General features: G+C 69.6%; 55 protein-coding genes (2 of these 55 running past the window's edge). 31 read left to right on the forward strand and 24 right to left on the reverse strand.

Features of this window, described 5'->3' with window-relative positions; all coding sequences use genetic code 11:
* The 3 genes in view from HLB44_RS24845 to HLB44_RS24855 are tightly spaced (at most 33 nt apart) and all read left to right on the forward strand, a layout consistent with a single transcriptional unit that may run on beyond the window.
* Nucleotides 1–263, forward strand: the final stretch of a protein-coding gene (locus HLB44_RS24845) for an ABC transporter ATP-binding protein (protein WP_173128853.1). It extends 772 nt beyond the left edge of the window; 263 of the gene's 1035 nt are visible here — the last part of the coding sequence; its start codon lies off the left edge, out of view; it ends in the stop codon at nt 261–263.
* A complete protein-coding gene (gene dalD / locus HLB44_RS24850; RefSeq protein ID WP_173128856.1) occupies nt 263–1678 on the forward strand; it encodes a D-arabinitol 4-dehydrogenase in 1416 nt (471 codons plus the stop codon). Before HLB44_RS24845 ends, dalD begins: the two co-directional genes overlap by 1 nt.
* A gap of 33 nt (nt 1679–1711) precedes the next feature.
* Complete coding sequence (locus HLB44_RS24855) at nt 1712–2671, forward strand: AraC family transcriptional regulator (protein ID WP_173128859.1); 960 nt, start codon at nt 1712–1714, stop codon at nt 2669–2671.
* A 20-nt stretch (nt 2672–2691) separates the two neighbouring features.
* Here HLB44_RS24855 and HLB44_RS24860 read toward each other — a convergent pair whose 3' ends face one another.
* The 5 genes from HLB44_RS24860 to HLB44_RS24880 form a co-directional block, all read right to left on the reverse strand.
* Nucleotides 2692–3621 carry a helix-turn-helix domain-containing protein gene (locus tag HLB44_RS24860; RefSeq protein WP_173128862.1) on the reverse strand — a complete coding sequence of 310 codons (930 nt, stop codon included), beginning with the start codon at nt 3619–3621 and terminating at the stop codon, nt 2692–2694.
* Between the two features lie 136 nt (nt 3622–3757).
* Entirely contained in the window at nt 3758–5068 is a 1311-nt protein-coding gene (locus HLB44_RS24865) for an ABC transporter substrate-binding protein (RefSeq protein ID WP_173128865.1), read from the reverse strand.
* Between the two features lie 7 nt (nt 5069–5075).
* The gene (locus HLB44_RS24870; protein ID WP_173128868.1) at nt 5076–5981 is read right to left on the reverse strand and encodes a porin; all 906 of its coding nucleotides are present in this window, start codon (nt 5979–5981) and stop codon (nt 5076–5078) included.
* A 569-nt stretch (nt 5982–6550) separates the two neighbouring features.
* Nucleotides 6551–7906 carry a sigma-54-dependent transcriptional regulator gene (locus HLB44_RS24875; RefSeq protein ID WP_173128870.1) on the reverse strand — a complete coding sequence of 452 codons (1356 nt, stop codon included), beginning with the start codon at nt 7904–7906 and terminating at the stop codon, nt 6551–6553.
* Complete coding sequence (locus HLB44_RS24880; protein ID WP_173128873.1) at nt 7899–9734, reverse strand: sensor histidine kinase; 1836 nt, start codon at nt 9732–9734, stop codon at nt 7899–7901. The genes HLB44_RS24875 and HLB44_RS24880 overlap by 8 nt, the downstream gene beginning before the upstream one ends.
* A gap of 283 nt (nt 9735–10017) precedes the next feature.
* Here HLB44_RS24880 and HLB44_RS24885 point away from each other — a divergent pair, with 283 nt between their 5' ends.
* The 5 genes from HLB44_RS24885 (at nt 10018) to pseB (ending at nt 15982) form a co-directional block, all read left to right on the forward strand.
* A complete protein-coding gene (locus tag HLB44_RS24885) occupies nt 10018–10563 on the forward strand; it encodes an Lrp/AsnC ligand binding domain-containing protein (RefSeq protein ID WP_246312465.1) in 546 nt (181 codons plus the stop codon).
* 531 nt (nt 10564–11094) lie between these two features.
* Nucleotides 11095–11763: a class I SAM-dependent methyltransferase gene (locus HLB44_RS24890; protein ID WP_173128876.1), complete on the forward strand. Its 669-nt coding sequence runs from the start codon at nt 11095–11097 to the stop codon at nt 11761–11763.
* Nucleotides 11764–11890: 127 nt separating this feature from the next.
* Nucleotides 11891–13237, forward strand: coding sequence for a TolC family protein (locus HLB44_RS24895; RefSeq protein ID WP_173128878.1), 1347 nt, complete (start codon nt 11891–11893; stop codon nt 13235–13237).
* Nucleotides 13234–14967, forward strand: coding sequence for a glycosyltransferase family protein (locus HLB44_RS24900; RefSeq protein WP_173128881.1), 1734 nt, complete (start codon nt 13234–13236; stop codon nt 14965–14967). Before HLB44_RS24895 ends, HLB44_RS24900 begins: the two co-directional genes overlap by 4 nt.
* A gap of 4 nt (nt 14968–14971) precedes the next feature.
* Complete coding sequence (gene pseB / locus HLB44_RS24905) at nt 14972–15982, forward strand: UDP-N-acetylglucosamine 4,6-dehydratase (inverting) (RefSeq protein ID WP_173128894.1); 1011 nt, start codon at nt 14972–14974, stop codon at nt 15980–15982.
* 7 nt (nt 15983–15989) lie between these two features.
* Here the strand turns inward: pseB and HLB44_RS24910 are convergent, their stop codons facing one another.
* Entirely contained in the window at nt 15990–16898 is a 909-nt protein-coding gene (locus tag HLB44_RS24910; RefSeq protein WP_173128897.1) for a LysR substrate-binding domain-containing protein, read from the reverse strand.
* A gap of 127 nt (nt 16899–17025) precedes the next feature.
* On the opposite strand from HLB44_RS24910, the gene HLB44_RS24915 reads away from it, so the two are divergent.
* From HLB44_RS24915 to pseH, 5 genes are all read left to right on the forward strand, one after another.
* Complete coding sequence (locus HLB44_RS24915; protein WP_173128900.1) at nt 17026–18300, forward strand: M20/M25/M40 family metallo-hydrolase; 1275 nt, start codon at nt 17026–17028, stop codon at nt 18298–18300.
* Nucleotides 18301–18414: 114 nt separating this feature from the next.
* Nucleotides 18415–19566 carry a UDP-4-amino-4,6-dideoxy-N-acetyl-beta-L-altrosamine transaminase gene (gene pseC / locus HLB44_RS24920; RefSeq protein WP_173128915.1) on the forward strand — a complete coding sequence of 384 codons (1152 nt, stop codon included), beginning with the start codon at nt 18415–18417 and terminating at the stop codon, nt 19564–19566.
* A 17-nt stretch (nt 19567–19583) separates the two neighbouring features.
* Nucleotides 19584–20270: a pseudaminic acid cytidylyltransferase gene (gene pseF, locus HLB44_RS24925; protein ID WP_173128918.1), complete on the forward strand. Its 687-nt coding sequence runs from the start codon at nt 19584–19586 to the stop codon at nt 20268–20270.
* Nucleotides 20270–21388 (forward strand): UDP-2,4-diacetamido-2,4,6-trideoxy-beta-L-altropyranose hydrolase, encoded by a 1119-nt coding sequence (gene pseG / locus HLB44_RS24930; protein WP_173128921.1) that lies wholly within the window; start codon nt 20270–20272, stop codon nt 21386–21388. The genes pseF and pseG overlap by 1 nt, the downstream gene beginning before the upstream one ends.
* A complete protein-coding gene (gene pseH, locus HLB44_RS24935) occupies nt 21385–21957 on the forward strand; it encodes a UDP-4-amino-4,6-dideoxy-N-acetyl-beta-L-altrosamine N-acetyltransferase (protein ID WP_173128924.1) in 573 nt (190 codons plus the stop codon). The genes pseG and pseH overlap by 4 nt, the downstream gene beginning before the upstream one ends.
* 5 nt (nt 21958–21962) lie before the next feature.
* Here the strand turns inward: pseH and HLB44_RS24940 are convergent, their stop codons facing one another.
* The 4 genes from HLB44_RS24940 to HLB44_RS24955 are packed head-to-tail and all read right to left on the reverse strand — an operon-like array spanning nt 21963 to nt 23842.
* Complete coding sequence (locus HLB44_RS24940) at nt 21963–22451, reverse strand: GNAT family N-acetyltransferase (RefSeq protein WP_173128926.1); 489 nt, start codon at nt 22449–22451, stop codon at nt 21963–21965.
* Nucleotides 22448–22915 (reverse strand): DUF1772 domain-containing protein, encoded by a 468-nt coding sequence (locus HLB44_RS24945; RefSeq protein ID WP_173128929.1) that lies wholly within the window; start codon nt 22913–22915, stop codon nt 22448–22450. Before HLB44_RS24945 ends, HLB44_RS24940 begins: the two co-directional genes overlap by 4 nt.
* 16 nt (nt 22916–22931) lie before the next feature.
* Nucleotides 22932–23066, reverse strand: coding sequence for a hotdog family protein (locus HLB44_RS24950; RefSeq protein WP_173128932.1), 135 nt, complete (start codon nt 23064–23066; stop codon nt 22932–22934).
* 23 nt (nt 23067–23089) lie between these two features.
* Nucleotides 23090–23842, reverse strand: a complete 753-nt coding sequence (locus tag HLB44_RS24955) for an IclR family transcriptional regulator (RefSeq protein WP_173128935.1) — start codon at nt 23840–23842, stop codon at nt 23090–23092.
* Nucleotides 23843–23965: 123 nt separating this feature from the next.
* Between HLB44_RS24955 and HLB44_RS24960 the strand changes: the two genes are divergently transcribed.
* From HLB44_RS24960 to HLB44_RS25005, 10 genes are all read left to right on the forward strand, one after another.
* Nucleotides 23966–24880 carry an N-formylglutamate amidohydrolase gene (locus HLB44_RS24960; RefSeq protein ID WP_173128938.1) on the forward strand — a complete coding sequence of 305 codons (915 nt, stop codon included), beginning with the start codon at nt 23966–23968 and terminating at the stop codon, nt 24878–24880.
* Entirely contained in the window at nt 24877–25890 is a 1014-nt protein-coding gene (locus HLB44_RS24965) for a porin (protein WP_343051540.1), read from the forward strand. Before HLB44_RS24960 ends, HLB44_RS24965 begins: the two co-directional genes overlap by 4 nt.
* A 34-nt stretch (nt 25891–25924) precedes the next feature.
* Nucleotides 25925–26887, forward strand: a complete 963-nt coding sequence (locus HLB44_RS24970; protein WP_173128941.1) for a Bug family tripartite tricarboxylate transporter substrate binding protein — start codon at nt 25925–25927, stop codon at nt 26885–26887.
* 2 nt (nt 26888–26889) lie between these two features.
* Nucleotides 26890–28542, forward strand: coding sequence for a M14 family zinc carboxypeptidase (locus HLB44_RS24975; RefSeq protein WP_173128944.1), 1653 nt, complete (start codon nt 26890–26892; stop codon nt 28540–28542).
* Nucleotides 28543–28577: 35 nt separating this feature from the next.
* Complete coding sequence (locus HLB44_RS24980) at nt 28578–30254, forward strand: cation:proton antiporter domain-containing protein (RefSeq protein WP_246312473.1); 1677 nt, start codon at nt 28578–28580, stop codon at nt 30252–30254.
* A 143-nt stretch (nt 30255–30397) separates the two neighbouring features.
* Entirely contained in the window at nt 30398–31444 is a 1047-nt protein-coding gene (gene pseI / locus HLB44_RS24985) for a pseudaminic acid synthase (protein ID WP_173128950.1), read from the forward strand.
* A 10-nt stretch (nt 31445–31454) separates the two neighbouring features.
* Nucleotides 31455–32582: an N-acetyl sugar amidotransferase gene (locus HLB44_RS24990; protein ID WP_173128963.1), complete on the forward strand. Its 1128-nt coding sequence runs from the start codon at nt 31455–31457 to the stop codon at nt 32580–32582.
* Entirely contained in the window at nt 32579–33193 is a 615-nt protein-coding gene (gene hisH, locus HLB44_RS24995; protein ID WP_173128966.1) for an imidazole glycerol phosphate synthase subunit HisH, read from the forward strand. The genes HLB44_RS24990 and hisH overlap by 4 nt, the downstream gene beginning before the upstream one ends.
* On the forward strand, nt 33190–33963 hold the full coding sequence (locus HLB44_RS25000) for a HisA/HisF-related TIM barrel protein (protein WP_173128969.1): 774 nt from the start codon (nt 33190–33192) through the stop codon (nt 33961–33963). The genes hisH and HLB44_RS25000 overlap by 4 nt, the downstream gene beginning before the upstream one ends.
* 1 nt (nt 33964) lies before the next feature.
* On the forward strand, nt 33965–35218 hold the full coding sequence (locus tag HLB44_RS25005) for an N-acetyl sugar amidotransferase (protein WP_173128984.1): 1254 nt from the start codon (nt 33965–33967) through the stop codon (nt 35216–35218).
* Between the two features lie 72 nt (nt 35219–35290).
* Here HLB44_RS25005 and HLB44_RS25010 read toward each other — a convergent pair whose 3' ends face one another.
* Entirely contained in the window at nt 35291–35803 is a 513-nt protein-coding gene (locus tag HLB44_RS25010) for a DUF2867 domain-containing protein (RefSeq protein WP_173128988.1), read from the reverse strand.
* Complete coding sequence (locus HLB44_RS25015; protein ID WP_217283805.1) at nt 35800–36207, reverse strand: MGMT family protein; 408 nt, start codon at nt 36205–36207, stop codon at nt 35800–35802. The genes HLB44_RS25010 and HLB44_RS25015 overlap by 4 nt, the downstream gene beginning before the upstream one ends.
* Nucleotides 36208–36216: 9 nt before the next feature.
* Between HLB44_RS25015 and HLB44_RS25020 the strand changes: the two genes are divergently transcribed.
* Nucleotides 36217–36666, forward strand: a complete 450-nt coding sequence (locus HLB44_RS25020; protein ID WP_173128991.1) for a gamma-glutamylcyclotransferase family protein — start codon at nt 36217–36219, stop codon at nt 36664–36666.
* A 39-nt stretch (nt 36667–36705) separates the two neighbouring features.
* Entirely contained in the window at nt 36706–37509 is an 804-nt protein-coding gene (locus HLB44_RS25025; protein ID WP_173128993.1) for an AraC family transcriptional regulator, read from the forward strand.
* A 47-nt stretch (nt 37510–37556) separates the two neighbouring features.
* Here HLB44_RS25025 and HLB44_RS25030 read toward each other — a convergent pair whose 3' ends face one another.
* Together HLB44_RS25030 and HLB44_RS25035 are read right to left on the reverse strand one after the other, a co-directional pair.
* Entirely contained in the window at nt 37557–39080 is a 1524-nt protein-coding gene (locus HLB44_RS25030; protein WP_246312466.1) for a hybrid sensor histidine kinase/response regulator, read from the reverse strand.
* A 7-nt stretch (nt 39081–39087) separates the two neighbouring features.
* A complete protein-coding gene (locus HLB44_RS25035) occupies nt 39088–40590 on the reverse strand; it encodes an ATPase domain-containing protein (protein ID WP_173128996.1) in 1503 nt (500 codons plus the stop codon).
* A gap of 113 nt (nt 40591–40703) precedes the next feature.
* Between HLB44_RS25035 and HLB44_RS25040 the strand changes: the two genes are divergently transcribed.
* Nucleotides 40704–43247 carry a putative bifunctional diguanylate cyclase/phosphodiesterase gene (locus tag HLB44_RS25040; RefSeq protein ID WP_173128999.1) on the forward strand — a complete coding sequence of 848 codons (2544 nt, stop codon included), beginning with the start codon at nt 40704–40706 and terminating at the stop codon, nt 43245–43247.
* Nucleotides 43248–43256: 9 nt separating this feature from the next.
* On the opposite strand, the gene HLB44_RS25045 is transcribed toward HLB44_RS25040, so the two are convergent.
* A complete protein-coding gene (locus HLB44_RS25045; protein ID WP_173129002.1) occupies nt 43257–44132 on the reverse strand; it encodes a transglutaminase-like domain-containing protein in 876 nt (291 codons plus the stop codon).
* Nucleotides 44133–44231: 99 nt separating this feature from the next.
* Here HLB44_RS25045 and HLB44_RS25050 point away from each other — a divergent pair, with 99 nt between their 5' ends.
* Nucleotides 44232–44819: a molybdopterin-dependent oxidoreductase gene (locus HLB44_RS25050; RefSeq protein ID WP_173129005.1), complete on the forward strand. Its 588-nt coding sequence runs from the start codon at nt 44232–44234 to the stop codon at nt 44817–44819.
* On the opposite strand, the gene HLB44_RS25055 is transcribed toward HLB44_RS25050, so the two are convergent.
* The gene (locus tag HLB44_RS25055; RefSeq protein ID WP_173129008.1) at nt 44806–45798 is read right to left on the reverse strand and encodes an alpha/beta fold hydrolase; all 993 of its coding nucleotides are present in this window, start codon (nt 45796–45798) and stop codon (nt 44806–44808) included. The two genes, HLB44_RS25050 and HLB44_RS25055, sit on opposite strands and share 14 nt — an antisense overlap.
* Before the next feature lie 95 nt (nt 45799–45893).
* Between HLB44_RS25055 and HLB44_RS25060 the strand changes: the two genes are divergently transcribed.
* On the forward strand, nt 45894–46571 hold the full coding sequence (locus tag HLB44_RS25060; RefSeq protein WP_173129011.1) for a Crp/Fnr family transcriptional regulator: 678 nt from the start codon (nt 45894–45896) through the stop codon (nt 46569–46571).
* A 33-nt stretch (nt 46572–46604) separates the two neighbouring features.
* Here the strand turns inward: HLB44_RS25060 and HLB44_RS25065 are convergent, their stop codons facing one another.
* The 4 genes from HLB44_RS25065 to HLB44_RS25080 form a co-directional block, all read right to left on the reverse strand.
* Nucleotides 46605–47219, reverse strand: a complete 615-nt coding sequence (locus HLB44_RS25065) for a lysozyme inhibitor LprI family protein (RefSeq protein ID WP_173129014.1) — start codon at nt 47217–47219, stop codon at nt 46605–46607.
* A gap of 52 nt (nt 47220–47271) precedes the next feature.
* Nucleotides 47272–48804 (reverse strand): ankyrin repeat domain-containing protein, encoded by a 1533-nt coding sequence (locus HLB44_RS25070; RefSeq protein ID WP_173129017.1) that lies wholly within the window; start codon nt 48802–48804, stop codon nt 47272–47274.
* 329 nt (nt 48805–49133) lie between these two features.
* Nucleotides 49134–49841: an exonuclease/endonuclease/phosphatase family protein gene (locus HLB44_RS25075; RefSeq protein WP_173129020.1), complete on the reverse strand. Its 708-nt coding sequence runs from the start codon at nt 49839–49841 to the stop codon at nt 49134–49136.
* Nucleotides 49842–49862: 21 nt separating this feature from the next.
* Nucleotides 49863–50330: an Lrp/AsnC family transcriptional regulator gene (locus HLB44_RS25080; protein WP_173129023.1), complete on the reverse strand. Its 468-nt coding sequence runs from the start codon at nt 50328–50330 to the stop codon at nt 49863–49865.
* A 114-nt stretch (nt 50331–50444) separates the two neighbouring features.
* Between HLB44_RS25080 and HLB44_RS25085 the strand changes: the two genes are divergently transcribed.
* Both HLB44_RS25085 and HLB44_RS25090 read left to right on the forward strand, forming a co-directional pair.
* A complete protein-coding gene (locus HLB44_RS25085) occupies nt 50445–51443 on the forward strand; it encodes a threonine ammonia-lyase (RefSeq protein WP_173129027.1) in 999 nt (332 codons plus the stop codon).
* Complete coding sequence (locus HLB44_RS25090) at nt 51440–51814, forward strand: VOC family protein (RefSeq protein ID WP_173129030.1); 375 nt, start codon at nt 51440–51442, stop codon at nt 51812–51814. Before HLB44_RS25085 ends, HLB44_RS25090 begins: the two co-directional genes overlap by 4 nt.
* 31 nt (nt 51815–51845) lie before the next feature.
* Here the strand turns inward: HLB44_RS25090 and HLB44_RS25095 are convergent, their stop codons facing one another.
* From HLB44_RS25095 to HLB44_RS25110, 4 genes are all read right to left on the reverse strand, one after another.
* A complete protein-coding gene (locus HLB44_RS25095; RefSeq protein ID WP_173129033.1) occupies nt 51846–52193 on the reverse strand; it encodes a hypothetical protein in 348 nt (115 codons plus the stop codon).
* Between the two features lie 92 nt (nt 52194–52285).
* Nucleotides 52286–52696 (reverse strand): PaaI family thioesterase, encoded by a 411-nt coding sequence (locus tag HLB44_RS25100; RefSeq protein ID WP_173129036.1) that lies wholly within the window; start codon nt 52694–52696, stop codon nt 52286–52288.
* A gap of 13 nt (nt 52697–52709) precedes the next feature.
* Nucleotides 52710–53081: a hypothetical protein gene (locus tag HLB44_RS25105; RefSeq protein WP_173129962.1), complete on the reverse strand. Its 372-nt coding sequence runs from the start codon at nt 53079–53081 to the stop codon at nt 52710–52712.
* A gap of 74 nt (nt 53082–53155) precedes the next feature.
* Entirely contained in the window at nt 53156–53728 is a 573-nt protein-coding gene (locus tag HLB44_RS25110; protein ID WP_173129039.1) for a hypothetical protein, read from the reverse strand.
* Nucleotides 53729–53914: 186 nt separating this feature from the next.
* Here HLB44_RS25110 and HLB44_RS25115 point away from each other — a divergent pair, with 186 nt between their 5' ends.
* Nucleotides 53915–54289, forward strand: the 5' portion of a protein-coding gene (locus tag HLB44_RS25115; protein ID WP_173129042.1) for a DsbA family oxidoreductase. The gene runs 273 nt beyond the window's last position; 375 of the gene's 648 nt are visible here — the first part of the coding sequence; the start codon lies at nt 53915–53917; its stop codon lies off the right edge, out of view.

Consider the following 54289-nt stretch of genomic DNA (forward strand, 5'->3'; position numbering starts at 1 on the left):
ACGGCTCGATCGGCCTGCGGCCCGAGAGCCTGAGCCTGCAGGCGCCGGGGCAGGGCACGCTGCAGGGGCAGGTCGAGCTGATCGAGGCGCTGGGCGCGGAGACGCTGGTGCACGTGGCCACCGAGCGCGGCGCGCAGCTGGTCGCGCGGCTTGGGTGCCGCACGGCGGTGCAGGTCGGCGACAAGGTCGGGCTGGGGATCGATCTCAGCGCCGCGCATCACTTCGATGCCCAGGGCCGGGCCGTGACCGCTGTGGTGCACTGATGGAAGAACCGCGCCTGCGCCAGCTGCACCTCGGCCTCGGGTCGTTCCACCGCGCGCACCAGGCCGTCTACCTGCACCTGCTGCAGCAGCTGGGCGACCGGCGCTGGACGCTGGCCGCCGGCAACCTGCGGCCGGATATGGCCGAGACCGTCGCCGCGCTCGAAGCGCAGCAGGGCGCCTACACGCTGGAGACGGTGTCGCCGCGTGGCGATCGCCGCTACGAGCGCATCACCGCAATCGAGCAGGTCGTGCCGTGGCAGCCGGGCCATGCCGGCTTGATCGCGCTGGCGGCTGATCCGGCGACGCGCATCATCTCGTTCACCGTCACCGAAGCCGGTTACTACCTCGATGCGCACGACCGCCTTGACACCCGCTTCGCCGACCTGGCGGCCGACCTGGATGCCGACCCGTCGCAGCCGGGCGGCGCGACGACGATCTACGGCGCGCTCGAACGCCTGCTTGAGGCGCGTTTGCACGCCAACGCCGGCCCGCTGACGCTGCTGAACTGCGACAACCTGCGCCACAACGGCCGGCGCTTCCGCCGCGGCTTGCTCGAATTCATCCTGCGCCGCGGCAACCAGCCGCTGCATGCCTGGGTGCTGCAGCACACGCGCTGCCCGAACGGCATGGTCGACCGGATCACGCCGCGGCCGACGCCCGAGGTGCGCGAGCGCGTGCGCCAGGCGACCGGCCGCGACGACCCGGCGGCGCTGATGGGCGAGAGCTTCATCCAGTGGGTCATCGAGGAGGACTTCATCGCCGGCCGGCCCGCCTGGGAGAAGATCGGCGTGCAGATGGTGGAGTCGGTGCAGCCCTACGAGGAGGCCAAGTTGCGACTGCTGAACGCGACGCACAGCTGCATCGCCTGGGCCGGCACGCTGCGGGGCTTGCAGTTCATCCACGAAGGTCTCGCCGATGCGCAGATCCGCGCCTTCGCGCACGCCTACGCCACCGACGACGCGATTCCCGCGCTGCAACCGAGCCCGATCGACCTGGCCGCCTACCGCGACACCGTGCTCGAGCGCTTCTCCAACCCGGCGATCGTCGACACCAACCAGCGCGTCGCGATGGACGGATTCTCGAAGCTGCCCGGCTTCATCGCGCCGACGATCCACGAGCGCCTGGCCCACGGCCGGCCCATCGCCGGCGTCGCGGTGCTGCCCGCGCTGTTCCTGGCCTACCTCGAGCGCTGGCACCGCGGCACGCTGCCGCATGCCTACCAGGACCAGGCGATGGACGAGGCCGAGGCGCATGCCGTCTGCGCCAGCGCCGACCCGGTGGCCGCGTTCGCCGCGCAGCGCCTGCTCTGGGGGCCGCTGGCCGGCGATGCGCGCCTGGTCGCCGCCTTGCGCGCAGCGCGCGAGCGTGTCGAGGCGTTCGCGGCCACGCTCGCCGAAATCGCGCTAAGGTCCTGAGCCGAAAGAACAGTTCTGGTGGAGCTTGCCGCCATGCCGTCCCGCCACACCGACACCCCGTTGCCGCGCAGCCGTCGCCCCGAGCTGGAGCGCCCGTATTCACGCTCGCCCGCGCTCGGCTATGAGCCGCCGGAGCTGCCCGGCTGCCTGCATTGCCTGTCGCACGGCTTCCCGACGCCGCTGGCGCGCTGGCACTGCCATGATGAGTACGAGCTGCATCTGATCGTCGCGACTTCGGGCAAGGCCTTCGTCGGCGACTGGATCGGGCCCTTCTACCCCGGCCACCTGGTGTTGTGCGGGCCGCGCCTGCCGCACAACTGGATCTCGTACGACCTGCCCGAAGGCGGCGTGCCCGAGCGTGATCTCGTGATCCAGTTCCCGCACGAGCCGATCGAGCGCGCCGCCGCCGAGCTGCCCGAGCTGGCCGAGGTGCTGCCGCTGCTCGAACGCGCGCGCCACGGCATCGAGTTCTTCGGCCTGGGCGAGCGGGCCGAGGCGCACTGGCGCGCGATCAAGTCCGCGCACGGCCTGCGCCGCTTCTCGGTCTTCTGCGACTACCTGGCCGACCTGGCGCGCTGCACCGACTATCGCCTGCTGTCCGCGGTGCAGATGCAATCGGTCAACGACGACAACCAGCTCGACCAGATCAACACCATCGTCAACCGGCTGGCCGAGAACGTCGCGCAGCCGATCGCCGCGGCGCAGGTGGCCGCCGAGCTGGGCATGAGCGAAAGCCGCTTCAGCCGCTTCTTCCGCCGCGCCACCGGCAACACCTTCACCGACTTCGTCAACCGCGTGCGCATCAACCGCGCCTGCCAGCTGCTGATGGAGTCGGACCGCTACGTCACGCACGTCTGTTACGACGTCGGTTTCAACAACGTGGCCAATTTCAACCGCCGCTTCCTCGAGATCAAGGGCATGACGCCGACCGAATTCCGCAAGCAGGCCGACCATCGCTACGCCGGCCGCGCGGCCGCGCAGAATCAGCGTTAGCTCGTTCGCTGGCAACCGCCTCAGGAGGCCGGCCCGGCAGCACGCGTGCCGAAACGGGCCTCGGCGCGGCGGCGGAACTCGGTCGGCGTCATGCCCTTGATCTCGAGGAAGCGGCGATTGAAGTTCGCGACGTTGTTGAAGCCGACCTCATAGCAGATGCCGGTGACGAAGAGCTGCGTATCCATCAGCAGCTGGCACGCGCGGTTGATGCGCAGCCGGTTGACGAAATCGGTCAGCGTGTGGCCGGTGGCGCGGCGGAACAGGCGGGTGAAGCGGCTCTCGCTCATCGCGAAGCGCCGGCACAGCGCGGGCAGCGCAAGCGGCTCGGCGCAGTGCTCGTTGACGTAGGCGATCAGCTCGTGGATGCGGCGCTGTGCCGCCTCGTCGTCGCCGATCTGCAGCTGCACCGACGACAGCACGCGCACCTGCGTGCAGGCCGCCAGCTCGGCCAGCAGCAGACAGAACTCGCCGAAGCGCTTCAGCCCGCTGCAGGCCTTGATGCGCTGGAAGGCCAGCGAGGCGCGTTCGGCGAAGCCGGGGAACTCGAGGCCGTGGCGCGCGCGCTCGAGCAGCGGCAGCGCCTCGGCCAGCTCCGGCAGCTGGCGAGCGGCGTGGGCGATCGGCGCATGCGCGAACTGGATCACGCGGTCGCGCACCGCTACGCCGTCGGGCGGGCAGTCGGTGGAGATCCAGTTGTGCGGCAGCCGCGGGCCGGTCAGCACCAGCTGGCCGGGCTCGAAGTGGCCGATGTGGTTGCCGACGAACATGCGGCCCGAGGTGGCCTCGATCAGGTGCAGCTCGTACTCGTCGTGGCAGTGCCAGCGCACCAGCGGCGACGGGTAGCCGTGCTCCAGGTAGTGCAGGCAGGCACCGCGCATCGGCGGCGGCTCGTAGCCCAGCAGCGGGCTGCGATGCACGCTGACTTCGAGCTCGGGTTGGCGCTGACGCATGGCAAATACTTCTACGACGACTGTGCTGTAACGATAGGTTGCCCGGCGCGCCGATCCGATATCCGGCGTTCGGGCTTGCATACGCGTTTGCACCAGTCGTCCCGGGTTTTCCCGTCGCGGCGCGAATGCGTATCGATCACCGCGTCTTTGAGGTGTTAGCGTTACGGCCCGTCATCGCGCGCTGCGTGGCCTGCTGCGCCACGGCCAGTGCCGCGTCGAGGCGGCGGCGGCCGGCCAGCGCCTCGGCGACCAGGGTGCCCACCGCGTCGCCGATCGCCGGGAACTCGGGGATCGCGACGAACTGGATGCCGGTGTACGGCGAGGGCGGCAAGGTCGGCAGTTTCAGGTCGGCCGAGTGCAGCGCCTGCAGCTCGGCCGCGGCGGCGCGCGCGGTGGCCAGGAAATCGAGGTTGGCATAGGTCGATTGGCGCGTGCCGGTGGGCACGCGGGCCCAGCCCGCTTCGCGCGCCACCAGCGCGATGTAGTCCTTCGAGGTGGCCCACAGCACGAAGCGCCGCGCCGCCTCGGGATGGCGCGTGCCGGCGGGAATCGCCAGCGACCAGGCCCAGAGCCAGTTTGCGCCGCGCGCGGTGACCCCGCTGGGCGCCTGCGCGAAGCCGACATGGCGCGCGACGCTGCTGCGCGACGGGTCAGTGATCACCGCGGCGCCGATCGTCGCGTCCAGCCACAGCGCGCAGCGGCCGGCGCCGAACAGCGCCTGCAATTCGTTGAAGCTCAAGCTCTCGGGCTGCGGCGGACCGAAGCGCCGCAGCAGCTCGACGTACAGCGCGATGGCGCGGCGCCACGGCTCGGTGTCCAGCCGGGGTTGCCAGGCCATGTCGAACCACTGGCCGCCGAAGCTGTTGACCATCGTCGTCACCAGCGCCATGTTGTCACCCCAGCCCGGGCGGCCGCGCAGGCAGATGCCGTAGACGCCGCGCGCCGGGTCGTGCAGCCGCTCGGCGACGCGACGCACGTGCTCCCAGCTCGGCCGGTTCGGCATGTCCAGCCCGGCGGCGGCCAGCAGGTCGCGCCGGAACATCAGCATCGAGCTTTCGCCGTAGAAGGGCGCCGCGTAGAGGCGGCCGTCGATCGACAGGCCTTCGCGGATGAAGGGCACCAGGTCGGCGGCGTCGTAGGCGGCCTGCGGATCGAGTGGCCGCAGCCAGCCGCGCCGGCCCCAGATCGGCGTCTCGTAGAGGCCGATCGTCATGATGTCGAAGGCGCCGCCGCGCTGCGCGATGTCCTCGCTGACGCGCTTGCGCAGCGTGCCTTCGTCGAGCGTGACCCACTTCAGCCGGATGTCCGGATTCGCCTGTTCGAAATGCCGCGCCAGGCGCTGCATCTCGATCATCGGGCCGTTGTCGACCGTGGCGATCACCAGCTCGGTGGCGGCGTGGGCGAGGGTCGCGGCGGCGAGCAGCGCCGCGGCGAGGAGGGCACGCATGCTGACCTCAGAAGTTATGCCGAATGCCGAAGTCGAAACGCCGCACGCGCTCGAGCCCGTCGGTCTTCTGCAGGCCGATGTCGCTGTAGAGCAGCGTGCGCGCGCTCAGGTCGTGCCAATAGCCAAGCCCGAAGTTGCGCGTCTTCACGCCGTCGTTGTCGTCGTGGTTGAGCTTCGCGCGCAGCGAGCCGCGGCCCAGCGGCACGATGGTGCCGAGGTCGAACGTGGTGCGCTCCTTGCCGCTGGCGTCGCCATCGTTGTGCGCGGCGGCGAGGATCAGCTTCGCGGCGCCGAAGTCATGGATGCCGCCGGCGGCCCAGGCATGGTCGCGGTTGCTGCGGTCGGCGTACGAGACCATCGCCAGCAGCGGGCCCTGCGCATAGCGCAGCACTGCGCTCGCGCCGCGGCGCTGCAGGCCTTCGCCGGCCGAGACGCCGACCGCGGCGCTGAAGCCGCCCGCCGCCGGCGTCCAGTAGACGACGCTGTTGTTGTACTTGTCATCGGCGCCGGCCTTGCGCTCGCCGGCGCCGGCCACGGTGTCGCCGCCGAACGCATCCTGGTCCGGCGCGACGCCGAAGGGCCCGCCCTGGCGGCCCAGGCGCAGCTCGCCGTACGCACCCCGCAGGCCGACGATCGAGATTTCGTCCCAGAACGGCGTGCGCGGCAGGCCGGTGTCGGCATCGAAGCGGTGCTCGATCTGGAAGAAGGCCTGCAGGCCGTCGCCCAATTCTTCGACGCCGCGGAAACCGACCGCGTTCATCGAGTTGTTGGCGATCTGCTGCCGCACGCCGCCGGAATCGTGGCGGTAGCCCAGGTCGACGCGGCCGTACAGCGTGGCGTTGGATTGCGCCTGGGCAGCGGTGGCACCGGCGGCAGCGAGCACGCAGGCCAGGACGAAGCGGGTGGGATGCATCGGAGTCTCCTTCGGGTTCGGAACGGGTCATGCGCCCGCGCCGCAGCCATGCGGCGGCGTGACCGCCTTGCGAATGCGCGGGCGGTGGGGCGGGTCAGTCGGGGGTGGGGGAAGTGCCGCCCGCGGCCGGGCGGCGGTGGCTCAGCGGCTCATAGCTCGCAAAGGACGCGGCCAAGGCGGCGGCCTGACGCCGGTGGCGTCCATGTCTCTCATCGTTGTCTCCTAAGCTCGTTGTGCGACGACGGCATCACGCCGTCGTCGGGCTGAACGATAGGAGCAAGCGGCGCGCTGGCTCGGTACTCAGGCGCCGAGATTCGACGCTGAGTTGCAGGTCAGCCGAGGATGCCGCTCAGGTCGATCGTCAGGCCGGGCAGGGCTTCGATCGGGGTGATGCCGGGAGTGGCGGTGGTCGAGGCGTCAAGCCAGTTGCCGTCCTTCGGGCGCCGGTAGAAGCGGACGAGGCCGGCTTCGAGGTCGACAACTGGTGACGCTTGACCGGCAGTGGCAGTTCGTCGAGTGCACCCATTGCGGCGCTCCTGTGCTGGAACGAGCGGTCAGTATGCCAGCCGTCATTCCCCTGCCGGCCCACCCCGGAACTCATCTGCAACGATGCCATGCCGCGCCAATTTGTCGTACAGCGTCTTGCGCGCAATGCCCAGCGCTTCGCAGGTGGCGCTGATGACGCCGCGGTGGGCCTTGAGCGACTGTTCGATCAGTGCCTTTTCCACCTGGTCCATCTGCTCGGCCAGCGCCAGCTTGTCCGGCGCGCCGGCGGCGGGCAGGCTGTCGCGGCCGAGGCCGAGCACGAAGCGTTCGGCGGCATTGCGCAATTCGCGCACGTTGCCCGGCCAGTCGTGCGCCATCAGCCGGCGGTTCAGCGCGCCGCTGCCGGCCGGCGGCTCGCGCCCGTGGCGTGCGGCCGCCTGCATCACGAAGTGGTCGAACAGCAGCGGGATGTCCTCGCGCCGCTCGCGCAGCGGCGGCAGCTCGAGCACCGCGACGTTGAGGCGGTAGTACAGATCGCCGCGGAACTTGTGCTGGTCGCTCATGGCCTTCAGGTCGGCTTTGGTCGCGGCAATCACGCGGATGTCGACCGACAGCTCGTCGTTCGAGCCCAGGCGCTCGAGTCGGCGCTCCTGCAGCACACGCAGCAACTTAACCTGGAAAGTGAGCGGCATGCTCTCGATCTCGTCGAGCAGCAGCGTGCCGCCGTCGGCATGCTCGATCTTGCCGACGCGCCGCTTCTGTGCGCTGGTGAACGCGCCGGCCTCGTGGCCGAAGAGCTCGCTCTCCAGCAGCGTCTCGGGCAGGCCGCCGCAGTTGATGGCCACGAAGTTCCGCGCGCGCCGCGTGCTGTGCTCGTGCAGGCAGCGCGCCACCAGCTCCTTGCCGGTGCCGGTCTCGCCGATGATCATCACGTCGGCCGAGGTCGCGGCCAGTGCCTGGACTTCGCGCTGCAGGGTCTGCATGGCCGTTGATCGGCCGAGCAGCATCGCCTCCACGCCGCGCCGGCCCGCCAGCTCCTGGCGCAGCGATTGCACCTCGACACTCAACGACCGCTTGTCCAATGCGCGGGTGACGACATCCACCAGCCGCTCCGGCGCGAACGGCTTCTCGATGAAGTCGTAGGCCCCGGCGCGCATCGCCTGCACCGCCATGCCGACATCCCCGTGCGCTGTGATCAGGATCACCGGCAGCGCGGGCTCGATGCGCAGCGCCTGCGTCAGCAGCGTGATGCCGTCCATGCGCGGCAGCCGCACGTCGGTGATCAGCACGCCGAGGAAGCCGGGTGACAGCGTCGCCAGCGCTTCCTCCGCCGAGCCGTGGGCGGCCACCGCGAAGCCGGCCAGCTCCAGCGTCTGCGCCAGGCTGTGGCGCACGGGAGGATCGTCCTCCACCAGCACGACGCTGAAGCCGTCAAACATGCTTTTCCTCCGTTGGGGCGGCCGCTGTTGCGGACGCATCGGCCGCCAACGCGACATCGAACTCGAACACCGCGCCCGAGGCCGCCGGCACCGAGCGCAGCACGCCGCCGAATTCGCGCACGATATGCGATGAGATCACCAGGCCGAGGCCGAGGCCTTCGCCCGGCGGCTTGGTCGTGAAGAAGGGCTCGAAGAGGCGATCGCTGAAGGCTGCCGGGATGCCCGCGCCGCTGTCGATCACGCGCACGCGGGCGCGGCCGTCGATGACCTCGGCCTGCACCGTCAGCAACTTGTCGCTGCAGCCGCGCAGCGCGTCGGCCGCGTTGCCCATCAGGTTGACCAGCACCTGCTCCAGCCGGTAGCCGTCGCACTGCACGTCCAGCGGCTCGGGCAGCTCGATGCGCAGCTCGATGCCTTCGTCCTGCAGCCGCGTGGCCAGCAGCTGGCAGGCATTGGCCACCGCCTCGTTCATCGGCAGCGGCCGCACCGACGACGGCGACTTGCGGGTGAAGGCCTTCAGCTGCGAGGTGATGCGCCCCATGCGCTCGACCAGCGCGGCGATCGACGCCAGGTTCTCGCGCACCTGGTCGCCGCGGCCACGATCGAGCAGCAGCCGGCCGTTGGCCGCCAGCGCGCGCAGTGCCGTCAATGGCTGGCCGAGCTCATGCGAGATGCCGGCTGACAGCTGCCCCAGCAGCGCCAGCTTGCCGGACTGCACCAGGTCCTCCTGCGCCTGGCGCAGCACCTGCTCGGCATGCTGGCGCTCGAGCACCTCGTGGCGCAGGTCGCGGTTCGAGGTCTCGAGCTCGGCGGTGCGCTGGCGCACCTTCAGCTCGAGCTCGTCGTTGGCGCGCTGCAGCGCGGCGCGCGTGGCGAGCTTCTGCGCGACGACGCGGCGCCGCTGCACCACCAGCAGCAGCAGCAGCGCGATGCAGGTGACCAGCGTGCCGGCGCCCCAGGCGGCGGTGCGCGCGTCGCGCTGCACGCTGGCGGCGCTGGACAGGATCAGCAGTCGCCAGCCGAAGCGCGCCAGCGGCCGCTCGTGCAGCACGTGCAGGCCGGTGCCCTGCGCCGCCGGGCTCTGCAGGCGCACCAGCTGCACGCCGCCCGGCAGCATGCGCGAGGGCACCGTCAGCGAACCGAGCGGCCGGTACTTCCAGGCCGGCACCGACGACATGATCACCATGCCGTGCGCATCGACGACCAGCGGCTTCTCGCTCTCGGCGCGGAACGCGGCGTCGACCCAGGTGACCTCGATCGGCTCCAGGCTGATGCGCACCAGCAGCGCGCCGATCGGCTTGCCGTCGCGCACCAGCGGCCGCGCCAGGCAGACCTCGGGCGCGCCGCTGGTGGGGTCGGTCGCGAAGCGGCGCGCATCCTGGCCGGCCAGCGCCTCGGCGACGCAGGGTTCGCTGGCGGCGATGTGGTCGAGCTGGGAATCGGGGCGGTACCAGTCGCTGCTGGCGACGACGCGGCCGCGGCCGTCGATGACGCTGGCCCACAGCGCGCCCGAGCGCGTCGCGAAGCGCGTCAGCCGGCGGTTGACGGCGCCGCGGATCGTGCTCGGCTCGGGCGTGCGCAGCAGCGTCTCGATCTCGCCGTCGGCATCGATCAGCCAGGGCAGGTCGGCTTGCTTGCCGAGCTCGATGTCGAGCACCGCGGCGTAGAGGTCGAGCTGGTGCGCGGCCGCGTCGTCGAGCCGCGCGAACTCGCGCCGCTCGCCCCAGGCATAGGCGAGGGTGGCGGCCAGCGCCACCAGGCCCAGCATCAGCAGCCCGCCGAGCAGCGGGACGGCACGGCGTGCAAGCCGCGAGCGCTTCGGATTCAAACCATTGTTCAAGAAAAAGGGCGGCCCCTGCGGCCGCCTTCGCGACGCATCTTGGGGCATGCACCGCCCCCGGTCAATGCGCCGGGAAACCCCGCGTATCGAGGCCGTGACGCACCTGGCGGGGCGGGTGTGTGGAAGTCCGCACAGCCCGAGGCCGGCCGCCTGTGGCCGACGCGGGCGGTTTACCTCTGGTGACAGCCCGGTGCCGGCTTCGCGCCATCTGTGCTGGCACGGCGGGTGCATTGCAGGCTGCCACGACACACGCCCCGTGATGGAGCCCACGATGATGAACACATCCGCCCGGTCCACGACGTCCCACACCAGCCGCCCGCTGCCGCCGCCGCTGGCCGACCCGCAGCCGCGGCCGCTGCCGCCGGTCGACGCGATCGACGCGCAGTTGCTGCGCCTGCTGCAGGACGACGGCCGCATCGCGATCACGCGGCTCGGCGAGGTGGTGGGGCTGTCACCGGCGGCGACGCACGACCGTGTCGCGCGGCTCAAGCGCGAGGGCTACATCCTCGGCTACGAGGCGGTGCTGAACGCCGAGAAGCTGACCAGCGGGCTGCTGGTGTTCGCCGAGATCAGCGTCAACGATCCGGCGCCGGGCATCGGCCGCGCGCTGAAGGCGGCGATGCAGGTGCGCCACGAGGTCATCGAATGCCACGAGGTCGACGGCCGCTTCGACTATCTGCTGAAGACCCGCGTCGCCGACATGTACGCCTACCGCGACTTCGTCGCCTCGGTGGTGTGGAAGCTGCCGGGGGTGCGCGAGGTGCGCACCTACGCGGTGATCGACGAGATCAAGAACACCTCGCGCATTCCTGTTTGAACCGAGGGAAGCCGGCCGTCGTTGGCTGGCGCGCGGCAAAGCCGGGCGCGGGCTGCACTGCCCGGGCGAGATGGCGGTCGGCCCTGGGGGCCGATCGCGGCCTCCGCCCGGCCAGCGTGCCCGCCGCCGGGTTTGTCGCACTGACCGCCGCAAGCCAAACCTGCTGGTGATTCACCACCAGCCGTAGAGCGCCACCAGCAGCAGCGCGGGAGCGCCGATGCCCAGAACGATCGCGGCCACCGGCAACGCGAGCGCGCCGAGGAGTTGCCTGATCGCCATGGTGGGTCCTTGAGCTTCTGAGGGCAGAGCAAGCACTGTAGGCCGCGGTTCCGCAACGGTTCGGTGCGCTGTTGCCCCGTTGCGGTGTGAATTCCGTCACAGGCGGCGGCGCACGTCGTCGCGGCGAACTGGGGGGCAAACCCGCCGGCTTTCCGCCGATCGGCACCGTGCCGGGCGCGGTCTACTCGGCAGGCTGCCTGGCGTCTCGCACGTCCGGCACCGTGTCGTTTGCCCGGAGCCCACCGCATGTTGATGAAACAGACCCCCGCCCACAGCGTCGTCAACCAGGACCTGCTGGGGCTGATCCCGCCGAATGCGCGCCGCGTCGTCGAGGTCGGCTGCATGCACGGCGCGATGGCGCGCGCCTACCGGGCGAAGAATCCGGCGGTCGAGTACGTCGGCATCGACATCGATCCCGACTACGCCGCCGTCGCCGCCGAGGCCTGCCACCAGGCACTGGCCGGCGACATCGAGACCTTCACGCCGGCCGCCTTCGACAAGCTGTTCCCGAGCGACTGCTGGATCTTCGGCGATTGCCTGGAGCACCTGCGCGACCCGTGGCGCATCGTCAAGACGATCCGCGCCGGCATCGATGCCGACGGCTGCCTCTTGGCCTGCATCCCGAACGCCCAGCACTGGAGCGTGCAGATGCGCCTGGCGACCGGGCTCTTCCGCTACGAGGATTCGGGGCTGATGGACCGCACGCACGTGCGCTGGTTCACCCGCATCACGATGATGGAAATGTTCTTCCAGGCCGGCTGGAAGATCGAGACCGCCTTCAGCCGCCAGCTGCCGACGCAGGCGCCGGCGACGCTGATGGCCGGCATCCGCGCGATCGCCGAGACCGGCGGCACCGACCCCGACCAGGCCGAGCGCGACGCCAACGCGTTCCAGCTCCTGTTCAAGGTCACGCCGGCTTGAGAACCTGACCGCTCGGCCGCGCCGGGCGGAAATTGAGGCCGAAAAGCGGCAGCTTTTCAGCCGATTGCGACGAGGCCCCCCCGGGTCTACTTCAGGGAGTCGAACACCTGATCCGTCGCCCCCACCCATGCCCCGATTCACCCACCTTCTTGCTCCGCTGCGCGGCGCCGTGGTGGCCTGGATCATGGTGCTGGCCGCCGGCACGGCCGGCGCGAACTGCCCCGACGACGCCCCGCTGCCCACCCGCAGCGCACCGCCCGAGCAGGCCCGCACCGAGCTGCGCACGCTGGTGCGCCATGCGATCGACCACAGCCCGCAGGCGGGCGTGACGCGCCTGCTGGCCGAAGCCGCGCTGGACGACACGGCCGAGGCCCGCGCGGCGCGCGCGCCGCAGGCCTCGTTGAACGCGAGCGTCGGCCCGAGCCTCAGCCGCAGCGCCGGCCACACCGATTCGAGTGCCGCGCACGGCGGCGTGTCGCTGAACGTCAGCCAGCTGCTGTGGGACGGCGGCCGCACCGATCGCCTGGTCGACTGGCGTGACCGCCTGGCCGATGCCGCGCGCTTCGGCGACCTGAGCAACCGCGAGGCGCTGGCGCTGTCCACCGTCTCGCTGGCGCTCGAGCGCAGCCGCTTCCGCCAGCAGGTGCTGGTGTACGGCCAGTACGTGCGCAAGATGCAGTGCCTGGCGGGGGCGCTGGAGCAGATCGTCGCCGCCGACCGCGGCCGCCTGTCCGAGCTGGTGCAGGTGCGCAAGTCGCTGCAGCAGGCCGAGCTGTCGCGCACGCAGACCGAATCGCAGCTGCGCCAGGTCGAGGTGCGCCTGCGCCGCCTGGTCGGCGACACCTTGCCCGGCGCCGACGACTGGTCGACCCTGCTGAGCGCGGTGCCCGATGTCACCGGCCTGCAGGTCGAAGCGCTGCGCTCGGCCGAGATTGCCCAGCTCGACGCCAGCGCCGCCGCCGCGCAGCAGTTCGCGCGCTCGGTCGAGGCCAGCCACCAGCCGCGCGTGTCGTGGACCGGCGGCGCGAACGCGGCCTCCGGCTTCGGCGGCACGATCGGCACCAACCACAGCAAGGGCCTGTCCTTCGGCCTGGCGATCAGCATTCCGCTGATCGACCAGGGCATCGCGGCCGCCTCCGCCGCGGCGAAGAAGCGCGCACAGGCAGCAGTGCTACAGCGTGAGGAAGCGCTGCAGGCCCGCCGCACGCGCATCGCCGAGGTTCACGAACAGACGACTTCTTCCTTCGATCGTGCCCAGCGCGTCGGCGCCGTGCTGCGCGACAGCGAACGCCTGCGCGACTTCACGCTGCAGCAGTGGCAGCAGCTCGGCCGGCGCTCCCTCTTCGACGTGATGGCCGCCGAGAGCGACCACTACGGGCTGCGCATCTCGCTGGTCAATGCCTTGCACGACGGGCAGCAGATGAACGCGATCCTGTTGTCGCTCGGGCGTGGCGTGCAGGAGTGGCTGCAATGAGCGCCGCACACTACGACGCCCTGTTCGTCCTGCAACGCAGCGACGTGATCCACCTGGCCGCTCATCAAGAGCGTTATGCCGACACGCGTTTGCTGTTCGTCGACCCGGGCATCCTCGATGCCGCGGTCGCCGCGGGCTTTGGCCACTACGAATTCCGCCGCCTCGACGTCGGCGCCGACATCAACACCGCCGTCTACGCCGAAGCGCAGGCGCGCGCCAGCCGCATCGACCAGCGCCTGACGCGCGAGCGCACGCGGCTGTTCGGCCGCGGCCAGTGGTCGGGCTGGGATCAGGCGCACCTGTACCTCTTCTTCCAGCGCGCGCTGACGATCGAGCGCCTGGGCCAGGCCGCCGAAAGCTCGTTTCCCGAAGCGCGCCTGGGCCTGCTGCGGCCGTCGAACCCGCAGCTGTTCAATTTCGATTCGATGCTGTCGACCGAGATCGTCGCCGGCAACAGCGCCCGCTGGCAGATCGTCGACACCTACGGCGCAGGCCGCTTCTGGAACCCGGCGATGCTGGAGTGGTGCTTCGATGCCGAGGGCGTGCGCGCAGCCGCGGCCGGTGTCGCCGTCGAGGCGCTGACCCACATCCCCACCTGCTTCTACGACGCGCGCGGCTTCGCGCAGGCGATCGAAGCGCGCTTCGAAACCTCGATCGATCTGCCGGGCCTGTACTGCGACGTACCGGTGCGGCGCGGCGCGACGCTGCTGCTCAAGCGCATCGACGAGCTGAGCGCTGCGCAGCGTCCGATTGCCTGCGAGTTGTATGCCGAGCGGGCGCGCGCGGTCTTCATCGACGAGCTGTCCGCGCTGGTGCCGAACCGCGCCGCGCTCGAGCTGCAGGCCGCCACGCTGGCCCGCCGCTGCCTGATGCAGGCGCTGAACTATCACGGTTTGTACGCGGCCCTGGCCGGTCAACAGCCGCGGATCATCGTCGCCGATCACGACACCGGCAACAACGGCCCGCTGTTCTCGCTGGCGCATGCGCTGCGCGCGCCGGTGACGGTGCTGCCGCATTCGGCCTACCCGACGTCGCCGCTGCCGCACGCGGACCAGGTCGAGGCGGTCGAGCTGCCGGGCTTCGCGCCGCCGGTGCGCACGGTGCTTGGGGCACCGGTTGCGCGCCGCGCGGTGGCCTTCCGCGCCCGGCCGCAGCCGACGCCGCGGCCGGCCGCGCGCCGCATCTGCCTGCTGCTGAACACGATGCAGAGCGAAGGCCTGTCGTACATCGACTTCTTCGGGCTGATCGGCTTCTACAAGGGCCTGCGCGAGCTGTGCGCACGCCATGACCGCGATCTCGTGGTGCGGCTGAAGCCCAGCACGCCGGCGCTGAACGTCGTCTCCGGCGCGCTCGGCGAGCCGGCCGGATTCTTCCAGCGCACGATGGCGCAGCCGCTCGACCAAGTGGCCGCCGAGGCCGACATCTGCGTCGCGTATGGCGAGCCGACCAGCGGCACGGTGACCTTCCTCGATGCCGGCAGCTGGGTCGTGCATGTCGGCGACCAGCACTGGGCCGCTGACTACGTGATCACGCCGCCCTATGTCAGCGATGGCCTGGTGCCTTCGTTCACCGGCGCCGCCGCGCTGCGCGAGCTCGACGCCGTGCTGGCTTCGCCGCAACGTTATTCCGACGCGCAGGCCACGCAGGCCCGCGCCTACGCCTGTCGCTGCCGTGCCACGCACGACGACCTCTTTCCCTCTTCAAGCCCAACTGCACTCCAAGGAGCCTGACGCCATGCTGAGCAACAAGTCCATCCTCATCACCGGCGGCACCGGTTCCTTCGGCAAGGCCTTCGTGCACACCGTGCTGTCGCGCCATCCGGATGTCAAGCGGCTGGTGATCTATTCGCGCGACGAGCTGAAGCAGTTCGAGATGCAGCAACTGCTGCCGCCGAGCAAATACCCGCAGCTGCGCTACTTCATCGGCGACATCCGCGACCAGGCCCGCCTGACGCGTGCCTTGGAAGGCATCGACATCGTCGTGCACGCCGCGGCGCTGAAGCAGGTGCCGACAGCAGAGTACAACCCGTTCGAGTGCATCAAGACCAACGTGCTCGGTGCGCAGAACCTGATCGAGGCCTGCCTGGACACCAAGGTGCAGCGCGTCGTCGCGCTGTCGACCGACAAGGCCGCCGCGCCGATCAACCTGTACGGCGCCACCAAGCTGTGCTCGGACAAGCTGTTCGTCGCCGGCAACAACATCAAGGGCTCGCGCGACCTGCGCTTCAGTGTCGTGCGCTACGGCAACGTGATGGGCAGCCGCGGCTCGGTGATCCCGTTCTTCGCCGAGAAGCGCGCCACCGGCGTGCTGCCGATCACCGATCCGCAGATGACGCGCTTCAACATCTCGCTGCAGGAAGGCGTGGACATGGTGCTGTGGTCGATCGAGCACGCCTGGGGCGGCGAGATCCTGGTGCCGAAGATCCCGTCCTACCGCATCACCGACGTGGCCTCGGCCGTTGCGCCGGAAGCCGAGCAGAAGATCGTCGGCATCCGCCCCGGCGAGAAGATCCACGAAGAGATGATCACCGCCAGCGACAGCCCGAACACGGTCGACCTGGGCGGCTACTACGCGATCCTGCCGTCGGGCGCCGAGTACTCGATCGACGACTACTGCACGCGCATGAACGCCACGCGCGTCAAGCCGGGCTTCTCGTACGACAGCGGCAGCAACACGGACTTCCTGTCGGTGCCGCAGTTGCAGGCGATGATCCAGACCGAGCTCGGTCCGCAGCAAAGCCACTGACCGGTAGTCAAGGCCGTCGCGCCGCGACGGCCCGCGCGGCCGTCTGCAGGCAGGCCAGGAACTGCGTGGCCACCGGCGTCGGTCGGTAGGACTTGCGCATCACCACGCCCATCTGCACCCGCGCCAAGGGCTTGCGCAGTTTCACCGGCAGCAGCCCGAAGGCGGCCAGGCGTTCGGCCAGCGGCCGCGAGGCGGCGCCCAGCATGTCGGTCGACGACACCAGGCCCAGCATCACCGCGAACGACGCGTAGCGCACCGCGCCCTCTGGTGGCGTCAGGCCCGCGTTGCGGAACGCGGTGGCGACGATCGACCCCGGCTGGGCCGACCCGGCCAGTGGCTGCAACCATTGCGCACCGGCCAGCTCGGCCAGCGTGCGGGCCCCGATCAGCGGGTTTCCGGCACGCGCCACCGCGACGAAATCGGTCTCCAGCAGCGGGATGCTGCGCAGGTCGTCGTCCAGCATGTCCGGCAGCAGGTGCATCGCCGCGAAGTCGGCCTGGCCGTCGCGCAGCCGCCGCAGGCCGTGCGGATACTTCAGCTCGATGATCGACAGCTCGGCCTTCGGTGCCGACTGCCGGAACTGCAGCACGGCCTGCGGCAGCAGCGTCAGCGCGATCGACGAGGTGGTGCCGAAGGTCAGCGTGCCGCGCAGCTCGCCCTGCAGCTGCGCGATCTCCTCGCGCGCCCGGCGCGCGTCTTCCAGCAGCTGGCTGGCGCGCACTTCCAGCACCTGGCCGAAAGAGGTCAGCTCGACGCCCTTGGCGCTGCGGTTCAGCAGCACCGCGCCGAGGTCGGCTTCGAGCTCCTGGATCGTGCGCGTGATGGCCGGCTGCGTCAGCGCCAGCCGCCGGGCGGCGGCACGCAGGCTGCGCTCGCGCGCCACGTGGACGAAGACCTCGAGTTGCTGCAGCTTCATGGGTGATCAGGAAGATTGATCGCACGAAAGATGCTGACATCTTTTCGGCATCTGGCCAAGCGCCTAGAGTCGCCTGTCGCACACCTCGTGCCCATCCACTGAAACACCCCCGAAGGAGAGCTGTCGAATGCGTTTCCGGACTCTTTGGCTGAGCGCCGCGCTGGTACTGGCCGGCGCACCGGCTGCCCACCTGCATGCGCAACCCGTGGCCAGCGTTCAGGCGCTGGCCAGCGCCGAGAAGGCGCCGCTGCTGGATACCCTGCGCGACCTGGTGAACATCGAATCCGGCAGCAAGGACCCGCAAGGCCTGGCTCAGCTGGCCGCGCTGATCCGCGACCGCCTGGCGCAGCTGGGCGGCCAGGCGCAGCTGGTCCGCGCCGACGAGGTCTACCGCATGGAAGACACGCCCGAGCAGATCGGCGCGATGGTGCATGCCGAGTTCAAGGGCCAGGGCAGCAGGAAGATCATGCTGATCGCGCACATGGACACCGTGTACCTGCGCGGCATGCTGAAGGAGCAGCCCTTCCGGGTCGACGGCGACCGGGCCTACGGGCTGGGCATCCTCGACGACAAGCAGGGCATCGCATTGATCCTGCACACGGTGGCGATGCTGAACAAGCTGAACTTCCGCGACTACGGCACGCTGACCGTGCTGATCAACGGCGACGAGGAGATCAGCTCGCCGGCCTCGCGCAGCCTCATCACCCGCCTGGCCGCCGACCAGGACGCCGTGCTCTCGTTCGAAGGCGGCGGCGAGCAGGGCAACCTGCGCCTGGCCACCAGCGGCATCGGCTCGGCCTACTTGAGCGTGGAGGGGCGCGCCTCGCATGCCGGTTCGGCCTGGTCGCAGGGCGTCAACGCGTTGACCGAGCTGTCGCACCAGGTGCTGCAGCTGAGCGACCTGACGCAGCCGGCCAAGGGTCTCAGCCTGAACTGGACCGTTTCGCAGGCCGGCACCAACCGCAACGTCATTCCGGCGCAGGCCAGCGCGCAGGCCGACGCCCGCGCGCTGCGCCTGGCCGACTTCGACGAGCTGCAGGCCACGCTGCAGCGGCGGGTGAAGCAGCAGCGCGTGCCCGACGCCAAGGTGCAGTTGCGCTTCGAAATCCGCCGCCCGCCGCTGGAGGCCACAACGGATTCGCGCGCGCTCGGCGCCCGCGCGGTGGCGGTCTACGGCGAGCTCGGCCTGCCGCTGAAGGTGCTGGACGTGCCCACCGGCGGCGGCACCGACGCCGCCTTCGCGGCGGTCAAGGCGCGCGGCCCGGTGATCGAAGGTCTGGGCTTGAGCGGCGCCGGATCGCACTCCAACACGGCCGAGTACGTGAAGCTCGACTCGATCGTGCCGCGGTTGTACCTGTCGACGCGTCTCGTGATGGACGTCGCACGCGGCTCGTCGAACTGAGCCGGATTCCGCGCCAATTCGGCGCATCGAGCCGGCGGGTTTGCGGGATCATGCACAGCGTGGTCCTGCGCCTGCCGCAGCCGTGCGTGCACCGGGACCCCGGAGCACCGCACGATGGCCTTCATCCCGTACAGCCGCCAGCAGATCACCGACGACGACATCGCCGCCGTCACGGCGGTGCTGCGCTCGGAATTCCTGACGCAGGGCCCGGCCGTGCCGGCCTTCGAACGCGCGTTCGCCGATGTGCACCAGGTCAAGCACGCCATCGCCGTCGGCAATGCAACCGAAGGCCTGCACATCGCCTGCCTCGCATTGGGCGTGGGTCCCGGCGCGCGGGTGTGGACCAGCCCGAACAGTTTCCTCGCGTCTGCGAACTGCGCACTCTATTGCGGCGCGACCATCGACTTCGTCGACATCGATCCGCACACGCGGAACATGTCAGTCGTCGCGCTGGCGGCGAAGCTGGAAGCCGCAAGAACCGCCGGCACGCTGCCGCAGGTGGTGATTCCGGTCGACTTCGCCGGCCTGCCGACCGACCTGCGCGAGATCCGCACGCTGGCTGACCGCTATGGCTTTCGCATCCTGCAGGACGCCTCGCACGCCACCGGCGCCCGCTACCTCGGCGCGCCGGTCGGCAGCGCCTGGGCCGATGCCACCGTCTTCAGCTTCCACGCGGTGAAGATCGTCACCACCGCCGAGGGCGGCCTGGTGACGACGCAGGACGATGCACTGGCGCGCGAGCTGCAACTGCTGCGCTCGCACGGCATGACGCGCGATGCTGCGCTGATGGACGGCACGCCGGACGGCCCCTGGTACTACGAGCAGCAGCGCCTGGGCTACAACTTCCGCATGACCGACCTGCAGGCGGCGCTCGGGCTGTCGCAGCTGAAGCGCCTGGACGACATGCATGCCAAGCGCGCGGCCCGCGCCGAACGCTACGACGCGCTGCTGGCGGACCTGCCGGTCAAGCGCCCGGCGCGGCTGGCGGATCGGGTATCCGCCTGGCACCTCTATGCGATCGAGCTGAGCAGGGGCCACGACCGCCGCGCCGTGTTCGAAGCGCTGCGCGCCGCCGAGATCGGCGTCAACGTGCACTACATCCCGATCCACACGCAGCCGCACTACCAGCGCCTGGGTTTCAAGCGCGGCGACTTCCCCGCGGCCGAGGCCTACTACGCGCAGGCCATCAGCCTGCCGCTGTTCCCCGAGATGACCGAGGCCGAACAGGACCGCGTGGTCGCGGTGCTGCGCGCGGCGCTCGGCTGATCGGCGAGGCCATCACGATGCGTCTTGCCGTCATCCCCGCGCGTGGCGGCAGCAAGCGCATTCCGCGCAAGAACATCCGCGCCTTTGCCGGGCGGCCGATGATCGGCTACGCGATCGGTGCGGCGCGCGAGACCGGTGTCTTCGACCGCATCGTCGTCTCGACCGACGATGCCGAGATCGCCGCCATCGCGCGCGAACAGGGCGCCGAAGTGCCGTTCATGCGGCCGCCGGAGCTCTCGAACGACACCGCCGGCACGATGCCGGTGATCCAGCATGCGATCGACGCGCTGGCGGCCGATGGCTGGCCTGCGTCACAGGTCTGCTGCATCTATCCGGCCGTGCCGCTGCTGCAGGCGCAGGCGCTGCGCGACGCGCTGGCGCTGCTGGAGGAGGGCGGCTGCGACTACGTCTTTCCGGTGCTCGAATTCCCGTCGGCCGTGCAGCGCGCGCTGGTGCGTGATGCAGCCGGAGCCACTCGCGCGATGTACCCCGAGTACGCCGATGTGCGATCGCAAGACCTGACCCCGGCCTACCACGACGCCGGCCAGTTCTACTGGGGACGCACCGACGCCTGGCGCGCCGGCACCAGCCCGCACCTGGGCGCGAAGACGATCGTGCTGCCGCACTGGGCTGCCGTCGACATCGACACCCCCGACGACTGGGCCCGCGCCGAGGCCTTGTTCGAAGCGCTGGGAAAACGCTGATGCGCATCGCCGTGCGCGCCGACGCATCGCGCCGCATCGGCTGGGGCCACCTGAAGCGTTGCCTGGCGCTGGCGCAGGCGCTGCGCGAGCAGGGCGACGAGGTCTGCTTCGTCCTGCGGCCTTCGGACGTCGATGTCACTGCGCTGCTGGCGCAGGCCGGCTTCACCGCGCTGCCGATGCCACGCCTGGACGACCGGCCCGACGACGATGCCGACGACGCACCGCCGCCGCACGGCGAGTGGCTGGAACGCCGCTGGGACCGCGACGCCGCCGACACCACCTGCGCGGTGCACGCCTGGCAGCCGCAGGTGGTGCTGGTCGACCACTACGGCATCGATGCCCGCTGGCATTGTGCGTTAGGGGCAGCGACCGGCGCGGCGATCGCGGTGATCGACGACCTGGCCGACCGCCCGCTCGCCGCGGAGCTGGTGATCGACCACAACCCGGCCGCCGACCATGCGGCGAAGTACCGCGCGGTGCTGCGCTACCCGGCGCGCATCTGCGGCGGGCCGTCGTACGCGCTGCTCGATGCGGTGTACCGCACGCATCCACGCTGCGTGATCGGCGAGCAGGTGCCGAGCATCGGAATCTTCATGGGCGGCACCGATCCGGGCAACTGCTCGGCCTTCGCCTACGCGGCCTGCCGCGAGCACGCCGCGTGGGCCGGGCCGATCGAAGTCGCGACGACCTCGGCCAATCCGTCCTTGCCCGCGCTGCAGGCGCTGGCCGCCGCCGATGCGCTGCTGACGCTCGCCGTCGACCAGCCGAACCTCGCCGACTTCCACGCCCGCCACGGCCTGCAGATCGGCGCCGGTGGCGGCGCGCTGTGGGAGCGCTGCTGCCTCGGCACGCCGACGCTGGCGCTGATCACCGCCGAGAACCAGCGCCTGTCGGTGCCGCTGCTGGCGGCCGACGGCGTGGTGATCGGCTTCGATGCGATCGGGCAGGGCGCTGACCGCTGCAGTGCGCTCGGCACCGCGATCCGCCAGCTGATCGACACGCCGGCCGAACGCGCCGCACTGCACCACCGTTCCCTCGCGCTGGTCGATGGCCAGGGCGCCGCGCGTGTTGCCGCGGCTCTGGCATCCCTGCGCGTCCTCGAAGGAGACTTGCGATGAGCTACCGACTGCGACTGGTGCGCGAAGCCGACCTCGAGATGGTGATGCGCTGGCGCATGCTGCCCGAGGTCACGAAGTACATGTACACCGATCCGCAGTTGACGATCGAGCAGCAGCGCGCGTGGTACGAACGCATGGCCACCTCGGAGCGCGATCGCGTCTGGATCATCGAGTCGATCGACGAGGCGGGCGCCGCGCAATCGATCGGCCTGCTGAGCCTGTCGGAAATCGACTGGACCAACCGCCGCTGCGCCTGGGCGTATTACCTCGGCGAAACCAGCGCGCGCGGCATCGGCCTGGCGAAATCGCTCGAGCTGACGATCTACGCCTACGTCTTCGACACGCTGGGCCTGAACAAGCTGTGGTGCGAGGTGTTCTCGTTCAACGACCGCGTGGTCGCGCTGCACGAGAAGTTCGGCTCGAAGGTCGAGGGTGTCGCGCGCCAGCACATCTTCAAGAACGGCGAGTGGTTCGACGTCGTGCGCATGGGCATCCTGAAGTCCGAATGGGACAGCCTGCGCGACAAGTGGACCTGGACGCCGATCGAGATCGAATCCCGGCCGGCCTGAGGCGTTCAGACCAGGGTCTTGAACATCACGTAGGCATCGACGTAGCCGCGCTGCGCATGCCGGAAGGCACGGGGCAGCGTGCCGACGATGTGAAAGCCGAGCTTGCGCCACAAGCGCACCGCGCCCTCGTTGGTCGACACGACGAGGTTGAACTGCATCGCGCGAAAGCCCTGCCGGCGCGCCTCGTCCTGCGAGTGCTCGCACATCGCCGACGCGATGCCCTGGCCGCGCGCTTCGGGCGCCACCACGTAGCCGCAGTTGCAGACATGCCCGCCGAGCCCCGGCTGGTTCGGCTTCAGGATGTAGGTGCCGAGCAGCCGGCCGTCGGCAGCGCAGGCCAACCAGGTGGATTGCGGCGCATCGATCCACGCCTTGCGGATCTCCGCTTCGCTGCTGTCGGGCGCGAAGGCATAGGTGTCGCCCGCGGCGAAGGTGTCGCGCAGCAGCGGCCACAGCTGCGGCCAGTCGGCGTCTTGGAAGGGGCGGACGGTCATGGTCTTGCGCCACGCAATGCAAGCAATGCCGAGGCAAGCGCGACGAGGCCGATGACGGTGCGGAACCAGTGCCAGGAAGCCCAACGCGCCAGCTCTGCAGGAAGCGCTTCGTGCGTGATGCTCGCCGCGGCAAAGCTCGCATTGGCGCGCTGAAAGTACAGAAGGTAGGTTGAAAGAATGACCAATGCGAGAACGGCAGCGACAACCGACGCGGAACTCAGGGGCCGATCGGTGGCGACGGCTGCAATTGCAGCCCCCACTGCAAGAAGCGTTGCGCTCACCGTGAGCGGCGCAAAGAAAGCGTACAGGCGGTGCGCATGCGCCGCATGCAGTGTGAAGAATTCTTGTGGTTGCAATGTTCGCCACATCGGCACGAGCACCATGGCCTCTGTCAACAGCGCGCCAACAAACAGCGCAAGGCCCGCTGCAGAAAGAAGATGCATTACCTCAGCCAACAGATTCATGGACTCTCCGTTGCAGTCATTGGACGCCTATGACGTGTATACATGCGAGCGCGACGAACTCGCCGTCGAACCGTCCAGCCACCTCGTCGCCGTAGCGCACGATGGACGCCACGGCGATACGCGCCTTGCCCTTGCGCTTCAGCATCCGCATGAAGCCGTCCCACGCGGCAACACTCACCCCGGCCACCCCAGCTCGCGCGACAGCCCCTGCGCCGCACGCGTCAGCGCATCGACATGCGGTGCCAGGTCGGCCGGCGCGCGCACCTCGGGGATCGACATGCCGAGCGCTGCGATGACCTCGCCTCGGGCATCGAGCACCGGCACGGCGGCCGCGACGACGCCGCCGAAGACCTCGCCCTTCGACACCGCATAACCCTGCTCGCGCACCTGCGCGATCTCGCGGGCGAGCTTGGCGCGCTGCGACAGCGTCTGCGGCGTGAATCGTTCGAGCGGGCCGTCGAGCACCTGCTGCTGCAGCGCCTCGGGCGCGAAGGCCAGCAGCAGCTTGCCGGACGCGCCGGCGTGCAGCGCGCGCCGCACGCCGATGTCGCTGTGCACGCGCACGCCCTGCGACGAATCCCACTTGACCACCGTCACCGAGACCAGCCCGTCGCGCACGCGGATTTGCACGTTCTCGTCGAAGCGCTGGCCCAGCGCCTCCAGGTGCCTGCGGCCCAGCCTTGCCAGGCTGACCTGCTCCTGGGCCGCGAGCCCGAGCACCAGCGCGATCGGGCCCAGCACGTAGTCGGTATCGGTGGGCCCGCGCTGCACGAAGCCGGACTGCTCCAGCGTCGTCAGCAGCCGGAAGGTGCGCGCCTTGGTATTGCCCGAGCGGCGCGCGATTTCGGTGACGCCCAGGCCCGGCGCATGGGCGACGTGCATCAGCACGCTCAAGGCTTCGTGAACGGCAGCGACCGTGTATTCCATCGCGGCGATTGTGCGTCGCGGTCGTGCGGGCGCTGCGGCCGCGCTTGCGCCGCGCGCCGCGATGGCGCACAATGTTTCAAACACTGTGACAGCGTTTCAACCAACGAAACTCTCAAACCACGAATGCTTCCGACCCCCGATCCTGCCGCAGCTTTCGCCGTCATCGGCCCGACCGCGCCGGTGCACGGTCCGCTGGTCTTCGATTCACCGCACAGCTGGCCGCACTGGCCGGCCGACGGCACGCCGACCCTGGCGACACCGGCCGAGCTGGCGACCAGCTGGGACGCCTGGGTCGACGAGCTCTGGGCGGCTGCCGTCGCCGGCCGCGCGCCGCTGCTCGCCGCGCGCTTCCACCGCGCCTACATCGATGCCAACCGCGCCCGCGACGATCTCGATCCCGCGCTGCTCGCCGCACCGTGGCCCGAGCCGCTGCACCCGGCGCCGACCTCGCAGCGCGGCATGGGCCTGATCCGGCGCGACGTATTGCCGGGCGTGCCGATGTACGCGCAACCGCTGCCGGTCGATGAGGTGCGCGGCCGGCTGCAGCGCTGCTACGAGCCCTACCACGCGCGGCTGGCCGCGCTGGTGGATGCCGCGTTTGCGCGCTGGGGCTTCAGCGTGCACGTGGACTGCCATTCGATGAAGTCGGTCGGCAACGCAATGAACGAGGACTGCGGCCGTCCGCGGCCCGACCTGGTGGTCAGCGACCTCGACGGCCGCGGCGCCGATGCGCGCCTCGTCGCCTGGGTCGTCGAGAACCTGCGCGGCCTGGGCTACAGCGTCGGCATCAACGACCCGTACCGCGGCGGCGAGCTCGTGCGCCGCCATGGCCGGCCGGCCGCCGGCCGCCACAGCCTGCAGATCGAGATCAAGCGCTCGCTGTACATGGACGAGGCGCGTTGCGAGCGCCACGCCGGCTTCGAGCGCCTGGCCGCCGACCTCGGCCGCTTCGTCCACGCCCTCGACAGCGCGCTCGCCGGCGAGCTCGGCGCGGTGCTGAAGCCCATTCCATCCCCCCCACCAGGAGCCCGCGCGTGAAGAAGTATTCGATTCGCCGATCGTTGACCGTTGTCATGGTCGCCGCCGCGCTGCCGGCCATCGCACCGGCGCAGTCCGTGCAGGTCGGCGGCCAGATCCGCCTGTCGGTCAACCGCGTGCAAACCGGCGACCAGGGCGCCGTGCACGAGTTGCGCGACAACGCATCGCGGCTGTCCTTCCGCGGCACCGAGGACCTGGGCGGTGGCCTGCGCGCACAGTTCGGGCTGGAGATGGGCTTCAACGCCGATTCGGGCGAGCTGACCGCCCCGGCCTACCGCTATTCGTACGTGGGGCTCGGCGGCGGCTTCGGCACGCTGGCGCTCGGCCGGCTCGACTCGGGCAACCCGACCGGCTCGCCGCTGTACTCGCAGGTCACCGCGATCACCAGCTTCGCCGCCAACGATGCCGGCGCGACGGCGATCGGCACCACGATGCTGAACGCGCGCAACCGCACCTCCAACTCGATCGGCTACCGCAGCCCGGCCTTCGGCGGAGCCGAGCTGATGGCGCGCTATTACTGGCGCGGCGCGGGCACCGCCACCGAGGCCGAGGACGATGCGCGTTCGCTCGACCTGGGCGTGCTGGTCCGCGCCGGGCCGGTGATCGCCGCGCTCGGATATGCCAAGGACAGCCGCGCCGGGGGCCTGAAGGCCAACGAGTTCGACGACAAGTGGCAGGCCGGCGTGCGTTACGACGGCGGCGCCATCGAGCCCTACGTGCTGTTCGGCGTCGACCGCTACCGCAACACGGCGAGCACGCGGCGCGACGTCAAGTACGCGATCGTCGGCGCGCTCTACCGCGCCGGCCAGCACAGCCTGGTGCTGAACCTGCTGCAGCGCGATGTGCAGGCCAACCGCAGCGGTGACCGCCGCCGCGTGCAGGCCGCGTGGCTCTATGCACTGTCCAAGCGCAGCGAGCTGCAGGCCTTCGCCGACAGCGACGGCATCGACTCGACGAAGTCGAACGTGCGTGTGCGTGCGCTCGGCGCCGGCATCAAGCATGTCTTCTGATTTCCGACCGCATCACACTGCAAGGATGGCCGCCATGAACAAGCGCCAGGTTCTCCTGCTGGCCGCCGCGCTGGCCGCTTTCGGCGGCGCCGCGCGTGCCGGCGACTTTCCCGAGCGCCCGGTGCGCGTGATCGTGCCGTTCCCGGCCGGCGGCGCGGCCGATGCCGCGATGCGCGTGGTCGCCAGGAAACTGACCGAATACTGGAAGCAGCAGGTGCTGGTGGAGAACAGCGCCGGCGTGCACGCGATCAAGGCGGGCGCCGCGGCGCCCGCCGACGGCCACCACCTGCTGCTGGCCGCCGGCTCGCAGATCGTCACCGGCCCGCTGCTGCGCCCGAAGCTGCCGTACAACCCGCAGCGCGACCTGGTGCCGGTGGGCCGGCTGGTCACCAACCCGCCGGTGCTGCTGGCGCATCCGTCGCTGGGCATCAAGTCGGTCAAGGACCTGATCGCGCTGGCGAAGAAGAAGCCCGGCGAGCTGAACTTCAGCTCCAGCGGCATCGGCAGCCCGAACCAGCTGGCGATGGAGATGTTCCAGGCGATGACCGGCACCAGCATGGTCCACGTGCCCTACAAGGGCGGCGCGCCGTCGGTGATCGAGCTGGTCGGCGGCCAGGTGCAGGTGGGCATCAACGCGATCCCGAGCGTACTGACGCACGTGCGCGCCAACAAGCTGGTCGCGCTGGCGGTGGCCAGCAGCCAGCGCGCCCGCGCGCTGCCCGAGCTGCCGACGATCGCCGAGGCCGGCGTGCCCGGCTTCGAGTACACGATCTGGTATGCGCTGTTCGCGCCGGCGAAGACGCCGCAGCCGGTGGTCGACCGCATCAGCGACGACCTGCAGCGCGCGCTCGCCGATCCGGAGGTCGTGCGAATGCTCATTGAGCAGGGCAACGAGCCGGCGCCCAGCTCGGCGGGCAAGCTGGCGCAGTTCATCCAGCAGGACCAGCACCGCTGGGCCAAGCTGGTGCGCGAACGCAATCTGAAGATCGAGGACTGACGATGGCCCGCTGGCCGGTCCTCGCAGTCGTGTTTGCCGCCGCTGCCGCGGCAGGGGGCGCCTTCGCGCAGTTCGATCCGGAGAAGGTCGTGCGGGAGACACCGGCCGTCGCCGAGCGTTATCCCGATCCGCCGGTGCGCTACGACACGCCGGCGTTTCGCGAGGGCCGCGCCGACTTCACCACGCATGCCGAGGTGATGGCCTTCGCCGAACGGCTGGCGGCCGGTACGGCGCACCTGAAGCTGAGCGAGGCCGGCACCTCGCAACGCGGCCGGCCGGTGCCCTTGCTGACGCTGACCGCGCAAGGACGCATCGACCCTGCGCTGCCGACGGTGCTGGTGATCGGCCAGCAGCACGGCAACGAACCGGCCGGCGGCGAGGCAGTGCTGGCGCTGGCGCAGCTGTTCGCCGGGCCGCGCTCGGGCCTGCTCGACCGCGTCAACCTGCTGCTGCTGCCGCGCGCCAATCCCGATGGTGCCGAGGCCTTCGTGCGCACCACGCCCAACGGCATCGACGTCAACCGCGACCACCTGCTGCTGCGCACGCCCGAGGGCCAGGCGATCGCCGACGTGCTGGCGCGCCATCGGCCGCAGGTCGTGCTCGACCTGCACGAATTCACTGTCGCCGGCCGCTGGATCGAGAAGTTCGGCGCGCTGCAGAAGGTCGACGCGCAGCTGCAGCCGGCCACGGTCGGCAACCTCGACCCGGGCTTGAGCGCAGCAACGCGGCGCGAGTTCGTCGAGCGTCTGCACGCCGCCTGGGCCACGCAGGGCTACAGCAGCGACGACTACCAGACCGGCTCGTCGGATCCGAAGGACCGGGTGGTCTCGATGGGCGGTGTGCAACCCGACACCGGACGCAACACCGCCGGGCTGCGGCCGGCGGTGAGCCTGCTGGTGGAGGTGCGCGGCATTGGCCTGGGCCGCGCGCACCTGCTGCGGCGCGTGCATGCGCACGTCGTCGCCGCGGCCAGCGTGATCGACACCGCGGCGGCGCTGGGCCCGCGGCTGCTCGCGCTGGTCGAACAGGCCGGCCGCGACACCGCGGCGCAGGCCTGCCAGGGCGAGCTGGTGATCGCCGCGCGCCACTCGAACACACGCCGCCGCATCGTGCTGCTCGATCCGCGCAGCGGCGCCGACCTGCCGCTGGAGGTCGACTGGCGCGCCGCCGAGCCGCTGCAGGTCGAGCGCACGCGGCCGCGGCCCTGCGGCTACCTGTTCGATGCCGCGCAGGCGCCGGCCGCGCTGGAGCGCCTGCACCTGCTCGGTGCGCGCTGGCAGCGCGTGGCTGTGCCCGGTCGCTGGGCGGTCGAGCGCTACGTCGTCGGCGCCGAAGCCAGCGGGCAGCGCCAGGACAGCCGCGGCGCGATCGACGACGGCGGCGGCCCGCCGGTGCGGCTGCTGCAGGTGCGTACCGAGGCGGCGGACGAGCCGATCGGCGCCGGCATGGTCTACGTGCCGCTGGACCAGCCGCTGGCCGGCTTGATCGCCGCGGCGCTGGAGCCGGACAGCCAGAACAGCTTCGCCGCCAATCATCTGCTGGACCTCGACATGGCCCGGCTGCGGCGCGTGATGCAGCGGCCGCCCGCGCAGGCCTTGGGCGACCCCGTGAAGCCGTCGTCTATAAACGCGGGGTGCACCACGACGTTCCCCTGATCACCACCCTCGCTGCCGCGTTCGGCCTCGCGCTGATGCTCGGCTTCGTCGCCGCGCGGCTGAAGTTGCCGGCGCTGGTCGGCTACCTGCTGGCCGGCATCGTTATCGGCCCGGCCACGCCGGGTTACGTCGCCGACCTGGGCGTCGCCAGTCAGCTGTCGGAGATCGGCGTGATGCTGCTGATGTTCGGCGTCGGCCTGCACTTCTCGCTCGCCGACCTGATGGCGGTGCGCAAGATCGCGCTGCCCGGTGCCGTGGTGCAGATGGTCGTCGCCACCGCGATGGGCATGGCGGTGAGCCACTGGTGGGGCTGGAGCCTGGGCGCCGGGCTGGTCTTCGGCCTGGCGCTGTCGGTGGCCAGCACCGTCGTGCTGCTGAAGGCGCTGGAGGGGCAAGGCGCGGTGGAGTCGATGAACGGCCGCATCGCAGTCGGCTGGCTGGTCGTCGAGGACCTGGCGATGGTGCTGGTGCTCGTCTTGCTGCCGGCGCTGGCGGGGCCCTTGGGTGGTTCCAGCGGGGACAGCGGGCAGGGCGCCCAGAACGGCGCGGCGCTCTGGCTGGCGCTGGGCCGCACCTTGCTCCAGGTCGGCGCCTTCGTCGTGCTGATGCTGGTGGTCGGCCGGCGCCTCTTCCCGTGGCTGTTGTGGCAGGTGGCCAAGACCGGCTCGCGCGAGCTGTTCACGCTGTGCGTCGTCGCCGCGGCGGTCAGCATCGCCTACGGCTCGGCCGAGCTCTTCGGTGTGTCGTTCGCGCTCGGCGCCTTCTTCGCCGGCATGGTGCTGCGCGAGTCGCAGTTCAGCCAGCGCGCGGCCGAGGAGTCGCTGCCGCTGCGCGACGCCTTCTCGGTGCTGTTCTTCGTCTCGGTCGGCATGCTGTTCGATCCGCGCGTGCTGGTCGAGCGGCCGCTGCAGGTGCTGGCGGTGGTGGCGATCATCGTGCTCGGAAAATCGGTCGCCGCGGGCGCACTGGTGCTCTTGTTCCGTTACCCGCTGAACACGGCGCTGACGGTGTCGGCCAGCCTGGCGCAGATCGGCGAGTTCTCGTTCATCCTGGCCGCGCTCGGCGTGTCGCTGAAGCTGCTGCCGCCCGAGGGGCAGAGCCTGATCCTGGCGGGCGCGCTGATCTCGATCACGCTGAACCCGCTGGTCTTCGCGCTGATCGAGCCGGCGCAGCGCTGGATCCGCGCGCGCTCGGCGCTGGCGCGGCGGCTCGAAACCCGCGACGACCCGCTGGCCGAGCTGCCGCTGGAGACGGCCGAGGCGTTCCTGAAGCGCCAGGTCGTGATCGTCGGCCACGGCCGCGTCGGCCGCAGCATCGCCGAGGCGCTGCAGCGCGCCGGCACGCCCTTCGTCGTCGCCGACCAGAACCGCGAGCGCATCGAGGCGCTGCGCGAGCGGGGCATCGCGGCGGTGGTCGGCGACGCCACCGACCCCGCAGTGCTGATCCAGGCCCACGTCGCCGAGGCGCGTGTGCTGGTGATCGCGATTCCCGACACGGTGGGCGCGACGGCGATGATCGAGACCGCGCGCACGCTGAACCCGGAGATCCGCATCGTGCTGCGCTGCCACAACGAGCACGAGGCGCGGCTGCTGGCCGCGCTGCCGAACACGCGGGTCTTCCTCGGCGAGCAGGCGCTGGCCGAGGCGATGCTGGCGGATGTGCAGCTGACCGGCCGCGCGCCCCCCGTGGCGCCCGCCGCCCACGCCGCCTGACCTGGCTCAAAACCACGCCGGAAACCCCCGCTTTTTCGGCGCATGCCGGGCCACCGGCTGGCCGATGATGGGCGAACCCCCAGGAGTCCCTCGGCCATGGTTCTGTCTGCCCATTTCTCGTCCACCCTCCCCGGAGTCCCGTCATGAAGATCGGTCACCGCGGCATCGGGCGCGAGCATCGCCCCTATGTCATCGCCGAGATGTCGGGCAACCACAACCAGTCGCTCGACCGGGCGCTGGCGATCGTCGACGCAGCGGCCGATGCCGGCGCCGATGCGATCAAGCTGCAGACCTACACGGCCGAGACGATGACGCTGGACTCGGACGCACCCGGCTTCGTGATCGACGATCCGAAGAGCCTGTGGGCCGGCCGCCAGCTCTTCGACCTGTACCACGAGGCCCACACGCCCTGGGACTGGCATCCGGCGATCTTCGAGCGCGCTGCGGCACGCGGCCTGCACGCCTTCAGCACGCCCTTCGACGAGAGCGCGGTCGATTTCCTCGAATCGCTGCACGTCCCGGCCTACAAGATCGCCTCGTTCGAGTGCACCGACCTGCCGCTGATCCGCAAGGTGGCGGCGACGGGCAAGCCGATGATCATCTCGACCGGCATGGCCTCGGTCGCCGAGATCGACGAGACCTTGCGCACCGCGCGCACGGCCGGCGCCCGCGACATCGTGCTGCTGAAGTGCACCAGCACCTACCCGGCGACGCCAGCGAACACCAACCTGAACACGATCCCCGTATTGCGCCAAACCTTCGGCTGCGAAGTCGGCCTGTCCGACCACACGATGGGCTGCGGCGCGGCGATTGCCGCGGTCGCGCTGGGCGCGACGGTGATCGAAAAGCACTTCACGCTGGCGCGCGCCGACGGCGGCGTCGATTCGACCTTCTCGCTCGAACCGCACGAGCTCGCGCTGCTGTGCACCGAGAGCGAACGGGCTTGGGCAGCGATGGGCGGCGTGGTCTTCGGCGGCACCGCGGCGGAAGCCAAGTCGCTGGCCTACCGGCGCTCGCTCTACGTCGTCAAGGACATGCAGCCGGGTGAGGCCTTCAGCGCCGACAACGTGCGTGCGATCCGACCCGGCATGGGCCTGGCGCCGAAATACTTCGAGACCGTGCTCGGCATGCGCGCGGTGAAGTCGATCGCCCGCGGCACGCCGCTCGACTGGGCGCTGCTGAAGGGTTGACGAGGTCGCGATGAAATACTGCTGCCGCTGCCTGCAACCCGACACCCGCCCGAACACGCATTTCAGCGAGTCCGGCGTCTGCCCGGCCTGCGACTACGTCGAGGCGATCAAGCACGTCGACTGGCAGGAACGCATCGACATCCTGGGCGACATCTTCGCGTCGCGCAAACGCAAGCCCGGCGTCTTCCACGACTGCATCATCGGCGTCTCCGGCGGCAAGGATTCGACGCGTCAGGCGATGTGGGTGCGCGACAAGTTCGGCATCAATCCGCTGCTGGTGTGCCTGAGCTATCCGCCCGAGCAGGCCACCGAGCGGGGCATGGCGAACCTGTCGAACCTGATCGAGCTGGGCTTCGACGTCGTCGTCTCCGCGCCGGCCCCGGCCACGTGGAAGGGCCTGAAGCGCGACGGCTTCGCGCAGTTCACCAATTCGTTCCGCTCGACCGAGCTGGCGCTGTTCTCGGCGGTGCCGCAGGTCGCGCTGCGCTACGGCATCGACCTGATCCTGTGGGGCGAGAACCCCGCGCTGCAGTTGGGTGACCTGAAGACGCTGGGCAAGACCGGCTACGACGGCAACAACCTGCGCCACATGAACACGCTGTCCTCGGGCACGCAGTGGATGCTCGATGCCGGCTACACGCCGCAGCAGCTGCTGCCGTACCAGTACCCGCAGAGCGAGGCGTTCATCGCTTCGGGCCTGCAGATCATCTACCTCGGCTGGTTCCTCGGCGACTGGTCGCTGGTCAACAACGCGATGTACTCCTGCGGCGACGGCCTCGAGATCCGCGCCGACCGGGTCGGCAATACCGGTGACCTCTACGGCGTTACCGCGCTCGACGAGGACTTCACGCCGATCAACCAGATGATCAAGTACTACAAGTTCGGCTTCGGCCGGACGACAGACTACGTCAACGAAGAGATCCGGCTCGGCCGGCTCTCGCGCGACGACGGCATTCAGCTGGTCGCGCAATTCGACGACGCGTGCGCACCGGGCTATATCGCCAAATACTGCGACTACCTCGGCATCAGCGTCGATGCCTTCTGGGCCCAGGTGCATGCGGCGACGAACCGGCGCCTGTTCGACATCCAGGCCGACGGCAGGATCACGCGCAAGTTCCAGGTGGGGGTCGGGTTGTGAGCAGCAAACGAATCACTGCGGGCCTGGTCGACTACGGCGCCGGCAACATCGCCTCGGTCGCACGTGCGTTGACGGGCCTGGGCTACCGCTGCCGCATCAGCCGCGACATGGAAACGCTCGGCGCCGCCGACGTGATGGTGCTGCCGGGTGTCGGCGCCTTTCCCGCGGCGATGGAGGCCCTGCACAAGCACCGCCTGGTCGACTTCATCCAGAACCAGGCCCGCCGCGGCCAGCCGATGGTCGGCATCTGCCTCGGCATGCAATTGCTCGCCGAAACGTCGAGCGAACATCGCCTGACCGCCGGCCTCGGGCTGATCCCGGGCCAGGTCGTGCCCTTGGGCGATGCCAAATGGCACATCGGCTGGAACACCATCGAAGTGCTCGGCGACGAACCGCTCTTGAAACCCAGCGATGCGAAGTCGCTGTACTTCAACCATTCGTATGTCTTCGAGGCGCCGCACGAGTACCGTGTCTGCGTCTCGCGCCTGGAGTCACCATTCACCGTGGCCGTGCGCCGCGGCAACATCGTTGGGCTGCAGTTCCACCCGGAAAAAAGCCAGATCGCCGGACGAGAGCTGCTGAAGAACGTCATCGAAGGACTGATGCAGTGATCAAGAAGAGACTGGTGGGCGTGGTCACGGTCAAGGATGGTTGGGCCGTGCAGTCGATGGGCTTCGAACGCCATCTGCCGATGGGCAAGCCCGAGGTGGTGATCGAGAACCTCGATCGCTGGGGCGCCGACGAGATCCTGGTGCAGTGCATCGACCGCACACGCCAGAATCTCGGGCCGGATTTGAAACTGCTCGAACGCATCAGCCGCAAGGGCTTGTCGACGCCGCTGATCTACGTCGGCGGCATCCGCAGTGTCGAGGAGGGCGTGGCCGCCGTGCAGGCCGGCGCCGAGCGCATCGGCATCGACACGCTGCTGCGCGAAGACCCCGCCACCGCCGCCGCGCTGGCCGAGCCGCTGGGCGCGCAGGCGCTGATCGCGATGCTGCCGCTGTCGATCAAGGACGGCAAGCTCACCTGGCTCGACCACCGCCACGCCCGCTCGACGGCCATCGGCGCCGAGACCACGGCCGTGCTGAAGGCCGGTGCGATCTCGGAGGCCCTGGTGATCGACTGGAAGCACGAAGGCCAGCGCGAAGGTTTCGACACCCGGCTGCTGGATCGTTTTCCGGTCGCCAACATGCCGCTGATCGCTTTCGGCGGCTTGAGCGACGCCGATCAATTGCGCGCGGTGCTGGAGCGGCCGAATGTGGTCGCCGCCGGCATCGGCAATTTCCTGGCGTATCGTGAGCACGCGGTGCAGCAGTTCAAGCAGCAGTTGCTGGGGCTGCCGCTGCGGCCGCCGACCTACGCAGAACCCGCCTGGGCTTGAAATGACTTACCAGCGCCTCGGTTGCAAACGCTGCCTCTACACGCCGGACCACGCGCTCGGCCTGACGCTCGATGCCGAAGGCATCTGCTCGGGCTGCCGCATCCACGAAGAGAAGGATCGGCTCGACTGGGATGCGCGCTGGCGCCGGCTCGAAGCCATCGTCGCGCCGTACCGCAGCGCCGGGGCGCAGAACTACGACTGCATCGTGCCGGTCTCGGGCGCCAACGATTCGTACTGGATCGTGCACTTGGTCAAGCACAAGCTCGGCCTGAATCCGCTGCTGGTCACCTACAACAAGTACTTCAATACCAGCCTCGGCATTCGCAACCTGGCGAACCTGAGAATCAAATTCGATTGCGACATCCTCTACCAGAACGTCAATCCGCGTTCGGTGAAGAAGATCGTGCGCACGACCTTGCGTGAATTCGGCAGCCTGTATTGGCATTGCCTGGCCGGCCAGACGGTGTTTCCCGTTCAGACGGCGGTGCGCTACCAGGTGCCGCTGATCATCTGGGGCGCGCACCAGGGCCTGGAGCAGGTGGGCATGTTCTCGCACGAGCACGAGGTCGAGATGACCCGGCGCTACCGCAAGGACCACGACCTGATGGGCTACGAGGCCGATGACCTCTTGACCACCTTCGACACGCTGAAGGAAGAGGACATCTGGCAGTACCGCTATCCGGACGACGCGGCGCTGAACAGCATCGGCGTGCGCGGCCTCTACCTCGGCAACTTCGCGCGCTGGGATCCGAAGGCCCAGCACGAGAAGATGATCGAGCAGTTCGACTACCGGTCGGCGCGTTTCGCGCGCACCTTCGACACCTACGACCACGTCGATTGCTACAACTTCATGGACCTGCACGACCAGCTGAAGCTGTACAAGCACGGCTACTCGAAGGTCACCGACCACGCCTGCCGCGAGATCCGCCACGGCCGCATCAACCGCGAGCAGGCGATTGCGCTGGTCAAGCGCCACGAGCACGCGCCGCTCGAGCACGTCGACAAATTCTGCGAATGGCTGGGCCTCGACCGCAGCGGCCTGCAGTTCCTGATGGACCGCTGGCGCAACCCGGCGCACTGGACGCCCACGTCACCGGGCGAATGGCAATTCACCGGCTGGAGCACGCGCTTCGAGGAAGACCCGGCCTACATGCCGAGTGATCTCGGCGGCGCCGCGAGCTTCATCGCCAACGACGAGCTGGCGCACGACGGCCAGCCGGGTTACGTGGTCGTCGGCAAAGGTTATCCTGCCTGAGGACTCGACTCCTGCAGCAGTACCCGGGTGAGCGACCCCGGACCAAGACCGGCGTTCGCCGCTGTTTCTCCCCTACGCGGGCAAGCGCCGCAGCATCGCCGGCACGATCAGCTTGTGCACCGGGCCGACGAAGAAGATGTAGACGTGGCCGAGCAGGTTGTGGATGTGCACCACGGTCGACACCGCGGCCGCCGGGCGTTCGGCGCTCCCGGTCTTGCAGACCGAGATCTTCGCATCGAGGTGCCGGTCCGAATCGGCGAACACCACTTCGCGCTCGGACAGCGAGTGGATCGTGAAGATGCCGACGCGATCGCCGATCCGGTAGGCCGAGGCGGGCTTGGCGCGGTCGATCGCGCCGAGGCTGCCGAGGTTCTTCAGCCCGAACCAGCCAACGACCCGATTGCGCGTGCTCATCAGCCGCTCGACCCAGCCCGGCGTGCGCGAGACGACGCTCAGATAGATCTCCAGCGCCGACAGGCGGCCGTCCGGCAGCGCCGCCTCGTAGGCATCGAAGAAGTGCGCGCCGCGCAGGTGGCGCGCGATGTCGCTGTCCGCAGGAACGGCGACGGCATTGACGGGGTTCATCGAGCTTTCTCCATTGACAACCATTCTCTTCGCACGCGACCCCGTGCGTCGAACTTCACGCCCTCGAGCTCGAGCCGGATGCGTTGCTCCAGTTCGGCGCCGGGCACGCTGCGGCGGCTGATCTCGCCGCGTGCATTGACGACCCGATGCCATGGCACGGGGCTGTGGTCGGGCAGGGCGTGCAGCGCGTAGCCCACCTGGCGTGCCATCGCGCCCAGGCCGGCTGCGGCGGCGACCTGACCGTAGGTGAGCACGCGGCCGCGCGGAATGCGTTGCACGACCGCGTAGACGCGGGCATTGCGCCCTTCGGTTTCATTCATTGACCGACTGGCTTCTCGGCGAAGGCTGTTGGCGCTTCGCGCGTGGCCGGTGAATTTAGCATCGCCATCCGATTCCACTTCCATTGCGTTTCCATGCAGTCTCCCACGACGCCGCGCCGAATCAATGTCTTCTTCTATGGCAGCTTCATCCGCCCCGATGTCATGGCCCGCGGCGGCCTGCAGCCCGAAACGGTGGACGTCGCCCGCCTGAGCGGCTTCGATATCCGCATCGATCCGCATGCCAGCATCAGTCGATCGGATCGGCATGCGATCTACGGCATCCTGGTGCAGGCCACGCACGAGGAACTGAATCGCCTGTACGGCCGCGACGGCGTCGGCGTCTTCCTGCCCGAGGCGGTGATCGTGGAAACGGCCGGTCGGCGCCTGCAGCCGGCGATCTGCTACATCTCGCCTGCCCATGGCGGGCAGCCCGCCGACATCGACTACCTCGATCGCCTGCTGGCCGCGGCCGCCGACTACGGATTCCCGCAGTGGTATCGGGACCATCTGGCGAGCTTCAGGACGCCTGCGGCAGCGAGATGAGGCGTTCACCGGCGGCGGCCGGTTCGATACGATGGCGGGATGTCCATTGCGAATCGCGTCAATGAATGGCGGGTGCTTGCCAGGCGGCATCCGCTCGGCACCGTCTTGCCGGTGCATCAACACCAGACCGCACAACTCGTATTTGCAATCACCGGCGTCATGCTCGTCGAGGCCGGTGATTCGCGCTGGACCGTGCCGCCGCAGCGCGCGCTGTGGATTCCGCCGGACGAGCCGCATTCGATCCGCATGCTGTCGGACACCGCATTGCGTACCGTCTATTTCCAGCCCGCGTTCGTCGACGAACACGGGACTTTCCGGCGTCGCGCCGCGGTCCACGTGGTGATGGCCTCGGGGTTGATCCGCGAGCTCGTGCTCGGGCTCTTCGACGAGCAGCGCGGGCATGGCATGCAAAGCCTGACGGCGCGCTTGCTGCTGCACGCGCTCGACGAGACCGCCTGCCTGCCGACGCAACTGCCGATGCCGGACAGCGCGGATCTGCACCGCGCGGCGCTGCGGCTGATCGAATCCAATGCCTGGCACCTGTCCTTGTCGGATCTGGCCGAAGCGGCGGCAGTGTCCGAACGCAGCTTCTCCCGTCGCTTCACGGCCGAAGCCGGCATCAGCTTTCGCGCCTGGCGCCAGCGCGCCCGCCTGATCGCATCGCTGGACCTGCTGGCCGGCGATCAGTCGATCAAGGCGATTGCGCACAAGATGGGATTCCAGAATCCGGCCGCCTATTCGACGGCCTTCGGTGAATTGTTCGGCCAGCCGCCACAGGAATTCCGCGGCGGTGCCATGCCGCTGTCCAATCTATCACCGCCTGTCGGGCATGTCGCCGACTGACGGAACTCAATTTATTGATCGCGCCTGATCGATTTCATCGCTGGCGCCTACCCTTTCAGCAGCGCCATCAACGCCCCCGGATCCGGCGGCTTCAGCAGGTGATGGTCGAACCCCGCTTCGGCGATGCGCTGCTTGTCCGCCTCCTGGCCCCAGCCGGTCAGCGCGATCAACGTCAGTGGCGCCTGGGCCGGCAGCGCGCGCAGCCGGCGCGCGAGCTCGCAGCCGTCCATGCCCGGCATGCCGATGTCGAGCACGGCGATGTCCAGGCGCTGCTCGGCCGCGATGCGCAGCGCGTGCTCGCCGTCATAGGCGGCAAAGGCCGTGGCACCGAGTGCGCGCAGCAGCTCGGTGAGGCTGTCGGTCGCGTCGCGGTTGTCGTCGACGACGAGGATGCTGCGGCCGATCGAGGCGGCCTGCCAGTCGGGCGCGGGCGTCGCGTCGACGCTCGGCGTCGCGGCCGGTGCCAGCGGCAGCCGCACCGTGAAGGTCGCGCCCCGGTTCGGGCCATCGCTGCGCGCCTCGACGCGGCCGCCGTGCAGCTCGACCAGGCTCCTGACCAGCGTCAGGCCGATGCCCAGGCCGCCCTGCGCCGCCTTCGAGCTGCCGCCGACCTGCACGAACATGTCGAAGATGGCCTCGCGCATGTGCGGCTCGAGGCCGACGCCGCTGTCGATCACGTCGATGACCACCTGGGACCCGTCGCGCCGGGCGGCGATGTGCAGCATGCCGCCCGGCGGCGTGTACTTGGCCGCGTTGTTCAGCAGGTTCGAGAACACCTGCGTCAGCCGCACCGCATCGCCGAGGACGAACAGCGTCTCGCCGGGCAGGTCGATCGCCAGCGTGTGGCCCGCCGCGCGCACCTGCGGGCGGCTGAGCTCGATGGCATCGTTGATCACCGCATCCAGCAGCACCGGCAGCCGCTGCAGATCGACCTTGCCGCGCGTGATGCGCGAGACCTCCATCAGGTCGTCGACCAGCCGCACCATGTGGTCGACCTGCCGGCGCATCAGCTCGTGGTAACGCGCGGTCTCGGCGGGCGTGGTGCCGTTGCGCGACAGCAGCGCGAGCGCGGTGTTGATCGGCGCCAGCGGATTGCGCAGCTCGTGCGCCAGCGTGGCCAGGAACTGGTCCTTGCGCTCGTCGGCCTGCTGCAGGCCCTCGAGCAGCGCGCGCAGCTCGTATTGCCTGCGCCGCGCGCGCAGCGCCGAGCGCAGTGCGCTGACCAGCGCGGCCACGCGCACCGGCCGCTCGATCACCGTGACGTTCGGCAGCTCCTCCATCACCTGGCCGATGCGCGGCGAGTCGGCGCCCTGGCGCGCCAGCACCAGCACCGGCAGGTCCGACCAGGGCGCTTGCGCCGCCAGCGTGCCGGCCAGCAGCGGCAAGGCCGGGCTGACCAGCACCTCCTCGGCAATCAGCAGCGCGCCGGCGCCGCCGGCGACGGCCTCGACCAGCGCCGGCATGTCGGCGCAGGCCTCGGCGGCGATGTCGGCGCGCGCCAGCACGGCGGCGGTCATCGCGGCGTCCTTCGACGTCGCCATGCGCAGCAGCACGCGGCCTTCGGTGTTCAAGCGGGGCTCACCGCGGCGGCGAAGCGCCGTCGTCGACCGGCACCGGCACGCCGGTCAGGATGCCGCGGAAATTGCGCAGCGGCGGGCCGACGTTGATGCCGCTGCTGCTCAGCGTGAAGGCGCGGATCGTGCGCTCGTGCGCGCCGCCGCGCTTCTTGATCACCGAGATCGCCTGCCGCACCTCGCCGGCGAACTCGTAGTAGCGCAGCATCAGCACGGCGTCCGCGAGGTAGCTGGCGTCCAACGGCGATGACATCTGCATGCCCATCAGGCCGTGCTGCGCGCCGATCAGCAGCGTGGCAACGCCCGCCTGGCCGAGGTAGGTCAGCAGCTCGTGCAGGTGCACGATCAGGAAGCGCTCGTCCGGCATCGCGTTCATGTAGCCGTTGAGGCTGTCGATGACGACGATGGAGGCGTGGCGCTGGGTCACCGCTGCGGTCAGCTCGTGCGCGAGCTCGCCGGGCGACAGCTCGGCCGGGTCGATCTGGCGCACGCTGATGCGGCCGGAGGCGAGGTGGGGCCCCAGGTCCATGCCCATGCCCAGGCAGCGCGTGCGCAGCGTGGCGATGCTTTCGTCGAAGATGAACAGCGCGGCCGTTTCGCCGCGCTCGGCCGCGGCGAGCGAGAACTGCACCGCCAGGCTCGACTTGCCGGTGCCCGGCGCGCCGATGACCAGCGTGCTGGTGCCTTTCTCGATGCCGCCGCCGAGCAACTCGTCGAGCGCGGCGATGCCGCTGGGCAGGCGGGTCTGCGGCAGCGTGGGCGGATGCTCGGCGGCGACCAGGCGCGGAAAGACCTGCAGCCCGCCGCGCACGATCTTGTAGTCGTGGAAGCCGTCGCGATAGGCGCGCCCGCGGTACTTGGTGACGATCAGCCGGCGCCGCGTCGCGCCGTAGTCGGAGTTCATCTGCTCCAGCCGCACCACCGCGTGCGCGATGCTCTGCACCTGCAGGTCGTGCTCCATCGCCGTCATGTCGTCGAGCAGCAGCACGGTGCACTGGCGGCCGGCGAAGAACTGCTTCAGCGCCAGGATCTGGCGCCGGTAGCGCAGCGAGTTGCCGGCCAGCAGGCGCAGCTCGGACAGCGAATCGAAGACCACGCGCGTCGGCTTGATGCGCTGCACGTCGGCCAGGATCTTCAGCGTCGTCTGCCCGAGCTCGACCTCCGACGGATGGAACAACGTGTACTGCTCGTCGGGCTCCAGCGCGTCTTCGGGCGGCAGCATCTCGTGCACCGCGATGCCGGTCAGGTCCCAGCCGTGCGAGTCGGCGACGCCTTGCAGCTCGATGGCAGTTTCGGACAGCGTGATGTACAGCACCGGCTCGCGCAGCGCGGCGCCGTCGAGCAGGAACTGCAGCGCCACCGTCGTCTTGCCGGCGCCGGGGGCGCCTTCGAGCAGGTAGAGCCGGTTCGCGGTGAGCCCCCCGCCGAGCACGTTGTCGAGCCCGGGCACGCCGGTTCGCAGCAAGGAAGGGCCGGCGGGGTCGCCGCCGGGCGGTTGTGCTTGCATTCGGGTCCCCCAGAATCGGATGCGGATCGCCGGAACGGGCAGTATCGCCGCGGCGCGGGCCGACATCGGCGCAACAATGCTTAATGTTGAAAGCCACCGTCCGATAGGCTGGCATGCACCGGCTGTTGTCGATCGAATCGTCGCCGACGCTGCGCCGTGGCATCGAGCGCCTGCTCGTCGAGCGCGGCTTCGCCGTGCGCTCGGTGGCGGCCGACGATGCCGCGCTGCCCGCGCTCGAGCAGGAGCTGGCCCTCGGCCTGTCCGCGGTGCTGCTCGGCTGGAACACAGCGCCCGAGCCGCTGACCAGCGCGATCGTCGCCCGCCTGGCGCAGCCGGACTGCCGCGAGATCGCGCTGCTGGTGTTGACGCCGCAGCCCGCGGCCGTGGCGCCCGCGCTGCTGGCCGAACGCAAGCACACGCGCATCGAACGGCTGGCCTTTCCGGAGCAGGTGCCCGGCTTCGTGCGCAGCCTGCTGGCGCAGAGCCGCCGGCCGCCGCCGGCGCGGCTCAAGCGCGACGCGCTGAAGGTGCTGCTGGTCGACGACTCGAAGACCAGCCGCACCAAGTACCGCCGGCTGCTGCAAACGCGCGGCTACGCGGTGACCACCTGCGACGATCCGCACCAGGCGCTGGAGCTCGTGGGCCGCGGCGCCGATCGCTTCGACCTGGCGATCATCGACTACTACATGCCCGGCATGAACGGCGCCGCGCTGTGCCGAACGCTGCGCGGGCTGCCGGCGACGCAGGACCTGACGCTGGCGATCCTGACCGCCTCGTACACCGACGAGCTGATCCACGACTGCCTCGAAGCGGGCGCCGCCGAGTGCATGTTCAAGGACGAGTCGAACGCGCTCTTCCTGGCCCGCGTGCACAGCATGGCGCGGCTGCGCGAGCGCGAGCTGCGATTGAACGAGGAGCGCCAGCGCCTGGCGCTGATCCTCGATTCGGTCGGCGACGGGCTGTACGGCGTCGATCGTTCGGGCCATGTCACCTTCGCCAACCGCGCCGCGCTGCGGGCGCTGGGCTACGCGCGCGAAGACGAGCTGGTCGGCGAATCGGCGCACGATCGCATCCACCCGGCCGACGAGCAGGGCCGCCCGATCGCCGCCGACTCCAGCTTCCTGCAGCATGCCTACGAGCTCGGCGATTCGCTGAGCGACTGGGAAACCGTGTTCTGGCGCGCCGACGGCGAACCGCTGTCGGTGGAGTGCAACGTGCGCCCGCAATACCAGGGCGAGCACTGCAGCGGCGTGGTCGTCGCTTTCCGCGACATCACCGAGCGCAAGCGCTTCGAGGCCGAGCTGCAGTGGCAGCTGCAGCACGACCACCTGACGCGGCTGTACAACCGCCGCCACTTCGAGCACCTGCTGGAGCAGGAGGTGATCCGGCTGCGCCGCAGCAGCGAACAATCGGCGCTGCTGTTCATCGACCTCGATCGCTTCAAGCACATCAACGACACCGCCGGCCATGCCGCCGGCGACGCGCTGCTGGCGACGATCGGCCGCAAGCTGCACGCGCGGGCGCGCGAATCCGATGCGGTCGCGCGGCTGTCCGGCGACGAGTTCGCGGTGCTGCTGCGCAACGTCGACGACCACGGCCTGCTGGCGCTGGCCGAGACCTTCCGCGCGATCCTCGACGACAGCCGCTTCGCGCACGGCGGCCGCGAGTTCGAGGTTTCCGGCAGTGTCGGCGCGATCCACCTCGACCGCCACACCGCCTCGCCGGCCCATGCGATGAACTGCGCCGACGCCGCCTGCCGGCTCGCCAAGCAGCAGGGCCGCAACCGCATCCACCGTTTCGACCTGCGGCAGGACACCGGCGCGGTGGCCGAGCTGCACCAGTCGTGGTCGCAGCGGCTGCGCAGCGCGCTCGAGTCCGACGGCTTCGCGTTGCAGTACCAGGCCATCGTCGACCTGCCGTCCTTGCCGCAGGAGGCGATGGTGGCCGACGACGGCACGCAGCACCTGCAGCGCGCCGCGCGCGCCGCGCGCCATGGCCACGAAGTGTTCCTGCGCCTCGATGACCTGGGCACACGGCTGCATCCCAAGGCCTTCCTGTCGCATGCCGAGCGCTTCAACCTGCTGCCGGCGCTGGATGCCTGGGTGCTCGAGCGCATCGGCGCGCGCCTGACGACGGCCGGCGCCGGCGCGCCGGGGCGCTATCACGTGAATGTGGCGGCCGCGTCCTTGCTCGATGTCGCTTATGTCGCCAAGCTCGAGGCGCTGGCCCGCCACGGCAGTTTCGCGCCCGGCTGCCTGTACCTGGAGCTGAAGGAAAGCGACCTGGCGCCGCAGCTGGCCCGGCTGTTGCCGACGATGAACGAGTTGGCGGCGCTCGGCGTGCGCTTCGTGCTCGACGAGTTCGGCCGCGGCTTCGCGCCGCTGGACAAGCTGCGCAGCCTGCCGATCTCGGCCGTGAAGCTCGACGCCAGCCTGGTGCAGGCGCTGGCGCGCGACCCCTTCGGCGCGACGCTGGTGCGCACGATGACCGAGCTCGCGCATGCGATGAACCTGAAGGTGATCGCGCCGGCGGTCGAAGACCTCGCCACGCTGCGGCTGCTGCAGTCGCTGGGGCTCGACCGGGCGCAGGGCTTCGTGCTGGAGCGGCCGGCTGATCCGGCCGGGTCGGCGCCGGCCTGCGTCGAGTCGGTCTGGTAGCCGCTGCGGTCAGGCGAGGGGACCCGAATCGGTCGACAGCGCTTCGCGGCAGTGGTGCGGCAACTCCATGCCGCGTGACGGGTCGTCGACGGCTCGCGCGTTGATCACCGGCGGCTGCGCCTTGACGCCGCCGAAGATCGTCGCCACCGCCACGTCGGCCGCGTCGCGCCCGGTGCCCAGCCGCACGAAGGCCATCGGAATCGCCGTGCCCGACGGATCGAAGATGTACCAGCGGCCGCCGACGTAGACCTCGACGTAGGCGTGGAAATCCGGCGGGCCGAGGGCCACGTCGGCGCCGTAGTCGGTGCCGGTCGCGAAGCGCGCCGGAATGCTGAGCGCGCGGCACAGCGCGATCATCAGGTGCGCAAAGTCGCGGCACACGCCGGCCTGCTCGATCAGCGTATCCACCGCCGAGGTGTTCGAGTTCGACGCGCCCGGCCTGAACGTCACGCGCTGCTGCACCCAGTCGCGGATCGCCATCACGCGTTGGTAGCCCTGCGGCAGGCCGCCGAACTCGCGGATCGCCAGGTTGATCAGCCGATCGGATTCGCAGTAGCGGCTCGGGTAGACATAACCGATCACCTCGGGCGGCAGGTCGCGCACCGGCACCTCGGCCAGCTGCGCCGGCTCGGCGCGGTGGTGCAGCAGGTCGGCGGTGGCCGAGTAAGTCAGCGCCAGGTGCCCGGGCAGCCCGCTGGCGCGCAGGTAGCGGCTGCCGCTGACCGGATCGGTGTGCAGCCGCGTGCTCACCGGCTGGCTGAGCAGCAGCTTTTCGGCCGAGATCGTCTGGCTCAGCGTGTGGGCCGCGTGGATGTTGAACACGAAGTCGGCGCCGTGCTCGTCGATCTCGTAGTTCAGGTCGATCTGCAGTTCGATTCGGACCATGGCCGAGTATGCGCCTTTGCTGCCGCCCGCCGCGCGGCGGGTGGGACGCTCCGGTGACGCTATAGGATCAGCGTTTTCCGTCTTCTTCTGGAGTCACCGATGAACAAGCGCCATTTCCTCGCCGCTTCCGGCCTCGCCGGGCTGCTGCCGGCGGCCGAGAGCCTCGCCGCCGCACCGGCCGGCGGCGGCCAGCCGACGCTGCTGACCGTCAGCGGCGCGATCGGCCAGGGCAACCGCGGCCCCTTCGACCCGGCGCTCGACCAGATGATGGGCAAGCACGGCATCAAGTTCGACAAGGCCTTCGCCTTCGACGCGCCGGCGCTCGCGAAGCTGGCGGCGGTGACGATCAAGCCGACGCTCGAGTACGACGCGAAGCCGCACACGCTGCGCGGGCCGCTGCTCGGCACGGTGCTGGCGGCCGCCGGCGTGAAGCCGGGCAGCGCCGTGCAACTGGGCTTGCGCGCGGTCGATGGCTACAACGTCGGCATCAGCCTGTCCGACGTGAACACCTACCGCATGATCGTCGCCACCCACATCGACGGCCAGCCGCTGGGGCTGGGCGGGCTGGGGCCGCAGTGGGCGGTGTATGAAGCCGACACGGTGGCGCCGTTCAAGGACAAGCCGCTGAAGGAACGCTTCGGGTTGTGTCCGTGGGGGCTGTACCACATCGACGTCAAGGCTGCTTGAGGAAGGCGCGCACCGCCGCCAGGCAACGCTCGGGCTGGTCGTTGAACATGAAGTGACCGGCCTGCGGGATCACTTCCAGTCGGGCTTGCGCGAAGTGGCCTATCAGCTTGCGCTGATGCGCTTCGCCGACCACCCGGTTGCAGCCGCCGGCGAGGAACAGCGTCGGCCCCTGGAACGCGTCGACGCCCTTGCGGAAGTCGAGCTGGCGGGCGAAGGCCGGGTCGTCCATCATGCGGCCCACGGTGGCCTGGAAATTCGAGCTGCCGAAGCGCCAGGCCTGCATCGCGGGCAAGCCGCCATCGCACATCTCGTCGGCGCCCTGGGTCAGCGGCAGCACCTGCAGCAGGAACCAATCGTCGCGGGCATAGGCGTCGCCCTCGGTGCGCACGAACCACTTGCCGATCCAGGCCGCGGCAAAGCCCCACATCACCCGCAGCGGCGGCATGCCGCCCGCGCTGAACACGCCGGCGGTGGACGTATCGAGGAACGCCGGCTCGGCCAGGATCAGCCGGCTGACCTTGGCAGGGTGTGAGCCGGTGTAGGCCGAGGCCAGCATCGCGCCCCACGAATGGCCCAGCAGATGCACCGGCCGGCCGCGGCCGAAGGTCTCGACGAAGGCGTCCAGATCGTCGATGAAGCGCTGCACGGTGATCGAGCCGGCCGGCACACGCGGCGACAGGCCCGTGCCACGCTGGTCGTAGAACACCACCTGGTAATCGTCGGCCAGCGCCTTCAGGCCCAGCAGGTAGCGGTAGTCGGCACCCGGCCCACCGTGCAGCACGATCAGCACCGGCTTGTCGGGTTGGCCAAAATGTTCGGCGTGGAAGGCATAACCCCCGAGCTCCACGCGCGGCAGCGTGGCATCGTGCTCGACCGTCGGCGGCACGCTGGGGCGCGCCTGAGCCGGCAACAGCGCGGCCGCGAGCAGCGGGCCGATCAGCAGCCCGGCGAAGGCCAGGGAACGAAGATGCGACGACATGGTGACGAGAGCCGCAGCGCGGCCGTGGTGAACGAGGCCGCATCGTCGGCGGGCCGGACGCGGCGCGCCACAACATTGGATAAGTGGCCGCATCGATGAGCCGATCGACGACACGCCCGCCGCTGGCGCACGCGGGTGCAGCGACGCCGCTGTCAGCGCCGGACCGTCAGGCCGTGCTGGCGATTGCCAGCGCGCTGGCGCCGCTCGAGGCCGGCGCCTTCGATCCGCTGCTGCAAGCCATCACCGTGCAGCAGCTGCCGGCGGGCGACACGCTGTTGCGCGCGGGCGAACCGGGAGCGCGCGAGTTCTTCGTGCTGGACGGCGTGCTGAGGTCCTGGGTCGGCGACGCCGCGGGACGCGAGGTGACGCTGGCCTTCCACGTCGGCCCCGGGGTCCTGACACCGGCCATCGGCCGCGTGGTCGACGGCTGCTCCCGCGTGCACTGCCAGGCGCTGACGGCAGTGCGTGTGGCCGGGTTCGAGGCCAGCGCGCTGGTGGCCTGCATGCTGCGCGATCCGACCGTGCAGCGCTGGGGGGATGCGGTGCTGCGGGCCGAGCTGATGCGCCGCGCCGACCGGGAATGGGCACTGGCCGCGCTGCCCGCCGCGCAGCGGCTGCAACAGTTCCGCCAGCAGTTTCCGGGGCTGGAGGCGCGCATCGCGCAGCACCACATTGCGAGTTATCTGGGGATCACGCCGGTGAGCCTGAGCCGGCTGCGGGCGCAGGAGCGGGCGGCGAGCGGCAGGCCGGGTCGCAGCGCAGGACGGGCGTGACGGCCGGACGCGCCCAGGCATCTGCGGGCGCATCTACTTCTTGCCTACCTCGCTCCTCAGGTTGGCGATTCGCTTCTTGGTCTCCTCGAGCAGGCAGGCGCCGGCAAACGCATTCTTCCAGCCATCCGATCCGCCTTCGGTTTCGCCGTACAGGGCGCAGGTTGCGTCGCGATAGGTCCGCCACGCCGTCACCTCCTGTGCCAAGACACGCTGTGCGTGCTCGCGATTGTTCGAGGAATCGACTACGAGCGTTCGGCGGCGTTCCTCGAGCGGCGGGAGCTGTCGTTCGAGCAGACGCAGCTGGAACGACGTGCATCGATTGCTGCCGAGCGCCGAGCCCGCCATCCGACCGTCCCTGTCGCACGCCAGCTCCGCGATGCGTTCGTCATGGCGTTGCTTGATGCAGGGCATGTCGGTGCATTGATTCCGGGTAACCAGCCAGGCCCTCTGCGCCGACTTGAGCCGCTGTGCGGCGTGCTCGCGCTCGAGTTCGAGCTGGAACATCTCGGCCAGCAGTTCGTCGAGATCCGAGAGCTCGGCATTCGTGCAGATGAGGCGTTCGACCTGGGTGCCGGCCTTGGCGCAGTCGAAGCTTGCGGCTTGGGCGGATCCGAGGAAGAGCAGGAGCAGGAGGCTGCGAGCGAGCATGCGGGACGGACGGATGGAGGCCGGCCGTGGCACGAGCCGGCATGGTGCAACTTTACGACTCACGCCAACGCCTGCCTTCCAGGTCCAGCACGACCCGCCGATCACTTGCCACGTGGCTCTCCGAGCCTTCCGTAAGCGTTGCCACGATCCCGCCGGATACCTCGATCTTCTGCGCCGGTCGAAGTTGCGCCCTGTGCTTGTAGATCCATCCCGGCCCGGGCCCGTCGATGGGCAGCCGCTCGATCCGGAAGTCATGCAGGTCGAGTCGGTACACCGGCGTCGAGCCGAACTCGCGCCGGCCCTGATATCCCAGCGCCCCGATCAGGATGATCGTGTCGCCGACCAGCGTCGCCGTGTGGAAGTCGGTCGGTGCGAAGACGTCTTCGGGATAACCGTAGATGTCGACGTGGCCGTCCGGGTGGTGCACGAACACGTCGTTGTAGATGCAGAAGTCGGGATCGTAGGAGTCTTCGTGCTCGCCGGCGATCTGCACGATGCGGCCATCGGGCAGCCAGGTGATCGACTGGCCGAAGCGCCTGGCGCACCACACCGGCGGCCGGCTGAGGTCTCGTCCCGGCTCGAAGCGCTGGCTGGCCTCGTAGCCGCTGACGCCAGCGCGAATCATCGCCAGCCAGAACGGTTCGTCGATCTGCTCCGGATTGCGTTTGCCCCGGCGCGGCAGGCGGGCGCGCTCGAAGTGCGTCTGCGTGACGCCATCCAGGGCGTCGGGATCGGGCTCGCGCGGGAGGCCGAGCAGTTCGCGCCGCGACTCGTCCGACAGGTGGGCCGGATCGGCGCCGGCTTTCAGCAGGCGCAGCGTGTCCACGGCATGGAGGGTAGCGCTCAGCGCCGTGCCGCCGCCGTTGCGCGCGCGGTCGACTTCGGCGCCGACGTCGAGCAGCAGCGCCAGGCCTTCGCTGTGGCCATGTTCTGCCGCCTCGATCAAGGCGGTGGCGCCGAACTCGTCCGTCTGCTCGGCGTCCTGGCCGCCTTGCAGCAGCCAGTGCAGCATCATCGTCCGGTGGCATTGCACGGCGTAGAAAAGCGGCGGCTGGCCGCAGCGGCCGCGGGCATTCATGTCGGCGCCTTGCTCGCCCAGCCAACGCGCCTTGTCAACATCCCCGGTCTGAATCGCCACCAGCCACGCGGTGCGTGACCACCGGTCGCGGTCCTCCAGAGCGGCACCGTCACGCACCAGCGCCTGCACATCGGCCAGGGTACCGAGCGCCGCGGCCTTGATCAGCGGCGTCCAGCCGAGCTGCGATTCGTCCGCGCCCGCTTCCAGCAGCAGGCGCACGGCGTCGAAGCGGCCGATGCGCGACAACACGCGCAGCGCGCTCTCCTGGTAGCTGCTGATGTCGTTCAAGGCGGCGCCGCGTTCGACCAGCAGGCGCAGCAGGGACTGCAGCCGCTCGTCGCGCATGACATCGCGGCCGTGCACTGCATGGAGCAGGGCGCTGTAGCCGTGCTCGTCGTTGTCGGGCAGGGCCTGGCCTGCATCGAGCAGCGCTTGCACCTCGGCGGGGTCGCCGCGCCGCAGCGCGTCGATCAGGCGGCGCTTCGTGTGCTTGGGTTTGCGGGCCATGGGCGCAATCCTCGACAGGGCAGGTCCTCGTCCGTGGCACGGACGCCCCCTGAGAGACGCCCCCTTAGAATTGCGCCCCTTCCCAAGACAAGCTGAACCGTGACATTGGACAAGAGAACCGCGGAGGGGGCGAGCCCCGACCCGACGACAAGGCAAGCACCGAGACGCAACAGGGCACGACGTGGCGCCACGGCACCGGAGCCCGCAACGTTCAGGACGGTGTTGATCCCGTCGGTTGGCTGGCCCACGGAAGGAGCGGCCGTCGCGCCCTCCAAGCGGTCGACCAGGCGCTGAGCGCGCGGCGGACGCCGCGCAGGGCGGAACGAGGCTCACCGGCGGGATGGGCGGGCCGACGTTACCGCCTCGGTGTCGACGACCAGTGGAAAGTGATCGCTCAGCGCACACCACTGCGGCTCGGCAGCAATGCGGACCTCCAGTCGATGCTGCGCCCAGGCGCGCGGAACGAAGCAGAAGTCGATGTGAAACGGACGCTCGGCCTTGCGCAGGAAATGATGCGTCGCATGCGGCTCGTCGCCGAACGCCACGGCATTGAACGCGTGGTAAGCGCTGACGAGACCGGCGTCCTGCAGCAACGAGAAGCCATTCGTCCACCACTTGATGCGCTGCGTCGGCTTGTCGAACGCGGGACTGCCGTTGAAGTCTCCGGCGACCACGGCCGGACCCCGGCGCAGCAGGCCGGCATACGCTGACAAGCCGTTCATGAAGGCCCGGGTGTAGCTCGGCGCAGGCCAGGTCCAGACGGCGAGCAGATTGAAGCTGACGGGACCGCTGACGCGCACCGGCACGACGCAGTTCGGCAGATCGGCGACCTTCAACCGCTTCAACCGGTGCGGGCCGAAGGACCTGACCTGAATGCCCAGACGCGAGGCATTGGACGGGAACCAGAGCAACTGGTCTGACTCCGCACTCGGCGCGAGCGCTTCGGCAATCACCGCGATGTCCGGCTGAAGCGCTTCGAGCGCCGACATCTTGCGCGGGATCGGACCCCTGCAGCAGTTCCAGGCGACGATGCGCATCGCGTTGTCACTCTCCCTTGCCTAGGCCTGCGGAACGGCCAGGCCACCGCCGCGCTTGGCTGCATCCAGCACCACGTGCGTCGTGAAGCTGCGCACGTTCGCGTCGTGCAGCAGGCAGTCGGCGCAGAAGGCATCGTACGCCGCCAGGTCCGGCACGATCACGACCAGCACGTAGTCGATGCTGCCGGCAACGCCATAACACTGCTGCACTTCGCTGCGGGCGACCAGCCTGTCGCGGAACGCGTGCGCCGCGCGCGCTGATTCGTCGATCAGGTCGACGTGCACGATCGCGGTGACGCCGAGGCCGAGCGCGCGGCAGTCGAGCTGCGCCGTTTCGGCGACGATCACACCGGCCTCGCGCAGGCGCTTCAGCCGCCGCTGCACCGCCGCGGCCGACAGGCCCACCGCCGCGCCGATCCGTTCGCTCGGCACGCGCGTGTCGCGCTGGTAGAGATCGAGGATGCGGCGGTCGAGCGTGTCGAGGGTCATGGATGGGTCTTCAGGCGTTTCGCCGCTGCACGGCGGCCGTCGATGCGGTTTTGCCGCGTGCGGCGGGCTTCGATCGCGGCCGGACGCCGCGCCTTCGCACGCACACTGCGTCGCATGCCGATTATCGAGACCCCGCCCCACCGCCTGTCGCTCGCGAACATCGAATCCGCCGCGACATCGATCCACCCGCTGTTCCGCAACAGCCCGCAGTTCGAGTGCGAGCCGCTGACGCAAGCGCTCGGTGCCGGATCACTGCTGCTGAAGCTGGAGACCGCCAATCCGCTGCGCTCGTTCAAGGGCCGCGGTGCCGACTTCTTCATGCAGCGCAACGCCGCGGCGCTGGCCGGCCGCACGCTGGTCTGCGCCACCGCGGGCAACTGGGGCCAGGCGATGGCCTGGGTCTGCCGTGCGCGCGGCTGGCCGCTGGTGGTCTACAGCGCGCTCAATGCCAATCCGCTGAAGGTCGAGCGCATGCGCGCGATGGGCGCCGAAGTGCGCCAGGTCGGCGACGACTTCGACGCGGCGAAGGATGCGGCGCGCCGCTTCTGCGCCGAGTCGGGCGCGGTCTTCGTCGAGGACGGCTGCGATGCCGCGATCGCCGAGGGCGCCGGCTCGATCGGCGTCGAGCTGCTGGCCGGCGGCGATTCCTTCGACAGCGTGCTGCTGCCGCTGGGCAATGGCGCGCTGCTGACCGGCGTCGGCCGCTGGATCAAGGCGCATGCGCCGGCGGTGCAGGTGATCGGCGTTGCCGCCGCCGGAGCGGATGCGATGGCCGCGTCGTGGCGGGCCGGCCGGGTGGTCGACCGCGATGCGGTGCAGACGATCGCCGATGGCATCGCCGTGCGGCGGCCGGTGCCCGAAGCCGTGGCCGACATGGCCGGCACCGTCGACGACGTGCTGCTGGTCGACGAGCCGGCGATCGAGCGCGCGATGCGGCTCGTCTACACGTGCGCCGGGCTGGTGGTCGAGCCGGCCGGTGTCGTCGGCATCGCGGCGCTGCTGGCCCATGCATCGGCGCTGCGCGGCCGGCGGCTGGCGACGGTGCTGTGCGGCAGCAACCTGACCGACGCGCAGATGGCGCGCTGGCTGAACCTGCGAGGAGACAACCCATGATCGATCACTTGTCCATCGGCACGCATCGTTATGCCGAAGCCGTCGCCTTCTACCAGCGCGTGCTGGCGCCGCTGGGCCGGGAACTGCTGCGCGACACCGGCGCCGAGGCCGCCTTCGGCACCGCGGCGCAATGGTCCTTCTTCCTGTATCCGGTGCCGGAAGGCGAGCCGGTGACTGCGCGCGGCACCCACATCGCATTCGCGGCGCCATCGCGTGCAGCGGTGCGGGCGGTGCATGCCGCGGCACTCGAGGCGGCCGGGCAGGATCTGTTCACGCCGCGCGAGCGGCCGGACGTCAGCCCGACGTACTACGGGGCGATGTTCAGCGATCCGGACGGGCACCGGATCGAGGTGGTGACGAACGCCGCTTGAGATGCACTTGCTGCGGCGATCGTCGTGCCGTTCACTCGGCGCGCCAGTTGAAGACCTCTGTCGTCGGCGGGCCGAGCGGAGCGACGTTCGGATCCACGCCGGTGAGATGCAGGATCTGCTGCTTGAACCACGCGTGGAATCCTTCGGAGGCCGCCGCGTAACGCGGAGCGGCTTCCTTGGCGTCGGACAGGACGGTGACGACGATCAGGATCTTCTTGCCCGGGCCGAGGTCCTGGAGATAGGCGATCTCCTGGGTCACACCGTACTGGCCATAGAAACGCGCGGCGTCGGCGCTCTTCTCGGCCTTCAGGGCGGCGAGAAACGCCTGCAATTCCTCGACAGGCCGTATCAGCGGGAAGGCCCGCACCAGATAGCCCATGAGCTGTCTCCTTGCTGTTGTTGATCCAGGCGCCTTTGCCCGGGGCGTGGATCGTACTGCGCGGTGAATGCGATCAACAAGACCTTGGCGAGCTACGCCTTGACGCTGACCGTGGCAGTGGCGTGGATGCCGAGCTGACCGTCGGCTCCCCACAGCCTGGCTTCTACAAAGGCCAGGGACTTTCCAGCCTTGATCACTCGGGCTTCGCCTCTGCACTCACCCAACTTTGCCGGCGCAACGAAGCTGCTCTTGATCTCGACGGTCGGGCACCACTGACGCAGCTTGGCGTATGCGGCCACGGAAACGAGGACATCGATCAGCGCGACGCCGAAGCCGCCTTGAATGTTCCCCCAGTGATTCGAGAATGCGGGTTGCTCGGAAAATCGCAGCGCAACGAAGCCCGCATCGAAGTCTGCGTCGACCACCTCGAACGGCGTGAGCTTGGCGCAAACCGGCTTGGGCTGAGAGTCGAGAAGCGCGCTGAGTTCGGACGCGTTGTTCATGGCAGCACCTCATTCAGCGTGGGATCGGGACCGGTGGCCTGCGCATGCGCACGAGATCGGTTCCCTGGTCGATGGCATTCATCAGGTACTTCAGCGTGACTTCGAGTTCGTCCTGATTGCACCAGTAGTCATCGATCGTTCCGTATGCGGTGTAGTTCGATCGATTGAATCCGTCTTCGATGTCGTTGTACCAGATCACGGAACGTCCAATCACCGCAATGACCCAGAATCCGTTTCCGGCCTCGCCGTACGGGCGTTGCGCCCACTTCTCGGGTTCGATCCGAATGGCATCCCACAGTCTGCGTTCCGATGCGGACATGCGAGATGCGCCTTGCGAGACCCGCTTGCGGAGCGCGTCTTCGGCGATGGGTTGCCAGCGGATCATGGTCAAGCCGTGTGCCTTCTGAGTTGGTTGACAGGTGATTGCAATGGCCGCCGGCGCTGCCGCTGCGTCGTGGGCTATTGGAGCGGCAACTGGTGCCAGAACGTACCAAGCGATGTCGTCTCGTTCGCCCCTGCCAGACCAAGAGGGCCGCTGTTGCGGTCGGCAGTGGTGCGGTAGTCGAACAGCAGCTTGTTCAGGCCGCGTCCGCGGATGAAGACCTCTGCATTCGGAAACGTGTCACCCTTCACTTCACCGATGACGGTAATGCCGGCGGGACCGAATTGGATCTCCATCTCCAGGTGAGTGTCGATGTCCGGGGCGAAGGGGACCATTGGGTTCGAACCGGACGTGCTTGCATTGAACCTGACTCGGTTTCCGGCCACCTGAATTGTCTTTGCCGTACAAGTGACGGACGAATACCACCTCCCAAGGAATTCTTCTATGTCTCGGCCAAGGCCGACATGCGAAGTGCCGGAACTGAATGCCACAAGTGCAACGGCCCCTTCCGGGCCGACCTGCACCAGGCCGGATGTCCGAGAGGACGCATTGAGGTTCGTGGAGGGGGCGGTCCGGTGATCTCCTTCGAAGCCCAGCCCGAATGAAGAAAAAGGAGCATATCGACGAACGAAAATCAAGAACTTGCTCACCTTGCCTCCTGATGCTTGCTGACGACGAGTCAAGGCGCAGTGTGAAGCAGTCCAGGAGACTGCTCTTCAGCCGTTTGAAGGATGCCCTGAGCGACCCGGCCGCGCGAAGGCCTACTCCGCCCGCCGCCGGCGACCCGCCGCCCAGCCGTCTAGCATCGCCGCTTTCTGCCCCACCTCGCGCTCCTCATGAAAATCGACTTCGTTTCCGACATTGCCTGCCCCTGGTGCGCCATCGGCCTGAACGCGCTCGAACGCGCCCTCGAGCGCCTCGGCCCCGACTTGCCCGTCGAGCTGCATTTCCAACCCTTCGAGCTGAACCCGCAGATGCCCGCCGAAGGCGAGGACACCGTCGAGCACCTGTCGCGCAAGTACGGCCTGACGCCGGAGCAGCTGGCGAAGAACCGCGAGGCGCTGAACGAGCGCGGCCTGGCGGTCGGTTTTCGCTTCGGCGCCCGCCCGCGCATCTGGAACACCTTCGACGGCCATCGGCTGCTGCATTGGGCCGGCCTGCAGGGTCCGCAGGCGCAGCGCGCGCTGAAGCACGCGCTGCTGCAGGCCTAC

Source organism: Pseudaquabacterium terrae, from assembly GCF_013266755.1.
GTDB lineage: Bacteria > Pseudomonadota > Gammaproteobacteria > Burkholderiales > Burkholderiaceae_C > Pseudaquabacterium > Pseudaquabacterium terrae.

What these genes read in the sequence shown, in the direction of transcription:
- dalD (WP_173128856.1), top strand. Translation starts at nt 263, where the DNA reads ATGGAAGAACCGCGCCTGCGCCAGCTGCACCTCGGCCTCGGGTCGTTC.
- HLB44_RS24855 (WP_173128859.1), top strand. Translation starts at nt 1,712, where the DNA reads ATGCCGTCCCGCCACACCGACACCCCGTTGCCGCGCAGCCGTCGCCCC.
- HLB44_RS24860 (WP_173128862.1), bottom strand. Translation starts at nt 3,621, where the DNA reads ATGCGTCAGCGCCAACCCGAGCTCGAAGTCAGCGTGCATCGCAGCCCG.
- HLB44_RS24865 (WP_173128865.1), bottom strand. Translation starts at nt 5,068, where the DNA reads ATGCGTGCCCTCCTCGCCGCGGCGCTGCTCGCCGCCGCGACCCTCGCC.
- HLB44_RS24870 (WP_173128868.1), bottom strand. Translation starts at nt 5,981, where the DNA reads ATGCATCCCACCCGCTTCGTCCTGGCCTGCGTGCTCGCTGCCGCCGGT.
- HLB44_RS24875 (WP_173128870.1), bottom strand. Translation starts at nt 7,906, where the DNA reads ATGTTTGACGGCTTCAGCGTCGTGCTGGTGGAGGACGATCCTCCCGTG.
- HLB44_RS24885 (WP_246312465.1), top strand. Translation starts at nt 10,018, where the DNA reads ATGATGAACACATCCGCCCGGTCCACGACGTCCCACACCAGCCGCCCG.
- HLB44_RS24890 (WP_173128876.1), top strand. Translation starts at nt 11,095, where the DNA reads ATGAAACAGACCCCCGCCCACAGCGTCGTCAACCAGGACCTGCTGGGG.
- HLB44_RS24895 (WP_173128878.1), top strand. Translation starts at nt 11,891, where the DNA reads ATGCCCCGATTCACCCACCTTCTTGCTCCGCTGCGCGGCGCCGTGGTG.
- HLB44_RS24900 (WP_173128881.1), top strand. Translation starts at nt 13,234, where the DNA reads ATGAGCGCCGCACACTACGACGCCCTGTTCGTCCTGCAACGCAGCGAC.
- pseB (WP_173128894.1), top strand. Translation starts at nt 14,972, where the DNA reads ATGCTGAGCAACAAGTCCATCCTCATCACCGGCGGCACCGGTTCCTTC.
- HLB44_RS24910 (WP_173128897.1), bottom strand. Translation starts at nt 16,898, where the DNA reads ATGAAGCTGCAGCAACTCGAGGTCTTCGTCCACGTGGCGCGCGAGCGC.
- HLB44_RS24915 (WP_173128900.1), top strand. Translation starts at nt 17,026, where the DNA reads ATGCGTTTCCGGACTCTTTGGCTGAGCGCCGCGCTGGTACTGGCCGGC.
- pseC (WP_173128915.1), top strand. Translation starts at nt 18,415, where the DNA reads ATGGCCTTCATCCCGTACAGCCGCCAGCAGATCACCGACGACGACATC.
- pseF (WP_173128918.1), top strand. Translation starts at nt 19,584, where the DNA reads ATGCGTCTTGCCGTCATCCCCGCGCGTGGCGGCAGCAAGCGCATTCCG.
- pseG (WP_173128921.1), top strand. Translation starts at nt 20,270, where the DNA reads ATGCGCATCGCCGTGCGCGCCGACGCATCGCGCCGCATCGGCTGGGGC.
- pseH (WP_173128924.1), top strand. Translation starts at nt 21,385, where the DNA reads ATGAGCTACCGACTGCGACTGGTGCGCGAAGCCGACCTCGAGATGGTG.
- HLB44_RS24940 (WP_173128926.1), bottom strand. Translation starts at nt 22,451, where the DNA reads ATGACCGTCCGCCCCTTCCAAGACGCCGACTGGCCGCAGCTGTGGCCG.
- HLB44_RS24945 (WP_173128929.1), bottom strand. Translation starts at nt 22,915, where the DNA reads ATGAATCTGTTGGCTGAGGTAATGCATCTTCTTTCTGCAGCGGGCCTT.
- HLB44_RS24950 (WP_173128932.1), bottom strand. Translation starts at nt 23,066, where the DNA reads ATGCGGATGCTGAAGCGCAAGGGCAAGGCGCGTATCGCCGTGGCGTCC.
- HLB44_RS24955 (WP_173128935.1), bottom strand. Translation starts at nt 23,842, where the DNA reads ATGGAATACACGGTCGCTGCCGTTCACGAAGCCTTGAGCGTGCTGATG.
- HLB44_RS24960 (WP_173128938.1), top strand. Translation starts at nt 23,966, where the DNA reads ATGCTTCCGACCCCCGATCCTGCCGCAGCTTTCGCCGTCATCGGCCCG.
- HLB44_RS24970 (WP_173128941.1), top strand. Translation starts at nt 25,925, where the DNA reads ATGAACAAGCGCCAGGTTCTCCTGCTGGCCGCCGCGCTGGCCGCTTTC.
- HLB44_RS24975 (WP_173128944.1), top strand. Translation starts at nt 26,890, where the DNA reads ATGGCCCGCTGGCCGGTCCTCGCAGTCGTGTTTGCCGCCGCTGCCGCG.
- HLB44_RS24980 (WP_246312473.1), top strand. Translation starts at nt 28,578, where the DNA reads ATGCTCGGCTTCGTCGCCGCGCGGCTGAAGTTGCCGGCGCTGGTCGGC.
- pseI (WP_173128950.1), top strand. Translation starts at nt 30,398, where the DNA reads ATGAAGATCGGTCACCGCGGCATCGGGCGCGAGCATCGCCCCTATGTC.
- HLB44_RS24990 (WP_173128963.1), top strand. Translation starts at nt 31,455, where the DNA reads ATGAAATACTGCTGCCGCTGCCTGCAACCCGACACCCGCCCGAACACG.
- HLB44_RS25005 (WP_173128984.1), top strand. Translation starts at nt 33,965, where the DNA reads ATGACTTACCAGCGCCTCGGTTGCAAACGCTGCCTCTACACGCCGGAC.
- HLB44_RS25010 (WP_173128988.1), bottom strand. Translation starts at nt 35,803, where the DNA reads ATGAACCCCGTCAATGCCGTCGCCGTTCCTGCGGACAGCGACATCGCG.
- HLB44_RS25015 (WP_217283805.1), bottom strand. Translation starts at nt 36,207, where the DNA reads ATGGAAGTGGAATCGGATGGCGATGCTAAATTCACCGGCCACGCGCGA.
- HLB44_RS25020 (WP_173128991.1), top strand. Translation starts at nt 36,217, where the DNA reads ATGCAGTCTCCCACGACGCCGCGCCGAATCAATGTCTTCTTCTATGGC.
- HLB44_RS25025 (WP_173128993.1), top strand. Translation starts at nt 36,706, where the DNA reads ATGTCCATTGCGAATCGCGTCAATGAATGGCGGGTGCTTGCCAGGCGG.
- HLB44_RS25035 (WP_173128996.1), bottom strand. Translation starts at nt 40,590, where the DNA reads ATGCAAGCACAACCGCCCGGCGGCGACCCCGCCGGCCCTTCCTTGCTG.
- HLB44_RS25040 (WP_173128999.1), top strand. Translation starts at nt 40,704, where the DNA reads ATGCACCGGCTGTTGTCGATCGAATCGTCGCCGACGCTGCGCCGTGGC.
- HLB44_RS25045 (WP_173129002.1), bottom strand. Translation starts at nt 44,132, where the DNA reads ATGGTCCGAATCGAACTGCAGATCGACCTGAACTACGAGATCGACGAG.
- HLB44_RS25050 (WP_173129005.1), top strand. Translation starts at nt 44,232, where the DNA reads ATGAACAAGCGCCATTTCCTCGCCGCTTCCGGCCTCGCCGGGCTGCTG.
- HLB44_RS25055 (WP_173129008.1), bottom strand. Translation starts at nt 45,798, where the DNA reads ATGTCGTCGCATCTTCGTTCCCTGGCCTTCGCCGGGCTGCTGATCGGC.
- HLB44_RS25060 (WP_173129011.1), top strand. Translation starts at nt 45,894, where the DNA reads ATGAGCCGATCGACGACACGCCCGCCGCTGGCGCACGCGGGTGCAGCG.
- HLB44_RS25065 (WP_173129014.1), bottom strand. Translation starts at nt 47,219, where the DNA reads ATGCTCGCTCGCAGCCTCCTGCTCCTGCTCTTCCTCGGATCCGCCCAA.
- HLB44_RS25070 (WP_173129017.1), bottom strand. Translation starts at nt 48,804, where the DNA reads ATGGCCCGCAAACCCAAGCACACGAAGCGCCGCCTGATCGACGCGCTG.
- HLB44_RS25075 (WP_173129020.1), bottom strand. Translation starts at nt 49,841, where the DNA reads ATGCGCATCGTCGCCTGGAACTGCTGCAGGGGTCCGATCCCGCGCAAG.
- HLB44_RS25080 (WP_173129023.1), bottom strand. Translation starts at nt 50,330, where the DNA reads ATGACCCTCGACACGCTCGACCGCCGCATCCTCGATCTCTACCAGCGC.
- HLB44_RS25085 (WP_173129027.1), top strand. Translation starts at nt 50,445, where the DNA reads ATGCCGATTATCGAGACCCCGCCCCACCGCCTGTCGCTCGCGAACATC.
- HLB44_RS25090 (WP_173129030.1), top strand. Translation starts at nt 51,440, where the DNA reads ATGATCGATCACTTGTCCATCGGCACGCATCGTTATGCCGAAGCCGTC.
- HLB44_RS25095 (WP_173129033.1), bottom strand. Translation starts at nt 52,193, where the DNA reads ATGGGCTATCTGGTGCGGGCCTTCCCGCTGATACGGCCTGTCGAGGAA.
- HLB44_RS25100 (WP_173129036.1), bottom strand. Translation starts at nt 52,696, where the DNA reads ATGAACAACGCGTCCGAACTCAGCGCGCTTCTCGACTCTCAGCCCAAG.
- HLB44_RS25105 (WP_173129962.1), bottom strand. Translation starts at nt 53,081, where the DNA reads ATGATCCGCTGGCAACCCATCGCCGAAGACGCGCTCCGCAAGCGGGTC.